The sequence below is a fragment of the Pedobacter frigiditerrae genome (assembly GCF_004331645.1).
Classification (GTDB): domain Bacteria; phylum Bacteroidota; class Bacteroidia; order Sphingobacteriales; family Sphingobacteriaceae; genus Pedobacter; species Pedobacter frigiditerrae.
The window spans coordinates 346,028-403,698 of record NZ_SJSK01000005.1; the positions used below are offsets into that span (position 1 = coordinate 346,028).

Consider the following 57,671-nt stretch of genomic DNA (forward strand, 5'->3'; position numbering starts at 1 on the left):
TCGTTTTGGTTAGGCGTAATGATGCTGATATGCCTGTAAAGAGATTCAGGAAGTTTACAGGCTGGAGCTGGATTTAGCACCACTTTCTTACCACTGGCCGCTGCAATTTCTGCGACGTAAGCCACGGTTTCTAGCGGGATTTCTAATTGCATAAGCACAATTTCAGCGTTCTTTATGACCGCATCACTTTGTTGAAGATCAGCAACACTTAATGATGCATTTGCACCAGAGGCAACCACGATGCAATTCTCGGCATTTTTATCAACTGTAATCAGTGCAACCCCAGAAGGATTTTTAGAATCAGACAATAGATGTGAAACATCTATACCTTCATCTTCAAAAAGTTGAACAGACTGTTTACCGAAAATATCGTTTCCTGTTTTACAAATAAAGGTTACCGAGCCACCAAGCCTAGCTGCTGCCACTGCCTGATTAGCGCCTTTCCCCCCTGGATTCATTAAAAACGTTCCGCCTAAAATGGTTTCTCCTGGGCTCGGCAGGTGATCTGCCTTAATTACCATGTCTGTATTAGAACTTCCTACAACTAGGATAGATGGTTTCATAGTAGAATTTATATCTGGTTTAAATCGATTATAAAAATAATGAATAAAGCTAATTTATCTGCACACAATTAAGCATCAAAAAATAATTCCAAAAACTAATAAACAACTAATTAACCACCAAAAATTATTAATTTTACTATAAATAATAAGAAAACCCGATTACAAAAATATAATTCCAAAATATTAATGAGCAACATCGTTTCCCTAGCCACCCTGATTAGCTCACTCTCAAAAAGTGAAAGACGATACCTTAAATTGTACGGCACCTTACATGCGGGAAGGAAAGATTATCTACAGCTACTTGAAGTGTTTTTGGTTGAAAAAGATATTGACCAAGTTAAGAAACGTTTTTCTTCCCATTGCCCAAATGCCTCATTCAATACGACAAGCTCGTATTTGTTCAAGGTTATTTTGGATGCCATCATTCATTTACAGCACGATAAACAAATGCTTTTTAAGCTAACTTCTGAAATACTGACCGTAATGGTGTTGTTTGAGCGAGGTTTGTATGTAGAGGCTTTTAAGAAAATCCAGAAAGTACAGGTCGAGGCGAAAAAGAATGAGTTTTATGCCATTCAAATTTGGGCTTCAATTATAGAGCTTACCTTTATCAGCAACTTAGGCTTTCACACCGTCAATGAAACGGAGCTTGTTCAAAAGCAAATGAAGGTACAAACCTTATTAAAACATACCCAACAAATCTTTCAGCACGCTTCACTATACCACTTGGCCCATCATAGATTATTATATAAGGGCAATGTAAGAACCGAAAGACAAAAAGAGGAATTGAATGATTTGTTGGTTTCAGAACTTTCACTTATCTCAAAACCGATTGCTACCACCTTCGAGGGGAAAAAAAACCATTTCCTTTTTCAGGCCTATTTCTTAATGAGCATTGGCGACTATAAAGCGGCATTTAAAACTTTTGCAGAGTTAATATTAATTTTTGAGGCGGATGATAATATAAAGGAATCCTCGGTAATGGATTATTTAACTACCATAGAGGGTGTTTTGAATAGCTTGCATAGCATTAGACAATTTGATGCCATGCAGTTTTTCTTGGATAAGTTAACTTCACTAAACCATATTTCAGATTTCCAGTCGCTAAACCGTAACCGAATAGTGTATATATACAAAACAGTAAGGTTATTGAATACAGGTAATGTCGATGAGGCAGAACGACTCAGCCTATCGCTAGATGACAAGCTATTTAATAAGATTGATCTGCTTAACCCGGGAAAACAAGCCGAAGTTCACCTATACACCTCATTAATTCACCTCATGAAGGAGAATATTGACCTTGCCCATACCAATTTGAATAAAATCCTTTTGGGAGGCAGTATTTTTTATAGTTTACCGGTTTACCGAACTTCCCGATTGATTAATCTGCTTATCCATTACGAACTTGGAAACCATGATTACATCCAATATGAAATCAGATCCATCAAGAGAACCTTAACAGATAATGACAAGAAAGCCTATCTCCTAGAAAAAATCATTTTCAACTTTCTATTAGTGCAAATATCGCCTAAATCCATTAAGGAGCGCATTGCCATCTGGGATGCGATCAAGGAAAAATTCGATGAAATAGCAGACCATAAATATGAACTCCAGGTTTTAAACATCTTTGACTTTGCCACATGGATTGAAGCCAAAATATTCAAGAAGAAGCTATCTCACCTATTTAACGAAAAGACAGCTAATCGATCTTAAATATGCCAAGCCAGAAAATTCAAGAGTGTTGTTACTTACTTGGGCTACAAACAATATCTTCTTTTCCGCTCATTTTAAGGGTTAGCTTTTTCCAGTGAAGTGGCAAATTAGCTTTCTCTTGGTAAAGACCATCCTCGCCTATCTTCATTCCGGCAAACCCGAAAATAATGGTTTGTAACATACCACCATAACCTGTACAAAATACCGTTACACTTTTACCTGGCTTTTCTGATATAAAACCAAATGGGGCCTTGCGATTTGGCTGATAGCCCTTTTGGTAAAGTTGATATGCTTTGCCAGCTTGCCCCATACGGGCATAAGAGGTTGCAAGCACGCTATAGCTCATTGATGGCCCATTTGGGTCAATTTTCGGCTCATAATACTGCAAATCTTTTAGTATTTGAGTTTTATCCGTGATCAAATCAAGTGGAAATGCCAGTAAATTTACATCTGCCTGTTTAATCCGTTGTCCGGTGTATTGGGAATTTTGCAGGGTATATCCATCCTTATGCTTTAATATCACCATTCCTTTTGAAACGTTTTGCCAATCTGGATTTATCTGTTCATTTAACAATTTTGCACTTTCTATTGCGGCATCCAACACCACTTTTACTGCTCCATTGGTAAATGCATCATCATCTACATCTTCATGGTATTCATCTGGGCCAACGACATTCTTGATGTGATAATTACCTTTTTCATCTTTACTAGCTCTTGAAACCCAAAACTCAGCAATCTCCCTGATTAAAGGAAAGCCCCTTTGCTGAAGCCATAATCTATCTTTGGTAACCTTATAATAGTTCCAGGCAGAAATTGCAACATCAGCGGTTACGTGGTGCTCATTCATGTCTAATTTATAAGCAATCGGTGTACATTCATTTCCCTGCAAGTCAGACTCCCAAGGATACATGGCACCCTGATAACCAAATTGTGCGGCTCTTTTTTTTGCTTGACCTAAGGTGTTATACCTAAAATCTACCATAGAAGCAGCTAAGGATGGCTGCATAACGAGCATAGGCGGGTACATCCAGAGTTCAGCATCCCAAAAAATATGTCCTCCCCATCCAGTCTCTGCTAAACCCGTGGGTGGGATACTTAACTCAAAACCTTTTGCAATAGATGCGTATAAAGAATAAAGTGCAAGTCGGGCATCAATTTGTGCTTCATCATCGCCCTCAATCTCTATGTCACTTTCCCATAATTTTGCCCAGGCAGCCTTGTGATTTGCCATTAAATGTTTGTAGCCCAAATTATAATCGCGACTGCATATGCGAACAGCATCGTTATAGGGATCGCTTGTAAATTGTGAATGTGTAAAAGCGCTCAGCATACAGAATGAGTACTTTTCTCCTTTCTTGAGCTTCACCGAAAATGATAGCTGTTGCTTAAAGTTATTCAGCTTAACATAATTTAGCTGAGGCGTTTGCCCGTTAAAGAAAAATGTATTTGCTCCAGAAATGCAATCGTTACCTGTTTCTGTTGGGAAAGCAGCAGACATTACCGGAATCTTTTCTTTTATGGTTGTACTTAAACTGTACAGGCCGTAATTAAGGTTGGTTTTGTAAACTCCCAGTGCCTTGCTACGATCGGGAACAGCAATTGCATTTAAAACTGTAAATTCAATATCTTCCAATGCTTTAAATTCATAAATAACCATTGTTGCCATTGGTAAGTTTCGCAGTGCAACCATTTGGGTTTTTACCTCAAGCTGGGTTCCATAAATGTAAGATGTTTCTAAAATAGCTTCCTTCAGCTTTAGGGTTTGTTTCCAATCTTTAACCTTTTCGCCAAACTGGAGTTCTTTCTTATCGCTAAAAACAATTTTAATATTAACAGGATTATAATTATTGATCAGCCTTACATAGTCTCCAAGTGGAGACCGATCATATAAGCCGTTTATAACTACGCGTTCTGCACCTAAACCGCTTTTCTGGCTTCTTAAACCCACAATACCATTACCTAAATAAGCGGGTGTATAATTAGTAGTATCTATAGCGTTAATTGTCCATAGATCTTTTTTAATTTGCTGTGAAATAGCATTATTTGCTAACAAAGCAAGCATAACAACAAACAGCATTACTTTGAAAAATAATAACCTATTAATTTGCGATAGGAATTGTATGAACATATTGTGTATTTATATAAAATTAGAGATAAAACTTGTGATGTAATTTAGACACCTAAGCTATTTGGCATCAATTAAAGAGAAAAAGCTTAAGTCTTTTTTATCTATCACTTTGTCATATTTAAAGCTTACTGTTGTTTCACATCCCGGCAAAATATCCAAGTAATTATCAGAAAAAACGATATTCTCATCTTCTAAGGATATTTTAAGGTTTTTAATTAATTTATCAGATTTCAATATTATCTTATAGTTATTTAGATCCTTTTTTAATTCCCATTGTAATTTTGATTTATCCAGCAATAAATTCTTTTGTAAGTCAAAATAAAAAATTTGATCTGTTATCTGTTGATTGTTTACGAATAAGGTTGTTTTAAGAAAAGTTTTTCGTTTATCAGCATTTTTAATCAGCTCCTTCTCCAGTTGTGAGTAATATACAGCGCTATTGTTGCCGATAACATTTACATCTTTATTTACTTCAGATAAAATTTTACCGTTAAAATCAATTAACTGTATGCGCAAAGTTGCCTTAATATTTTCTCGCTTGTCGGATACGATGTAAATCTTTACGGTTTCCTCTTCCAATATGGTGGAGATAAGAACCTCACTGTAAGCTTTTTTCACCGCATATTGCAAAGCCTTCCATCGTCCATAATAATCCATACTGCTCCAGCTCGCAACCGGCCAACAGTCGTTTAACTGCCAATATATAGAACCCATACAGTAAGGCATAGCTCGGCGCTGAGCTTCAATTGCTGTTTTTATTCCATCTGCCTGTAAAAGCTGACCTACGTATAAAAAATCTGAAAAGCGTTGTGGCACCTTGTACATCTCTTTCATATAATGAACAATGGTTCCATTGCCAATAGTAGATCTTTGATGAGCCTTCATCACTTCAGAATCAATAGAGAAATCTGCAGGAATAGCGAACTTGTTAACCGATTCGATCTCTGGAAAAGATTGAAATCCATACTCGCTCATAAATGAGGGTATTACCTTGTTATATTCAGAAAATGGTTTTTTACCATGCCATACACCCCAGTAGTGTAAATCGCCAGTGGTTGTTCCTGCAGAGAAATTTGTTGAATAGTTTTCACCATTTGGCGAAGAAGACCAATAAAATTTTTCATCATCATAAGCTTTTAATGCGGAAGGCAAGATGTTATGGAAAATTTCTGCATAGGTATCTATCACGGCCAATGAATCAGCCGGGGTTCTGAAATTAGCTTTTGTTTGTCCCCAGTAGTTCTCATTCATGAATTGCACAATCTCATTATTACCACACCAAATAGCAATTGACGGATGGTTTCTAAGACGTTTAACGTTTTGAACGGCCTCGTCATAAATATTTTTCTTTAGATCAGTTAAGGGCGGATAGAGCGCACAAGCAAACATAAAATCCTGCCAAACTAAGATGCCCTTTTCATCACAAAGGTCATAAAAGATATCATTTTCATAAATTCCTCCACCCCAAACCCTTAGCATATTTATATTGCTAGCATCTGCTGTCTCAATCACATGTCGATATTTTTCGTTGGTTACTCGTGTTAAAAAATTATCTTGGGGCACATAATTGGCACCTTTAATAAATATGGGCACTCCGTTTACCTTAAAATAGAATGATTTACCCTTTTCATGAGAATCTTGAACAACTTCTATATCCCTAAGCCCTTTTTTAACTTGTTTAAAGGCTAAAATTCGCTCTCCGTCTTTTACTCTTACATTAAAAGTATATAGTTTTTGATTTCCGAAGCCTTTTGGCCACCACAAAATTGGATTTTCAAGTTCAAACGGAACATTGACCTTATTAACACCTTTAGAAAAATATACCCGCTTACTTAAAAGGACTTTATGATCCTCATCTATTAGTACCTCAACAAGTCTAACACCAGACGTACTAGAATAAACTTCCATTTCTGCATCAAGACTAGCCTGATGAGGTTTGAGCAACTTTTGTTTAATAAATAAATCTTCAATTTTGGCATCGTTCCAACAAGAAAGATAAATCGGCCTCCATATACCAGAAGTCACCAATCTCGGCCCCCAATCCCACCCAAAATGATAGCCAGCTTTTCTTATAAATATGCTAACACGTTCATTAGCTTGATCATTATTACTTACAGGAACATGATAGCCCAAACTATTATAAGCAGGCATTACTTTGTTTATGGGCGAATGAAAATAAACCCTAAGTTCATTATTGCCTTTTTTTAAATATGTTCTTATTGGTTTTTTCCAAGCAAGAAACATATTATTTGCGGATAGAATCTTATTGTTGTTAACATATACATCAGCATAAGTGTCCAACCCTTCCATTACCAGATCGATGTTTTCGTTCAACAAAAGTAAGCTGTCAACAACTATATTGGTTTTGTACTCCCAATCACTTACACTAATCCATTGGATTTCTTTTTCGTTAGTCCTATAGAATGGATCTTTTATCTTTTTATTGTCTAACAAATCTGTATGAACGGTACCTGGTACAGTTGATTTTAGCCATTCATTTTCACCAGCCTTATGGAATTGCCAGTTGGAGTGAAGTTTTATTTCTGTTACTTGGGCCGATACTTCCCCAAAAACAAAAGCCAGAAGGATAAAAATGAATAGTCTTTTCATGGAGTTTTAAAACATGATGATGCATAAGTACTGCCTTTAATGTTTTAAAAGACGATACTAATTTTTTATAATGGATCTAGGAATTCCCATACCACCAAATCAAATATATAGGGAAACCTAAGTTTACATTTGAATTCAATTTGCAAATTATTGAATGAAATTTGCTGCTTATCGCAACTGTTGCCAAAAGAAAACACCTGTTGTGTTAGCGGCATAACCCATCAGATCAACAAAACGATATAATTTTAGTTTTATCGTGGATCATTTAATGTTCAAGAAAGTCTAAGTCACGGTCATGGGTTTCAGGGATGGACCATACCGCATAAAACCCAAGTATGAAAGCGCAAATGCCCACTATTCCCCCTGCAAGCAGAACGCCCACACTTGGTTTGGCAAACCCAAATAGTGAAGTCATCAACACTACCGCACCACGCACCATATTGGGAACTGTTGTTGCAGCGGTTGCTCTTAGGTTTGTTCCGAACTGTTCGGCACTAATTGTAACGAACATTGCCCAATAACCGATTCCAATCCCCATCCATAAACAAAATGCATACAACCAGAAAGCCGTTGTAATTATGCCTGAAAGGTAAACAACTGCACCGATCAGGGTGAAAGCCATCATTAATGCCACCGCCTTTTTTCTGGAATGCAAAGCATGGCTAAAAAATCCGCTCATCAAATCACCCGAGGCTAAACCAATGTAGCACCACATGATCGCCAAACCTGGGATAATTGGTTCGGCAATACCTAAAGCAACACCAAATTCATTCGAAAAGGTAGATAAGATGCCAATTACGAACCAGGTAGGTAGCCCAATGGCAATACATTTGATGTACAACAAAAATCGCCTACGATTAGTAAAAAACGCTAGAAAATTTCCTTTCGCTACCTTAGATTCGTGTTTAATGCTGTCAAACATACCAGATTCTACCACCCCCACCCTTAATAGCAATAAAGAGATTCCCAAACCTCCACCGATAAAATAAGCGGTTCTCCAGCTATCAAAAAGCGCTACGGTAAAGTAAGCAACAACTGCACCACATAAACCAACACCTGCCACTAGTGATGTGCCTATTGCCCTCAATCTTTTTGGAAGGATTTCAGAAACCAAGGTAATTCCGGCACCCAATTCCCCGGCTAAACCAATTCCCGCAATGAAACGGAGTATTTTATAAATTTCGGCATCCTGCACAAAGCCACAAGCGATATTAGCTATGGAATACGTAATGATTGAACCAAACAATACCGATAAACGGCCTTTTTTATCACCTACCACGCCCCATAAAATACCTCCCAACAACAATCCGATCATTTGCCAATTTAAAATGGAGGCTCCAACAGCAGACCTTTGTTCTTCGTTCAGTCCCATTTCAGTTAAGCTGGGAATACGAACGATTCCAAAGAGCAACAGGTCATAGATATCTACAAAATAGCCTAGTGCAGCCACAATTACTGGTATACTTAATAAATGCTGCAAATTTGTTTTTTCCTTTTCTTCGATCATTTTTAGTAGTTGGTTTACGGCTGTCAAATGCAACCTTTTAGAAGTAAGTAATCAGGTATTTTATACTTGATTTGAGTTATTTGAGTGATGAAATTATTAAACAGATATATTGAGTTCCCAATTGCTTTTACTATTTATTCAAGGTATTTTTAACTACCAAAAAAGACTCTTTTTGCTTATTGTCTACAAACTTTTTTGCTACCACAGCCTTCATCTTGGCAGCCTTGAGATTTTTGGCAAACTTTAACACCGTTGGCACAAAACGACGAATTTCATTTTCATCATCAAAATCAAACAACCATTCTCCAAGACCAATATCTCGCCACATGATACCTTTGCTGCTCTGCTCCTGCCATCTCACCACAATGGCAGGTATACCTTGGGCTATACACATAATTGGACTGTGCATTTCTGATCCGAAGAACCCAGCAGATCGCTTATAAATACTGACCGCTTCGTCTGTAAGCCAAGCTGTATTTCGCCAAACTACCTTTTTTTTAACATCAATTGGGAGCTTATCTAAAAGCCAATCTTTTCCAATCTGCATTTCTGTTTCATCTTCATGGGTAATCAGCACCTTTAAATCAGTTTTGCGGATTACTGCAATAATTGCTTCGATCAATGGTTGGTGATCATGCAGTTTCATATCTTCGTTACGCTGATTTTTTACAGGATCAATTGGTCTGTTTTTATGAGGATGTAGCCAAACGGGGGTATGTCTTTGTTTTGGAATGCAACAAAGGAATTGCCCATCTTTTAAGTTATTCTCTTTTAAGAATGCTATTGCCCGCTCGTCGTTAGTAACATCAATAGCAAAAACAGCATCAGGTGTAAAATCCATAACTGGAGCCTTAACACCAGCTACTCTTGCTTTTTCAAGTGAAACCGAATCTCTGAAATACACAAAAGAGGCCTTATTTAGAATATTGGTTTCTGGCGTTCCATACAAACCATAAGTAACGCCATATACCCCAAAAGGCTTGCCTGTAAATTTATTGAAAATTTGTAGATCAGCCCAAGCAATAGTTGCGGGACCCGAGTTATGTATCATTAAATCGGCTGTAGAAATTGCTTGTTGTAACTCAACGGTGCTAGATTTTCCATCTTTATTAAGTTTCCCCCTAACCAATTTCATTTTCGGGAAACGTTTTTTTAACATTTCTACTTCGTTATCTGGAAGATAATCATAAAATGGCCAGAAAGTAACCGTTGCTGAAGGAATATACTTTTCAATCAGAGCCATTAATGCTGGAGTATGCGCTATGTCGCCAATATTTTCGGTTTGCCACCCAGAACGCACAATAATATGGGGTTGTAACCCAAGGGTTTTAAAAAATTCTGACATTCCATTTACCTTGGTGGCTAATAAAGTACCAGTTAAGCAAAGGGCGGTGTTCTTTATAAATTTTCTGCGATTATTCATTTTTTAATTTATATAATTATATTCTATGGAATCCAACTAATTCTTACTAAAAACTTTATATAAGGATATTTCTATTTTAACGTTTTAGGCCAATTATTAAGACTCATATTGTTAGCTACAACGCTTTTCTCACTAGAATCGGAAGCTAGCGTTACATTCAAAGCATATTTAGTATTCGGCTTTAGCTTAACTTCATACCCAACTATACATGTTCCTGGATTTTGGGCATCATAATCATTTTTGGGCTCTGTTTTCCATGTTTTAAAGGTTACATCATCTACCCCTGTAACCCTCAGAAACAAGTCTTTACCATCCATTGTTAATTTTGCTGAATCATGATTATTTATTTCAACAGATGCTTGCGTAACCATAGACCAGCGAAAGGTTACATATTCATTTCCAGTTTCTACTTCATCACGAACAACTATAATTTTTTTATTTACAATTGCTACCCCACGCTTTAATTTAGAGATCTGACCTTTATAAATATCAGTAAGATCAGATACTGCGTTTAAAAAAGAACGTTGGTTTGAGTAGCTTTCAAGCGTTGCGCTACCATTTACCCTTTGCGCCAAATCGTTAATGGTAATTGTATTATGTGCTAAATTATTGTACCGAAATACTTGCCACCTTGTAGAATTTTGAGACATGTTCCATAAATCGATCCCCTTTCCTTCTAACGATTCGTAATTTTGCATACCCAGATCGATTCCCCATCTAACTCCTCTTTCTTCTAAAATAAAAGAACCAACATCCATATGTCCATGGCTAACCGAGGGTGAGCCTGCTTTAAAACCAACGTATATGGCGTCTTTATTTGTCCAGGAAGTTCGAAACAATGCAATCGGATTAGGTCCATTGCCAGTCCACATTAATAAAGAAGGCGGTTTTGTATCTTCAATACTTATTCCATTCGCCCAAATCATAGCAGCTGGTAAAAAACGACTTCTCGTATTCAAATTACCATCAAGTTTGTTTTTTTCAACATATAGAAGTGACCGATTTTTACTTACGCCAGAAAACCAGACCATTGCAGGATTAAACTCAGAAATTTGACTACAATCAGAATAATTGAAATGTTGACCAGAAGGACCCGTCATGTGCTCAAAGTAAGAAGCGGTATTTAAAAAACCTGGATTTTTAGATAAATCAAAATCACTATTTAAAGCCGTTTGCAGTGCGCTTATAAACATTACATTATAAGTTGTACCATAAGCCCAATATGCATATCCTTCAGGATAGGCACCATCAGGGGCGTATTGTTTCATTGGAAGTTGTATTCCATCAATTGCTCTTTCAATGATGGTACTTGAGAGCTGGGGATGATCTTCGTATGTTGCCAAAGCCCCAAAAGACATACCTGTATTACATACCTGATTCCAATTGTTACTTGTGCTTATCCACCAGTTAAAACCCTGACTAAGTGATGGTTTAATCCCTTTTTCCAAGATAGCAGCTTGTATTATTAACCTTGAACTTTTTGGAATATTATCATACAACCAATCATATCCAATAGCCATCGCAGTTGTCATTTCTCCAACGTCAAGAAAATGTGAAGGATTCCAATCCTTAAAGGCCGACACAGCTAACATCTCTTGCAGAGCCCGTTTAGAGAATTTTTCATCACCAGTTAGCCTATAGCTATACGCTAAATAAAATATCCTTCTCAAACATTCCCTAGATTTATCTAAAAGCCTGCCGCCAATCTTAATATTTTCAATTGGTTTAAGCGCTATAATTATTTCTGAATCGTCTATAATATCATCATGTACTTTCTTCCAATAATGATCTTTTCGAATAGCGTTTTTGATATAATTTTCCTCACCTTTTTTAAGTAATAAGCGAGGGTGTTCTGGCAAATGGTATTCTTTATTAAAAAGTTTGATTTGTGCCATGGCAGAAAAACCATTGAACACAAAAAGTACAAGTAGATTAAAGGTTATGAGTTTTCTTAGCATGCTGCACTAATTTACATTGTTTTTATCTATGTACTTGTAAAGTTCGGCTCCAGCCAATAAAAATGCACCAACGCCAAATACAGCTGTACTTTTGGGTGTTGCAGGTTCAGGTTGCCAACCAATGGGCTGAACATAACCAAGCATTCCATTGGGATGAATGGCGCTAACCAATACGCCCCAGGACTTCATGACAACTGGCCAATATTTCGATTTATCCAAAATGCCATTATTTAAACCCCAAAGGAGTGCATAGGTGTAAAAGGCGGTCCCACTAGTTTCCTTCAATGGATAGCTGGCGGGGTCTAAAAGAGAAGTATGCCAACTACCGTCAGCCTGTTGCAAAGAAACAATCTTTTCCGCCATTTCCTTGTACAGGGAAACATAACGATGTCTGGAAGGATAATTCAAGGGCATATCCGTTATTACCCTTGATAGGCCAGCCATTACCCAGCCATTGCCTCTAGACCAGAACACTTCCTTTCCGTTTCTTTCTCTTTTGGTAAAATTACTGCCATCTCTAAAGTATAAATGTTCCTCTTTATCATAGAGGTAATCATAAGTTTTCCACCAAAGCTTATCAGCTACAGCTAAATATTTTTTGTTACCAGTGGCGATAGATAGCTTTGCAAGCGTAGGAGGTCCCATAAACAATGCATCACACCATGCCCATTCTCTGTGATTAATTTCATTCTTCCATTCTAGGCTCTCTGTATGTGGCATTTTTACAATGCTATCTGCTAATGCAATAAATTTATTGATCATTCGCTTTTCTTTTTTCTTTAGGTACAAGCCAATGAAAGTTTGAGCAATACAATAATCATCTGCATAAAATCTATTAGGACCAGTATCCCACTTAAGTTCTTCACCTATATTGTAAAGATAACTATGATATTTATTGTCCTGGAGAAGGTCTCCCATTTCAAGAATACCTATATAACCGGTAGCATTGGTCCAATCCCATTTTGGAGTTTGTGCTTGGTTTACATCCCAGTCGTTTACCTGCCAATCAGCTACCTGCCTCATGGTTTTAACAACATCTTCCTTTTTAATATGCTGAGCATGCAAAATTGTTGTCAAGAAGAGTTGATAGCCGACAAAAATAAAGATAAACCTTAAATGGTTTTTTGGTAAAAAGTACATTTTTAATATGTTTTTTAATTGGGGTAATGTATATTATTACATCCCTTAGCGGATTTTAAAAAAAAGTTATAAATTACCTTAATATCATATGGCAAACTTAAGGTTGTATGATTATAATTCTTGCGTAAAGCCTTATAAATTAAGAGCATCATCAATCTTCTTAAGCACAATTATTATACTGTAATCTATATCTGGTTGGTGTTAATTTCTTGATATCTTTAAACTGACGATTAAAATAAGTAATATTTTGGTAACCGCATGAATAGCCAATCTCACTAATACTTAGCTTGGTATCCAACAATTTTTTACACGCAAAACCAACCCTAATTATATTTAGGATATCCGAAAAAGTCTTAGAGGTAGCTTTCTTAAAATATCTACAGAACGCTGTAGTATTCATATTTGAAAAATCTGCAATCTCCTTCAAATTGATATCTCTTTGATGGTTCTCCATTAAATAATTGTAAATATTAGATAGCTTATCATCACCTGATTTGCAAGATTTTGTATAAGTCTCTGAAGCTAGAACATTAAAGTCGCTTTCGGCAAGCTCGCAAATAATAGAAAGCAACTCAATTACTCTTAACCAATTGCTTTTACCAGAAAGCTGCATTATTTTATTACCCATTTTAGCAGCTGTTTCATTGCTAAAAACAACACCACGTTGGGCTAAAAGAAGCAAGTTTTTAACTTTCTTCATCTCAGGCATTTCATAAAATTCTTTTCCAAAAAAACTTTGGTCAAAGTGTACTTTAACCTCCCTTGTATTGAAAATTGGATCCGATAAATTGTTGCTTTGCCAGCAATGCGGAAGATTTGGTCCAACTAAAACCAAGTCATTGCAGAAGAATGAGCTCACGTTATCTCCTACGAAACGGGTACCTTCATCTCCAATGGTAAAAACTAGTTCGTACTGAGGATGGGAATGCAGTTTTTCATTAGATGTTTTTATTTCATCGTAATTTGTGAAAAGAGAAGTGCTAAGTTGGGTTCTATTTTGCATCAAACTTGTTTCCATATGCTGTTTGTTAGGTTATTAGCTACAAACATTTACTCGTACTACAATTATTTAAAAGGAAATTAGTGGTTCTTCCGTAATAAAGAAATTACTTGCGTTAGAGAAATATTTGGTTATTTAGTTTAAGTGTTGTTTTATATTACAAATGAATATGTTTTAAACCATATTGGCTTGCTGAAATCCTTGTAATTTTTGCTGGAATTAAGCAATAAACAATAAAATGAACTACCGAAATAAAACACATTTTGGAAACATGTGACATTTACAAATCTCCTTAGCGCGTTTTAGTTAAAGTTCGTTGCTATTAATCATGACCTTTAACCAACTTCGCGAGAAAACTTAAATATATCTAAGCAAGCTAGCTTATTGGAAAAAAAATTTAACCAAATAGTTTTTCGTATTTTGGTCTGAAAATAACTCGCTATAATTATTGTTACCAATGCAAAAGGCAAAAAATCTAGTCATTCTGTTAATTGTTTTGCTCTTTCTTTCAACAAATGATTCATTTGCTTCTGCATTACCCATAAAGCTCAAGTTCCATAACATATCAAAGGATCAAGGTTTATCCAGTAGCAAGGTCTACTGCACTTTTCAGGACAGCAAGGGGTATATTTGGATTGGCACAGCGCAGGGACTGAACCTATATGATGGTTACAAGGTTACTACCTTTTATTACAATGCTAATGATAAGAGGTCTTTGAGCAGCAATGATGTTAACTCTATAGCAGAGGACAAAGATCATAACGTTTGGATTGGCACAGGCCTTGGATTAAACAAGTACGATAGAAAAAAAAATACTTTCATACGCATAGTCAATGATGGCACTAACAGGTTCGGTATCGGCAATAATATTACCACATCGATATTGTGCGATTCAAAGGGAACATTGTTTGTTGGAACAATGACTGGTGGGCTTAGAATTTTAGAACGTGGGAAGTCGATCTTTAGAAAAGTTAATTTCCTAGAAAAGGGAAAGGTATCTACAAAATTCAATAGTATTTCTTGTCTTTATCAAGACTTAAAAGGAAAAATATGGATAGGCACTAAGGGAGATGGGCTTTTATCACTCCAAAATGGCAGTTACCGTTCGTATGTAACCCAAAAATCAAATATAATTTGTAGTAATAACATAAGTACCATAACACAGGACAAAAAGGAAAATCTATGGATAGGTACATCAGACTCAGGTCTGTCCTATTTCAACGTCAATACGTTAGTAGCACGCAAATTTCACAGTATTCAAAATCGTTCAGGTCTAGCTAGCAATGTTATTAAGAGCATTTTGGCCGACAGCAGAGGGAACCTATGGGTTGGAACAGAAAATGGGGGGATTCATTTTTACGATTACAATACCAACCAAATACTTCCTTACAGGGGAAACCCTTCAGATCCATCAAGCTTTTCTCAAAGTTCAGCGTGCGGGTTGCTAGAAGACACGCAACACAACGTTTATGTTGGTTCCCATAGTGGTGGATTATACGTGTACAATCCTAATCGCTACCAATTCAACCTAATGGCAGACCATCCAACAAATGGCCAACTTTCACATCGTGATGTAAAAGCATTCTGTGAAGTTGGAAATGGCGCTTTATGGATTGGAACAGATGGAGGAGGTATAAATGTGTGGCAGCGAAATAAAAACAGTTTCTACACCTATCGTTTTAACCCACAAAATCCTCGCTCTATCAGTTCGGATGCAGTATTAACCATCTACAAGGATTCTCAAGGCATAGTTTGGGTTGGCACTTGGGGAGGAGGCCTTAATCGCTATAATCCACAAACCAATGATTTTACTAGGTTTATGAATAATCCCAAAGACAAGACCTCTATCTCCTCCAACAATATCTCACAAATATTTGAAGACAGCCGAGGAACCCTTTGGATTGGCACTTTTGAAAGTGGGTTGAATATTCTTGATAGAACAAATTTATCTTTTCGGCAATTTAGGGCTATTAATGACAAGAAAATTGATCTTTCAAAAAAGGGTTTCTTAAGCATATTCGAGGACAAGGACCAAGGGCTTTGGTTTGGCAGCAACGAATCCACGCTTTATAACTACAATGTATCCCAAGGTAAACTGAGGAACTATTTTTATCCTACAGCGCAAAGAAACCGGTCTTTCTTCGGAAATGTTGAAGTAATGTTTACCGACTCGAAGGGCAGAATGTGGATTGGTAAAAATGGCCTTATGATTTTTGATGAAAAGACAAAAAATTTTATATTACCAAGCCTTGGCAATAGATTTTCAAACACGACTATTTTTGGGATCCTCGAAGACAACGATGGGTATCTTTGGATCAGTTCAACCTCAGGGCTTTTTCAATATAATACCGATAGCAATTACCTTAAAAACTATACAAATGCAGATGGTGTCCAAGGTCTTGAGTTTTCTAGAAATGCTTATTACAAAACTACCGATGGAGAAATGTTATTTGGAGGAAACCGTGGCTTCAATTATTTTAAGGCAGAAGATATCAAGGACATTAATTTTGTTCCTCCAGTTTATTTAAGTGATTTTCAACTGTTTAACAAAAGCATAAATAGCTTTGACAATACCTCTCCACTTCGTGAACATATTAGCCAGGCAAAGGAAGTAGTCCTTCATCACAGCCAATCCGTATTCTCCTTTGAGTATGTTGCCCTTAACCTTTTAAACCCTGAGAAGACTAGGTATGCCTATAAGATGGTTGGGTTTGACAAGGCCTGGAATTTTGTAGGTAACCTTAGAAGGGCTACATACACCAATCTTAACCCTGGGCATTATACATTTCAGGTTAAGTCAACAAACTCGAACGGAAACTGGAACGATACATTTACGGCTATTGACCTAACAATCATCCCGCCATTCTGGATGACCTGGTGGTTCAGGACATTAATGACATTGATCTTGGTTTCTTCTGTTATTACCTTATTATATTTTAGGCGAAAATTTGAACTCAAACAATTAGAGGAAGAGAAGAGAGAAGAAATACATCTTTCACAGCTACAGTTCTTCACCAACATTTCACATGAACTGAGAACCCCTCTCTCATTAATCTTAGGACCATTGGAAAGGATAATGAAAGAAGACAGCCGTCAAACCATCAAAAACTCCTATCTCACCATGCACCGGAATGCGTTACGGTTGATGAAGCTCATAAGCGAAATAATTGATTATAGGAAAGTTGCCTCAGGTAACCTCAAGTTAAAGGTTTCTAATGAAAGTCTGGCTTTACTAGTTAATGACATCACGACTGACTTCTCAGATAAGGCAAGCGAACTTGGGATTGATTTAAGCACAAAAACAACCACGAACCAAAATCTATGGTTTGATAGGCAAGTCATCGAAAAGGTAATCATTAACCTATTGCATAACTCATTAAAGTACACCTCAAATGGTGGCACGGTAAGCGTAGAAACATTTGGGTCATTTGCTGAATTCAAGCCCCAGTTTAAGAATGAGCTGATCTTGAAAAGTGGTTATGAAGCTAAGAGCTATACCTATATCTGTGTAACTGACGATGGCGTAGGTATTTCTAAATCATCAATGTCGCATTTATTTGAAAGATATTTCAGGGTTAACCAAACCCACCTTGGGTCAGGCCTGGGTTTGGCATTTGTTAAAAGCCTTGTCTTTTTACATAAGGGCGAAATCTACGTCTATAGCGAAAAGAAAAAAGGTACCCAAATCCTGGTTGCACTACCTGTTGATGCGGCAGATTATCTAGATACGGAAAAGAGCCTTAACAATTTAAATGAGCCTACCATCTATCTTGAAACCATACAGTTCAAAAGTGAACTGTCATCATTTGAAACAAGATCAGCATTAACTGGTCTTCCAGAGAAGAATAACGAGGATATGCGAACCATACTTCTGGTTGATGACAACGATGAGCTAAGGGCATTTCTTAAAGAATGCATGGAAGATAGATATTACATACTGGAGGCAATTAATGGTCAACAAGGCTTGGAAATAGCAAAGGAAAAACTTCCAGACCTAATCATTAGCGATGTGATGATGCCTGTAATGGATGGAATTGAATTCTGCAAAGCTTTAAAGGGAGATATAGAAACCAGTCACATTCCTTTCATCCTGCTAACTGCAAAAGATGCATTGGCGACAAAGCTTAGTGGAGTAGGCTATGGCGCAGACCATTATTTTAGTAAGCCAGTTAACATTGACCTTTTAAGCTTTACGATACAGAATCTATTTGATCAAAGGCAAAAATTAAAGGAGAAATACCTTAAGGATTATACCATAACGGCTAAAGAACTCGCCTATTCTATTAAAGACAAAGAGTTTATAGAAAAGATTACGTTGTTAATTGAACAAAAAATAGAAAACCCCGATTTTAACGTAGAGGAAATAAGTAGGGAAATAGGGATGAGCCAAACCACGCTGCTGAGAAAAATGAAAGAAATTACGGGGCAGACGGTAAATGAATTTGTAAGGAGTATCCGTCTTAAAACGGCATTGCACATATTAACCCATGAAGATGTTCTAGTTACAGAGGTTATGTACCGAGTGGGCATTTTGTCTCAATCTTATTTTAGCACCATCTTTAAAAAAGAATTTGGAAAAACACCTTCCCAATTCTTACAAGAGCTGAACAACGGTTCAAAAAAGTAAAGACAAATCCGAAAACTCAAATTAGCAAGACAGCTATTTTGCTTTCAGGCAAAAAAAAGGGGCAATTTTGCTTTTAAAATTGCCCCTTTGTCCTCATACATCAGATAAGTGTAGTAAATTTAAGGTGTCACGAGATAAGTTCCTTGCTAAGCCCAATCATTTGTAAAGTGTATTATTTGATCGTAAAATCGTGCCTTAACCTTATATCCTCGGAAGAGCTCCCGATCATTAATTCAAAATCTCCAGGTTCAATTATCTCTTTCAAATTTCTATCCAGGAAACTTAATGATTGATTGGTAAGGTTAATTTTTATGGTTCTTGCCTCACCTGGCTTCAATGAAAATCGTTCAAAGCCCTTTAAATCCTTAACATTTCTTATCACAGCACTCACCTTATCCTTAATGTATAATTGTGCAACTTCAATTCCTTCTCTTTCACCCGTATTCTTAACAACAAAACTAACCTGCAAATTACCATCCTTGAAATTGTTGCCAGATACAACCTTCAATGATGAATAAGAAAAATTGGTATAACTCAAGCCAAACCCAAACGGATAAAGTGGCTTGGTCGTAATGTCGAGGTAATTATTGGCAAAACGATGCTTCATATCAACCGAATCCAGGTCATGAGAGGTACGTTTTGAATTGTAAAATACTGGAATTTGCCCAGTGTTATATGGAAAGGTTACCGTTAATTTTCCTGAGGGATTGTAATCACCAAATAATACATCAGCCACCGCCAATCCTCCCATTGTTCCCGGAAACCATGCCTCGACTACCGCAGAGGACTTGGCCGATAGCGCTCTTAAATCATATGGTCTTCCATTAAACAGTACGCTTACGATGGGCTTGCCAGTTTTTGCAAGGGCATCAATCAATTGCAGCTGTGCGCCAGGCAGGTTTAACATGGAAATACTTCCACTCTCACCGCTCATCCAATATTCTTCGCCAACTGCAAGAACTACAATGTCAGCGCTAAGGGATGCTTCTACCGCAGCAGGAATTAACTCAAGCCCTTTGGGTTCAAAGCCATCTAGCTTTATGCCTTCAGCATAAATTACCTTGACTGAAGGATCAACCGTTTTTTGAATACCTTCCAATAACGAAATTACCGCATCAGGCTTACCTTGGGAATATTGGCCTCCCCACCAACCCATCAAGTCTTTTTTTCTATTGGCCAGCGGGCCAATCACTGCGATGGTTTTTACATTCTTTTTAAGGGGCAAGATCTGACTGTCATTTTTCAGTAGCACGATGCTTTCTCTTGCTGCTTGACGTGCGATTAGTAAATGATCCTTGTTTTGGGACACTTCAACTTCCCTTGCTTCATCAAGGTACTTAAATGGTTGATCGAATAGCCCAAGTTTAAATTTGGCTTCTAAAACTCGGCTAACCGCAGCGTTGATGACATCTATTTTTACCTTGCCAGTTTTAATTAAGGTTGCCAAGTGTTTTTGAAAAAGCTCACTTGTCATGTCCATATCTATGCCTGATTCAATTGCCATTTGAACCGCACTCGGTTCATCCTTAGCTACACCGATTTTCACCAGGTTTTTAATTGTTTCCCAATCGGTAATGATCAAGTTGTTAAAATTAAACTCCTTCCTTAAAATTTGCTTTAACAACCTTTGATTTGATGTTGCGGGGGTTCCATCAATCCCAGTGTACGCTGTCATCAAACTTCCCACGCCTGCATCTATTGCTGCCTTAAAAGGTGGAAGATACTTTTCACGAAGTGTTCTTTCCGAAAAATCGGTGATACTATAGTCCCTTCCCGCGAGTGCAGCACCATATCCAGCAAAATGCTTCACACAAGCCATCAAACTATTTGCATTTGTAAGGTCCTTTCCCTGAAAGCCCCTCACCCTTGCTGCTGCAACCAAACTTGCATAATAGGGATCTTCACCAGCGCCCTCACTAATTCGCCCCCAACGTGGATCGTTTGAAATATCCACCATTGGCGCATAAGTTAGCCTAATGCCCCCTGCCGAAGCTTCCGTTGCTGCAACAGCTGCAGTTTGGGATATCCCTGTCAGATTCCAGCTACAAGATTCTCCCAAGGGGATTGGAAATATGGTTTTGTAGCCATGAATTACATCTTCCTGAAAAAGTATAGGGATGCCTAACCTTGTTTGCTCTACAGCAATCTTTTGTATTCTTAAATTCTGTTTTACGCCATTGCTCTTTAAAATTCCGCCAACATTCCCTGCCTTTACCTTATCATCCATTGGATTGGTAGAATTATTCTCATTTACGAAAGTGACCAGGTTTAGTTGCCCGATTTTTTCTTGCAATGTCATCCGTGATAAAAGATCGGTTGCACGGGCAGAAACTGTTAAGGATTGATTTTTATAAATTGGTGTGCTTCGTTGTGCCAGAGAACCAATTGGCAGTAGACAAGCAACAAATAAAAGGTATTTCATGATTTATTATATTTTGTAATAGTGAATCTTATTAGCCAATCACCTAGTGGCCTTGGTGTATCTTTGAAGTCTTATACCTAATTTTTGCGGGTAAATAACAGGTTAAGCTTTTTTGTTATCTATAGATTTTCTGTAATTCTTTCCAGGTTACCCCTTGCAGGTTTTTCAACCATCCGCTATCATTCCTAAATAGGGGATTACCCTCCCATGCTGCGCCCACATAATAAGTGATGGGTACATTTGACTTAGCATTGATCAGTACAAATCGGTCATTGCCATTTGCATAGTAACCATCAAATTGATTGGGATCAACCACTATTGCCGTCCCTAATTTGCCATTTTTGGCATCTATGGCCTCCAAACTGGCCAACTGCCCCACTGCGTCTTTTGTGATAACAGGATTACCGAAAGTGGTAAGACCTATTCCAATGATTAAATCATCCTTACCATCTGAAGTGAAAGTGCTCGTTACCTGATAAAAATTTGTGCCATTCACCATCCTGATCCTCTTGAGTTCGGTAACCTTAGCACCCGCAACATCCCAGACATCAAATTTCAACTCAAACTCTATTTCATCTTTTGTGTTTTTAATAATCCTATGGTTGGCATAGGTTTCTGCCGGGTAAGGTTTGTTGTTAACCCATACTGCGCTCCCACCTGCTCCCCTCAAAAATCCCATGTGGTAAAAATCTGATCCCTCACCCCTATCAACATGGTAGTCTAGCCCCAATCCATTTAAGCGATACCATTTATCTATGATAGAATAGTTAACAGATTTAGTCCATATATCTACCCCACTGCTTACCTTGTCTCGCACAGGCGGACCATAATAACGAAAAGCTACGCGGTCATTTTCCCATGCAATGTCCTGGTTACGTTCGGGCACGTACTTCACATAAGTCTTCACTACCTTAGTTATGGTGTCCAGTACTGCATTTTTCCCAATAACCCTATTATCAACAGACACAACGCCTACCTTCAGTGCCTGGGCCAATGCCAGTACAACTGGTCCGAAAGCATGGGAGTCATTATATATCCAAACGTGATTCTTATAGTCTTCCTTGGTACCATTACGAGGTGCCAAGCAACTAAAACAGGCGTGACTAACAGACCCATCACTTCCTATATAAGCGGTTAAGCCTTTAATTCCCTTTAAAAATCTAGCATTATATTTAGGGCTCAACATCTTTTTTTCAAGCATGATCCCCATCCCATAAAGCAACAGGCCACTGCCCGATGTTTCGACAAAGGACGATTGATCTGTCATTTCTTGATGCCAGAGACCTTGCTTATTTTGATGTTTGATAACAGCAGCAAAAAATTCAGCAGCAAGTAGTTCAATCTCTTTCCTTTTTGGGTGATCCATTGGTAAATCCCTAACCAATGTAGCCAAGGCTAATGCACCCCATCCATTGCCACGGCTCCAATTGTCTTCAGATAATTTCCCAGCTTTACTAAAGCCCCTTGCCTGATGTAAAAGTTTATTTTTATCATCTCTTAATATGCTAAAAAGCTCCAAAGTCTCCAACACCGCCAAGTCTATATATTCTTTGTTTTTTTCTACAAGACCGGCATACAACATATATGGTGTCACTGCAAATGCCATATCTATAAAAACCTGGTCTCCCTTTTCATCAATCCATCCGGGAATAAGCAAGCCTTCTTTTGAGCGTTTTTGCTGATTGAACATTTGATTTGCCCCAAGTTTTACTTGAGTATCTAATAATGAGGTTGCACGCTTAAAACTTAAAAATGCAGCTCCATTTCCACCAGCTTTATAGCTGACAAAACTACCCTTGCCATCGATTTTTTTTTGACCAAATTTTTGAAAAGTAGCAACTGCCTGAGAAAGTATATTCTGATCTGAGCAAGCCAGTGCCAACTCACCCTGCCCTTGTAAAAGCAAGCTACCTTGATACGTACCTAGATCAGTTTCGAGCAAGCCTTTATTTAAAACTTTTGTGGCAATTTCTGAAATAGAAACCTGCGTTTGCGCAATTGTTTCATTAATGATGAGACAAGACATTCCAACAATTCCCAATAAAATCTTTTTCATGTTCTTTTTTTTGAATTTAAGATTGAACCTTGTTTGCTGCTAATTATTTAAGTTCGAATGTTGTTTCCAAAACATCTCTAGAGTTACCACCTACAAATATTTTGAATTTTCCCTTTTCCAATATGACATTGCCCTTATCATCAAAAAAGGACAAATCTTTTGCGCCAAGTTGAAAAGTGATGGTTTTTTCTTCTCCAGCCTTAAGGCCGATCTTTTTGTACGCCTTTAACTCTTTTACAGGCCTTACAATAGATGCGGTAATGTCATTTATATACAATTGCACTATTTCTTCGCCATCATATTTTCCTGTATTTTTTACGGTTACGCTAACATTTTGAACTTGCCCAGAATTTAATAAGGGTAAATCGAGGGATAAATTCCTGTAATTAAAAGTCGTATAACTCAATCCATAACCAAACGGAAACAAGGGCTGATTTGGGATATCTAGGTAGCGAGAATAAAAGCTATCCCCCCCTGGATCGGGAGCAGGTCTACCTGTATTAAAATGGTTATAGTAAACTGGCACCTGACCAACTGCATAGGGAAAACTCATTACAGTTTTAGCCGTGGGATTATAAAGCCCCTTTACAACATCGGCAACAGAATTACCTGTTTCGGTACCCAATAACCAGCAATATAGAACTGCATTGGTGTAAGGCAAAACTTGCGTTAGCACGAGTGGCCTACCTGCAGTAACCAGTGCAATAATTGGCTTGCCTGTTTGGTGCAGTGCTTTTAACAATGCTATTTGCCCAGCGGGTATATTAATGTCTGCCAGTGATTTATCCTCTCCAGAAACTTTTCCAGAGATTCCAATATTCACAATTACCACATCAGCAGCACTGGCATTATTTACTGCTTCAGCAATTAATTTTTCGCTAGTCTCGTTTTTCGAATTGTAACCATCGGCGAAAGTCAAATCTTTATATTGCGCTTTCAATCCATCATAAACAGTTACATAGGTATTGTAATCGCTTGTCCCTTTCCACATATCCACCATATCTGCCTTGCTGTTTGCATAAAAACCAACCAGCGCAATTTTTTTATCCTTACTGGCCAGGGGAAGCAGTTGATCCGAATTTTTAAGAAGTACAATACTTTTGGTTCCTGCTATCCTGGCCACTTTCCTGTGCGCTGGCGTTAATAAATTATCCTTTTCCCTTTGTTCATCAGAAAATCTGTAAGGATTTTCAAATAAGCCCAGCTTAAACTTGTAATACAATATCCTCCCAACGGCATCATCTACTTGTGCAATGTTCAATTTCCCTTCCTTTATTAATTGTGGCAAATGATTTATCACACTTTTACTTTCCATATCCATCATACTACCTGCTTTTAAGGCTTTCAGTGCAACATCTTTGTAATCGGCTGCAAAACCATGAGGAATCATTTCACCAAAAGAATTCCAATCGCTTACCACAAAACCTTTAAAGCCCCATTTATTTTTTAACACTTCGGTAAGTAAAAATTTGTTGCCACTTGCAGGTATTCCGTCTAAAACATTAAAAGAATTCATTACGGTTGCTGCACCAGCCTTTACTGCCGCCTCATAAGGTGGCAGGTAAGTATTCCACAGCTTAGAACGAGAAACATCTACATTATTATAATCCCTCCCACCTTCTACTGCGCCATAAGCTGCAAAGTGTTTTACGGTGGCTAATACATTATATTCACTTTCTAGTTTTCCTTGAAAGCCCTTAACCCTGGCTGATGCAAGCAGTGAAGCATAATAGGGATCCTCACCAGCACCTTCCATTACCCTACCCCAACGAGGGTCTGTACTTATATCGCACATTGGTGCAAAAGTCCAATGCAATCCTGAAACCGCAGCTTCTTTTGCAGCCACTTTGCTATTCTCTGTTACTTGATCTAAATCCCAACTGCAGGCTTCAGCTAAAGGAATGGGAAACAAGGTTTTGTAACCATGGATCACATCATAACCAAATAAAAGGGGAATGCCCAATCGACTTTGCTCTACCGCAATTTTTTGCACACTTCTTGTGGTTGATGCGCCAATGGTGTTTAAAAAAGATCCTATTTTACCCGCCTTTAACATGATTAGTTTTTCCTGTTGGCTGGTCGCATTAAGCCCTGGACCGGTAAGGTCCCCACTGTTGAGTTGATTGAGTTGCCCAGCTTTTTCCTCAATGGTCATCTTGCTCAACAAATCCTTAACCCTAATCTGTATGGGCACGTTAGGATCCTTGTAAAGTTGTTTTAACTTGCCCTGAGCAAACAAAGTGGCAGGCATTATTACCAAGAGTAATTGTAAGTAAATTATTTTATTTGCGCTTTTATAAAAATTGATTGTCATTTTTTTTAATATAAATTGAATAAGGCCGTATTGATTAATTGATCGTGTTATTATTTCCAGATTCCATTTTGCCTTATAAATGAAACCAAGGTATCAGCCATAACCTGATGCTCATTTTTCTTGGGATGGCCGGGTGTATGTGTTTTGACAGCATTAATGTTATCAGCCTTTACTTCAATTGCAATGTTGCCATATCCTTGAGATCTATTATCAAAGTTCTTAAATCCAAAGCAAATCACTGTAAACACTAATACCACCAATAATAGATAGCGATTTGTTGTGCTGGTTATTAGCCAATTCTTCTTAAATTTCATGCTTTTAAGTATGATTTAAATTGGATTATCTGTAATAGCCTCTATTTAAATTTCCCTTGTGTCTTAACAGTTTTAGGGCTGTATCATTTTCAAACTTAAATTCCACGCTTCCAGAACCCATAGCTAAACTTTTAGGCGATAGTTTAAAATCATGTCTTGTTGGGTCAATTCCTGGATTAATAAATAGAGGATCAGCTAGGATATTATTGGTGCCGTCAAAAAAATCTTGATTTTTGGGATAGATGTTATACTCCCACCTTATCCTGGTATTCTTGTTATCAGACGTTACTGCTCCTCCTGGCTTAGGGACAATGATGTTATTCATGATCACAACATCGTCACACCTATTTGGAAACAATTCTTGATAGCCAACAACCTGGCCATTCCAATAAGTAGTGTTATTGATAATATCAACGTGGGCGGTACGAAATGTGTGTATGCCAGAACCGCCATTATACACACTTAGATTGTAGGCAATTAAGGCTCTTCCCTTCCACTCCGGTCGGCGTGGCTTTAAAGGCTGTGTCTTTTTAACGACAGTATCAACGGCAGCATCTGCATTTGGATTTGTAGCTCCCTGCTTTTGATCGGTAACATCAAGCAAAATTCCATTTCCATCACTTAATTTACCCGTTTTTTCCCATGGAACAAGTGTTTTATTATTCCACACTTTGTTGCGTACAATAATGATATGGTAGCCCGGTTTGTCATCAAATGCCCAATTGTTCAAAGTGGTAATACCAGACCCTGCGTAACGCATATACCAGGCATTCTCATAAACTTTACAATCCTCAATCGTTACATAATCACCTTCTAAAACAGTTATTCCGCCGCCAGGGCATTTACCCACTTCGCAGTTACTGATTCTGATGTGATGAGGCTTTTTATCTGGAGCATTTTCCCTACCTTCTACTATAATTCCGTTAGTATTGTACTTGGCATTTGGCGTTTTATTTTTGGTATCACTTATGGCATCTATCAGTGTAATGCTATCATTGTTACCTATTACCTTTAGCCCCTCAATATTTATATAGGAGCCTAAAATAGTTATACCTCCCCATGAGAATGGTCTTATTTCGGGGGTAGCGCCTAATTTTGCTTTAAAGGTAATGTACTTGTCAACCGTGCCAGAAGTACGCAGGGTTAAAATAGAATGCCCATTATTTGCCGTGGAACTATCGTAAATTCCATCCGCCACGATCACGGTATCACCTGGTTTAGTTAAATCTGCAGCGCTTTGAAGGCTGCGAAATGCCGTTGACTCTGTTTTACCTGAATTTTGATCATTTCCCTTCCCAGAAACAAACCAGGTTTGTTGTGCTGAAGCCAAGTAGGTTAAAAAGAGCATGGAAAGGGATAGAAATAATTTTTTCATTAAAGTGGTTTTAATAGGGTGGTGTATTTATGTTAAGGTTTATTTTTTAGTATTGGTTCATAGCTTAGCGCTATTGCAGATAGTATGGCAAAGGATATGCCTATGCCTTCAATTATACCGAAGCGTTCGGACAAGAATACCACAGCAAAAGCGATGGTAAAAACAGGTTGAAGTGCCCCAGCAATGGTAGTGACCTTTGATGCCTTTCCCATGGCTCGATAAGCAGCAAAGCTTGCCAATACACCTAGTCCATTAAACATACCAGCGAGTGAACCTAACAAGAATGTATCCCTTGGAAAATCATACTGAATTATGCCAAGGCACATGAATAGTATTGAAATAATTACCGACGACACGATAAAGCTTAGATATGACCACTCTGCCGACACATAATTTGTGGTAACTTTTTGTGCTGCACTAAATATGCCCCAAAACAAAAGCGCAATTAATGCATAAACTAGCCAAGTGTTTAAATTGAATCCTTTTAAAAAAGCTGACGGATTTTCGAAGAGCATTGTTTGCCCAGAAAGCATTACAACAGCGGGCACAGCAAATAAAATACCAACTACATTTATCCAATTTAGCTTCTCTCTGAATATAAAAACTGCAATTGCAATGGTTATCAGGGGATATAAATTTGTAACGGGAATAACTATGGCCGCAAAACCACCACTCACAAAAGACTGGTAAACAGCAACATTACCTGTAATAGCTAAAACGCCAGCAATCAAACCCCAAACAATACCTCTTAATTGAGGCTTTGTTCGAATTATTTTTGGAATAATGAATGGTACGGTAACTAGCATCCCAATTGTAAATAAGAAATGGTTGGTGTAAGGATTGATGTCACTAGATACAAATTTTGCCACTACGCCCCATATACCCCAAAATAGAGCTGCCAAAACTGCATATAAAAGCCAATTATTCTCTTTCAATTTCATGATGATCTAACTTTTTGATTGCTGAATAAAGCGGCACTGCCAATAACACCAGCGTGTTCTTGCAGCATAGAATTTTTAATTACAACCTTATAATTTTTATAGGGATACAACAAATTTGGATCGTAGAGTTCTGCCATATAATCGGTTAAGCCTTTTGCAACCCCACCTCCCAAAACAATAACATCAGGAGCATAGATATTGATGTAATTGGCAATTCCAATTTTCAGGTTCGCTATCAAGTCTGCCACTAAAAGCACCGCCATTGGATGCCCGTCTTTATTGGCCTTAAAAATATTTTCGGCAGTTAACGGTAGGTTTGGAAAACGATTTTCCCAACCCAAAACCTCGGCAGCCCTGCAGATACCGCTTGCAGAAACCAATTCTTCTAAACATCCGATTCGCCCACAATAACATTTTATTCCATTTGCTGATACACTTAAATGGCCAGCCATGTGCGCATACGGTGTACTGTCAACAAGCTTTCCATTAACAGTAAAACCTATGCCCAAGCCAGTACCTAATGTTAATACCAGTACTCTATCAAACTCTTTTCCTTCTCCATAGTTAGCTTCGCCTAAGGCAATTACCCTAGCATCATTGTCTATTTTACATGGAATTTGATGGGTGTTTTCTATTAGTTGTTTGAAGGGGTAATCTTCCATAAAAGGTAAAGAACCGTAGGTAGAATCTACTATTCCATCTTCATATACAAAACTCGGTACTCCAATTCCAATACCCTTAATTGGATAACCATCATTGCTACTTTTATCTTTAAACTGGCTTATCGCCTCAGCTATTTGCTTAAAAAAAACAGTTGAGGATTTTGTTTCTGTGGCATAAACCAACACCTCTGCTACTTTTCCCAATTCCAGGTCAACCAAGCCAATTTTAGTCCTAGTTCCCCCAACGTCTATACCCACTACAAGTTCTTTCATTTAGTTTTTATTATTGGGATTGATGTTAAACGATAAGTATTGATTTGATGAGGGTTAAATACTGTTTTAATTTTCCCATTTACAGGTTTAATTAAAAATTGGTTGGTTTCAATATGAGAGGTTTTCCAAGCACCAATAATAGGTTTATTAAAGCTTAGGGTTGGTTGTAACAAATCTGGTTTCATGTTCCAAAACCTTGTAATAATTCCATTTTTAATTCCTTCTTCTGCTGGCTTGATACTCCAAAGAAGCACATTTGCATCGCTAATGTTAAGCAGTGAAAATGAGTTCCCCTGCGATCCCTTTAATCCGGTGACAAATGCTGCAGTTAAGGGGTTTTGATGAGCTAAAGATAATTTCATGGCACGTGTGGCATTAAACTTATCCTGATGAGGAAATAAAGCAAAATGATAATTGAAATTTTGCTGCCCAAGTTGATCGTGAATACCCAAGACACCATTATCTTCAACCTTTTTATCTATTCTACCACCTGCAAGTGCCTGTAATTGTGATGAACTTTCATCCAGGCTATCCATTCTACTTTTTCCAAGCTTAAAAAAACTGCAGTCAACATTAGATATGGTTACACCATGGTCAGCGTTGCTCAAATCTGCAAAATGATTAAATGTTTGCCAATCATATCTTGCAATCTGATCTGCATAGTGACCACCATTAGATTCTTTCTTAACGGTTAAAACAGCTCCCACTTCTTCATGCCTGGTGGTAGGATGATCGATATTGAAAGAAAAAGCCCAAGTTTTATTGTCTTTAAAGTTGGTATCTATGCTGTTTTCTATTTCTATTTTGGTATCGAGGGCGTATAATGTAAGTCTAACCGTGTGTAATAAAGGATGGGAAGATACGGCCTTAAAAGTGACCGATACTGGTCCTGCATTTTCAATTTGCAAAGGCTGACCAATGTTTACATCAACAACTCCTAAATCATTTAAATATTTACCATCTATTTGCTTAACTAGTGATTTATTGTTTGCCTTTTTATCTACAATTTCGGTAATTACACCAGATTGGGTAAGTTTAATTTTATAGTTTACGTGATCTATATAACCATTTTTTAGTGTGGCAACGGGTAAATAGTTTTTTGCAGCACCCTTTCTAATTTCAAACAATTTATAACCAACAGAAGGTATGTTCTCTGCCAAAATCCTTAAATACGATATGCCTTGCTTTGTAATTGATTGACTGGGAACTTCCAATTGGGTGCTTACATCTATTACCTTTACGGGTTCTGTACCTTTATAAGGTATATCTGCAATATCATTCCTAATAAAACTTAAAGGGTTAAAAACATAAAATCTATCATCTTTTGTTTTTTGAAGCTGGTTTCCCAATGTTTTAACGCCAAGATCATATAAAGAGTCTACGTAACTCTTCAGGTTTTCCTTTAGTTTAACTTGCCATAACCCCCTAACTTTATTGTTAACGGGGCCATCTCCTGTCCAATTATGCTCCCAGTATAAACCTAAGGCATCCCAAGCTAATTTTCGCGAAGGTAAAAGTTGGTCAGCAAAATTGGGTTGTGTCAATGACACCAAGGCACTCAGTGCCTCTGCAGATCTTAATTTTTCAGTTGCCCGTCTAACCTCTGCGGTGGTTTCATTCATGGATGCACAGAGCAGGTCCCATTCATTTCCATAACTTACCGAACGAATGGGTAGCTTAGGATAGGTCTTATCAAAATCCATAAAAAAATCTTCTTCATTTGAAACGCGAACAGTTTGTGTCGCATTCGTCTCTGCCTTGGCAACCTCAATAAAGGGATCGGCTATAAATGTTTGCAAGTTGTCATGGCCATAGCCAAATGCACCTGCTATTTTATAAGGGTATTTTGAATTTTTATCTAGGTCTCTTATCACATTAACTGCTTTCCTCAATTCTGCAGGAATATCTAACGATTTCATGTCAAACCTGCATTCTCCGTACCCACCTAAACTGCCTGTTGTTTTCTCGTTATAGGCATACCATTTCATTAATACCGATGTCCCATCAAGTCCTTGGTATCGATGCATGGGATATTGCCTATTTGCCCTGCTTGGATAAGACAGCTGACTTCCATAACCTCCTATTCCTTTCCAACTATATTTAGCCCCAGAACCTGCCCATAAAGAACTCAAGCCAAGGGGTAAAGTGTTGTTTTCCATTGAAGATGCCATTGTAAAGCGCAATTTATAATTTCGCTCTAATTGCCCTGCGTAGTACATACCTCTAATCGCCGCTTCAGCAGGTTGAGCACCAAACGTGCTCACCACGCTATTGAGTTGACTACTGATATGGCCGGACTTTATTGCGGCAATTAGTTTGTTGAATTGGGCAATAGATCTATATTTTTGATAGGCATTTAACCAATAACTTCCATCACAATTAAATCTATTTTGAAAGTTTGTTGGAAAATTTTTTGTAGAGTCTATCTTTCTAAGATGATAATCGATCATTTTAACAAAAACAGAATCATATTGCGCTTCATTTCCAGACCACATGTAATCAGTATGGTCATCGTTTGCTAGGTAAAGACGCTTTTGTTGTGCCTTTAGGGTAAAACTGCAAAAGGCAAGTAACAATACAACAAGAGGCTTAACTTTGTAAATTTGAAACATAATTTTAAAGCTTATCTGAGTTTTTTCAATCTTGGACTTGAGTGACTTTACCACCAACGGTAAATGTTTCTTTAATATTTAGGTACTGTGCTAAATAATAGGCCATGAAATTAAAGGGTATAATATTGTTCAGTATAGAAAAATGCTCCTTAACCGCAGGTTCCTCAACACAAAAAACGTGGGCACCTGCTGCTTTTATTTTTTCAGAAAGATTTAATCCTCGCTGATAGGAAGGCCCTTGAGCAAGAATCTGAATTACAATGCTATTTATAGCAGTTTCTTTAGGACCATGATCATATTGTGCCATTGCCAGTCCATTGAAATTAATCTTAGTGCTTTCGCTCATGATTAATGCCGCCTGAAATGCAGTTGCGATATTTGGACCACTGCCAATTATATATATTCCATTAATTTTTCCACTTTTTAATAATGAAAATATCTTTTCTGCCATTTCTTTTCCGGTATGTTCATATTCAGAAAAATTATTCACCATCACATCGATAGTGGTTTTTGCATCATATCCTAATCCTTTAAAAAGTGCCAATAAAGTATTGATATAAGAATTTGAAGAAGAATATTGCTCAATACCTGCTTTTAAGTCTACGATTGAATCTACATTATCTGCATTGCATAGCGGACTATCTTTGTAATTAGAAATTGCAGTATATTTATCAAACATTTTAGTGCACCACAACGCTTCTGTGCTTAGACCAGATTGGGATAAGATTACTCCATTTGGTATCACATCTTTTGGATTAAAGTAATTAAAAAATTCAGAGGCCATTTCTGGTTGAATTTGCTTACCCATATACTTAAATGCCAATGGAGCAAAATAAGAAGAACCCATACCCAGATAAGGTGCATTTAATGGTAGTTTATATGTTCTATGATCATTCCAAAAGTCCATTGCTCTTTTGGGAATTTCACTGATTTCTAAATATTGCTGATCCATTGTTTCGTATTATTTAAATCTTCTATTAAAGCTTATTGGTCATTTCAAAAACGATAGTTCCTCCCTTTTGGATAATGTTATGCGTAATGATGTTTCCTTGCCATTTTACACCATTAACCAAAATACTTTTAATGTAAATGTTTTGTGGAGAAGCATTTGGCGCTTCGATTGTTAGTACCCTGCCATTACTTAAATGTATTTTGGTTTTTTTAAATGATGGCCCAGTAAGGTAATAGATATCCTGACCAGCGTTGGGAAAAAATCCCATGGCAGAAAACATATACCAAGAACTCATTGCACCACTATCATCATTGCCAGGGTAGCCTTTATCTGTAAAGGATTTAGTCATTAGTTGTCTAACCCAGAAACTAGTTAAATCTGGTCTATCGGCATAAATAAAACCGTGAACTGCCAAGAATGCTGGCTCATTATCATAGTGTATAAGGTGTTTTTCAAAACCATAATTCAGTTTTTTCACAAACACATCCTTGCCTCCATTTAGTTCTACCAACTCTTTAAATTGATGTGGCATAAACCAGGAGTAATTCCATGATGATGCTTCATAGAAATAATTCTTCCAAGAACCTGGGTATGCTTTCAGATCAACAGGTATAAAATCGCCGTTTAAAGCTTTGGGCATAATAAATCCTTTATAGCCATCACTTTCTGCATCCTTATTCCATAAGTTAATCCATTGTTTACTTCTTGCCAAATAATTAGCATAATCATCCTGTTTACCTAAACCTTTGGCAACTAATGCAGTACAGTAATCGTTGTAACTATATTCCAGAGACATTGAAACATTCATGATTCCTGGCACAACCCATCCCAATTTTTTATATGTATTTGATGCACTGTCTTCTTTTTTCCATCCAAAGCTTCCCAATCGCCCATTATCTGCATCATGTTTTAGTAATTTATAGGCTTCGTCCCAGTTTATTCCAGGCACCTTTTTTACATAAGCATCTGCAATGATATTATCAATATTGTTACCTCCTTGCTCGGCATCCATGTCATTGCCATTTACAAAAGCATCTTTTACCTTACCATACTTTTTATACCTAGCTATAAATGAATTTACTGTACCACTAACCAATGGGTGGTTGATCAGAGCGTGTAAAGGATACAGTGTGCGCCAAGTATCCCAAACTGCAAAATGATCATCCCACATTGGTACATCCTTACCAAAAGCCTCGGTATCATTTGTACGGTTACGAGGCATTAGATTTGCATGGTAAAATGCGGTGTAAAAAATTGTTTTCTCTTTCGGTGTTCCTCCTTCTACCTCAATTTTTTTCAATAAACTATTCCACGTATTTCTAGCTTTTTGTTTTGCGGTCTCATAATTCCAATCAGGTATTTCTTGATTTAACCACTGTTTTGCCTGATCAATGCTCTTGTAGGAAATGGAAACTTTCAAGTAAATCACTTCATCTTGTTGAGTTGCAAATTTTACAAATGCACCAACACGATCATTTTTGTTGACCAAAGCCTGTTTTACTGAGCCAGTATTGATTTTACCATTTAACCAAGTTCCATATTCCCTTGGCTTTTTACTGATTTTAACAGCATAATAAATAGTGTAGGGACTAGCGGCAAAGCCACCCTTATACCTTCCAGATCCAGAAAATGATTGATGATTGACATCATCAAAGTGTACTTCACCCATAGATACCTCACCCTTGATCACTGGTTTGATATCCCCGGGTAGAGCATGTGTAATGTCTAGCAGTAAATGAGACTGGCTTGATTTTGGAAAAGTAAATTTATAAATGGCTGAATGGTATGAAGGGGTAAAAGCAACACCGATGTTATATCGGTTCAACTTTACAGCATATTCATAAGGTTTTGCACTTTCTTCGGTTTTTGGAGAATCGTGTTCTTTTTCCCCTACCGCAAGGCCTATTTGCGGAGATATAAAAATCTGTCCGTTTGTCCCCCAACCAGTGCCACTCACATGCAGCTGTCCAAATCCGCGTATCGGTTCAAACGGACTATAACCATCATCTTCTCCATTTTGCGTCTGTGGGCTAGGGCTTATTGAGCCAGAAGGTAATTGAGGACCAATTACACAATTTGATATCTTATCGATTACTCCAATTCTATTATCAACATAATCAACCGGCTGCTTTTTTGTTTGTGCCTGCACACTGATATGGCATCCTATAGCTATCCAGAAAAAGCCAATTGAAAAGTATTTTATCTTATACATATATTATTTTTTTAAAAGAAGAACCAGTGCATCATTACCTTTCAACCTTGCATCATTTCCATTTGGCAAATCACCATATAAACTACTTTCAATCTTCCATCCGGTTTTTAACTGTATTTTAGTATCTGCATCTAAAGGGTTATAGTTGATTAGTATGACTACTTTTTCACTATCACTTATCGAATGTTCAGTTGTTAAAACACTCTGATGCTGTTGGGTGAGTATGCGCTCGTTGATTAGCGAATTGGCTATCGTTTGATAAATTCCGCTATATTTAGGTTGCCCAACATCAAAAGCGCCAGGTTTTTTAGCTAGGTTTAATTCTAATGGAAATGTGAGGAGATATATTTTACCTTTTCCATAATTGGCTTGTAAAAAAGAGGGATTACCGTCAGCCTCTGTTGCAAGTAATGTGGCAGTTTTGTTTTTAATTTGATAGCGACGTTCAGCGGACGCAGAAAAATTCAAGTTTTCACCAGAAGGTAATTTTGAGATGAAATTAATTAGACCAGCTCTTTTGCTATTGGTAGCTATTTCTATTCCCAGCGGTTCTGTAAACGAAGGCAAATAGGCATCATCCAAAGAAATATATAAAGTAGCTCCCTGACTTACCTTTAACAACAGCTTGGTCCAATAGTCATTGTAAACCGCATCAATTCCTTTAATAGAGGGTAATAGGTAGAGTGGTGCATCTTTAATTTCTTGACCAGCCTTTTGAAACGAAAAATCAAATCCTGCTTGTTTAGCCAAAATATAACTGCTGTAAGCTACTGCCCAATTATCTTGGTTGTTGCTTAAAATGCAGATTGCTTCCTTTTTCCTTGAGGGAAGTATCTGAAACGGCAACTGATCAATAAACTTACTAAATTTTTTAAACTCGCCCAGTACAGGTTTTGGAGTCCTATCTTCTTTAATCAGGCCTAATTCCATTTCAACAGAAGCATAGTTATAAGGAGCGTATGGCAACTTAGTCTGATCATAGGCACACCACCAAAACGTGCCCAAACCGTCATTTGCCCAGTTAGAGAATAACGCAGTTCTGGCAAAGGCTACTTTTTCCGTTTCACCGCCAACCATAGGCCCCATTACTCCTGTTTCTTCTACCAGGCATGGCTTGCCAGCCACATCACTGTACATAGAAGTTTCGGCCGCTGCATGGATAATTGTTCTCAAGCTATTAATTGGATCCTGACTTGCGTAGGGTGTCCATAAAGAATAGGGGTGGGTAGTTAATATATCTGTTAGCGCTGCCTGATCTTTTATTAACCATAGCCCTTTATCATCAGCAGTTAAGCTATGCATACCAGAAACTATTGGGCGTGAATGATCTATGCTTTTTATGGCTCCTGAAATAACTGATGACCAAACGTACGCCTGAAAAGGATTTTTAACGTTCTCAATTACATTACATTCATTGCCAAAATCCCAAGCTACAATTGAGCTATTATTTTTAAACCTTTTAACAAAAGTGGTTACAAATTTTTGTTGCCACATTAAAGATTCAGGATCGGTTAAAATATTTTTTCCCTCAAGAGCTGGTGGCACATACAATTGCCCACTCATCCAGCCTGTAATTAATCCAACTACTAATTGTAGCTTATGTTTTTTTGCCAAGCTAGCTAATGTCTCAAAATGCTGTAGCTGAAGTTCACTTACCCCATTTTGGCCAACCTCTGTTAAGGGTAGCGTTTCGTCCTTGAACGAAACATATTTTACATCACCACCAGAAGTATAAATCTTGTTTATGGGTTGAAAATCTGGCCATAATGGAAATATGCGCAATACCTTTATTCCATTTGCAGCTAATTGCTTAAAATCTGCCTCAATAACTTCAGGACGCCAATTAGACCACATGTGGGTTCCTGCATGAGAAGCCCAATAGTTACAGCCCACCATAAAGGTTCCTGGCTTGCCAAAAGCTTGTTCTTGTGCAGATGCCTTGAAACTAAATATGCACAGCAAAAGTAGGATACAGCTATTGATATTTTTTTTGAATTCGATCTTCATAAAGTAAATATGTTCTTAAAACGGGAGCGGCTCTTATGCTAAAAAAGTCTTATTAAATGATATACAGTGCGGGAAAGCAAACTATGTAATTTAGTTAAGCTCCTTAATTTTTATGTTCCTAAAGCTAATTTCACTTCCATGGTCCTGTAACAGCAAATAACCTTCATCATTGGTTACAAAATTGGGTATCTTGCTGTATTTGCTTTTGGCAATTAATGCAGTAAATTCTGGAGACCCCTTTCTATAGTCAACTACAATTTTTCCGTTTAAATAATGTACTATTCTTTTATTAGGGTAAACTATTAACCGAATGTTATTCCAATTGCCCGCAGCCAATTCTTTTGCTTTTGCTTTTTTTGCGGTAATCATATCATACAATGATGCTGAAGTATGATTTCCATTTACTCCAGCTTTGGCATCTTCATTAAGTAGATCATCAAGAATCTGAAATTCTAGCCCTAATGACGCTCCTTTCTCATTTGTAACAAAATATTTTAACCCGCTATTACCTCCAGGGGCAATTTTATAATCTAAGGTTAAGTCAAAATATTTGAATTTTCTTTGCGTAACAATATCTCCACCATTGGCAACATGGCTGTTTTTTGCTGCAGGAAGTACGCGTAACTCCCCATTTATAATTTCCCAACCCTGATTCGGGAAAGTTGTTTTAGATACACTTCGCCATCCATTGCTGGTTTCCCCATCAAACAAAAGTTGGTAGCCTTTTTTTACTTCCTTATTAGTTAGCTTATTTTGTGTTAAACTTTTATCCTGACCCATAGCGTTATCACATAGCAATAACAGTAGTATCAAGGCTTTCAGTTTGGTAAATTGCATATTAAAATTTTTTAAACATTAAACTTTAACTTCCCAGCCTTTTTCATAAGATCTGCTCCATAGTTTCATGGCTTCCTTATCTTTTAAGATGTGTCCATTGGTAGGATCGCAATTAAGCACCCTTCCTACCCGGTAGGCTATGTTTCCCAGTTGGGGAAGCAATGTAGATTTATGTCCATCTAAAATCGGTGCGTTAATTTTTTCCTTACCACGAATAGCTTCAACAAAGTTCAATAAGTGTAATGCATCCAAATTTTCGGTAGGGCTTACTTTATTTGTTGGATCAAACTTGGTACTGTCTTTAACATCTGCAATCAACTTATTTGCAAGGTCAAACATTTGGTAGCTATTAGCCCCACCATAAACTATTGTTCCTTTATCCCCATAAAAAACAACTCCCCTTCCAGAACCTTCAGAATTATAACCATTGCAACTCCTTCCCTCCCAACTAGCTGCAGTTTGATTTGGAAATTTGTAAGTAATAGTTTGGGTATCTGGCGTTTCCCAATCATCTTGCCAATGAAAGCGACCACCAGATGAGGTAACCTCAATTGGATAATCAACACCTAAGCCCCAGCGAATAACGTCAAGTTCGTGTGTTCCATTATTTAATGCCTCGCCCGTTCCCCAATTCCAAAACCAATGCCAATTATAGTGAACCAAATTGCTACGATAAGCAGCACGTGGTGCAGGCCCTTGCCATAAATCAAAGTCTAGGTGTGCAGGTACTTGAATGTTTGTTCCCTTGCCTATTGATGACCTGTTATTGGTGTACCAACCCCTGGCAAAATAAACCCTACCGATTGCACCATTGTGCAGCTTGGAAATCATCTCTTGTACATTGTTAAAACTTCGCCTCTGGCTACCCATCTGCACTAAGCCCTTATATTTTAGACTGGCTTCGACTAATAATTCCCCTTCCCTTGGATTGTGGCTACAAGGCTTTTCGACATAAGCGCTTTTCCCCGCCTGTAATGCCATGATTGCCGCTGGCGTATGCCAATGATCTGGTGCAGCTATTGCCATACCATCAAAATCCTTTTTCTCGAGCATTTTCCTTACATCTGAAAATCCAACCGGTCTTTTCCCTGTTAATTTTTCGATCACGGCAAGTTCCCTGGCCAACACCTTGGCGTCGGGGTCACATAGGTACCCAATTTCCACGTTCGGCAGCTTAGCGAAATTCTTTGCGAGAAAATCACCACGACTGTTCACGCCCATTACCCCCAACACTATTTTATCGCTCGGTGAACCATTAAAGAAACCGTTTGCCGAGGCAATCGATGGACCCAATAACATGCTAGTGCTTGCTAAGGAAACATTTTTTATGAAATCACGCCTTTTGATCATTGGATAAGGATTAGCATAAATTAATTGATGACAACAGATATGGTCTTGACAGACTTGTTTGATTCCCCCAAGGCACCAAAGGCAGTTAGCGTAACATTGTAGGTGCCAGCAGCTGCATAGGTATGCGGTGCTTCTTTAGCGGTAGAAACAGCAGTACCATCTCCATAATCCCATGAGTAAGTAACTGCATTTAATGATGTGTTAGAAAAACTAGCCACTTTTGCACTAGCAACCGCTGTAAAATTAGCTGTTGGAACTAAAAAAGCAGGATCAATTAATATAACAGCATGGCTCAAACTACTTGTACCAACCTGAGGGCTACTTACCTTAACCGCAACTGCAAACTTTTTAGTAAGGTTTGCTTTTAAGTAATTAAGATCGACGCTTAAAGAAAATAATGCAATGTCAGCCCCATCTGCAATGTTTACAGATGGCGTAAAAGTATACTTGTCTGTAGGTAAGGCTTCTGTTCCAACTGGAAATTTCCCTGGAACAAGTAATAATTTAGCAACCGTATCTGCATTTATAGAAAGATTGGCAGTAACAACTCCTTTTTTATCTACGCCTGCACGATATACTGACAAGGGAATGATGAATTTGCTGTTAGGCAAATCAATGGTGTAACGGAAAGTCTGCCCAGATACTGCTACCGAGTTAACAAAATAAACACCCGTTGGTGCATTACTTGGGTTTGCAGCAGGTAGGTAAACCTGTTGCGGTAGATAGGCAGCATCAACCACATCTTCTGTTTTAGAACAAGAGAAAAGCAGCGTTGAAACAACTGCTAAAACTGGGATTATTTTAAATATCTTCATTATTGTTATAATTATTTTTTTAGGGATAAACTATTGCCAAAGTGGATTTTGAACCAAACCTTTGGCAATATTTAATTCATTTAATGGAATAGGGAATAAATACATTTTTGGAGTAAAGTTCCTAGCCTCTAGGTTAAATGGCGTATAAGTAGGTGCAGGCATTGTATTGGTAACGTTTACACCTCTCAATGGAGCATTAAATACTGTTGGAGCTATCATCCATCTTCTGGCATCCCATGCCCTGTGATCTTCAAATGCAAACTCAATCCTTCTTTCTCTGCGTATTCTATCACGCACCTTTACTTGATTTTCAGTAGTACTTAAACCTGTTAATGCAACACCTGCCCTTGTTCTTACCCTGTCATAATAAATTTTAATGTCAGCGTTTCCTGGAGCATATTCATTAAGTGCCTCTGCATAATTAAGGTATACTTCTTCAATTCTAAAATATATCCAACTATGTACTGCATTACCAGCTCCCGTTGTTAGGTTGGTTGCTTCGTTTACATACTTCCTTAAATAGTAGCCAGTTTTAGTGGCATTAGGTTTTGGGGCACCATCCAATCCACCGGTAAAGGTCTGGATCGGCACTGCCCTTGATTGGAAAGATGAGCCATTGGTTACCACTGTTAAAGCCATTCGGGGATCACGATTGGTATATGGGGTAGCGCTATGGGCAGGATTATTCCAATCAAAATCAACCCATGTTGTACCAATTCTTATTTCATAATCGTCTACAAGGTTTTGACTAGGCGTTATCCCACCTTGACCTCTATCAAATCCTACTGAAAAATTAGCAAGTTCAAATTCATTATTAGCTTCAGTTCTTCTTGCAAAAATAACTCCAGTAGCATAGGGCGTAGTAAATAAGGTTCGGTAGTTAGTGTTAGCAGTTAGAGCAGGTACTGCAGGCAAATCAATTACAGCTTTCGCTGCATCAGCCGCTGCTTTCCATCTAGCCGCACGGTCTCCCGCTGGCAAAGAAACAAGTTGAGTATTTGTAAATCCGGTAGCCCATGATGGGGTATTGAACAAATCGCTAGCCGCATAAAGAAGTAGCCTACTCTTTAAAGTTAATGCGGCTGCTTTTGTAGCCCTGCCTTGATCTGCAGCTAAATATGCGCCAGATGAAACTGGTAAATTGGCTGCCGCTAAATCACATTCTTCAGCAATAAATTTTACACATTCTTCTAAAGTGTTTCTTTTAAGGTTTGCAACATCATTCTCATTTAAAGTTTTAGTGATGATAGGAACTCCACCATAACGCTTGATGAGTTCGAAATAATAGAATGCCCTTAAAAAGCGAACTTCAAATTCCCATCTTTTTATCTCGTCTATTCTAACTTGATAAGTGGCAGTACCCTTAAATATGTCCAAATTTACTTTAGCAGGATCTGCCGTTTCTAAAAACAAATTGGCCCTTCTAATTCCTTGGTAAAATGCACCCCAAACGTCTGCAGGATTGTTTATGGCCGTCCAAGCTCCTTGATTGATAAGCTGAACACGGTTTGTTTCATTTGTAAACTCTGCTTCGTCCGTAGCAGATGCCATAGTAGCCCTATCCAATTGTGTTAACCCATATGGAAGAGTTGAATAGACACCTGTAAGTAAGCTCTGTAAGCTGTTATAAGTAGATTCTAATTGATTTTTCGTTAAATCTGTATCTAACTCACGATCTAATTTTTGACACGAACCGCATACTAGCAGCACAATTAGAAATATATAGTTGGTATTTTTGATCTTCATTATCGTATTTTTTAATAATATATATTCAATGACCTGTTCAACTAAAAATGTAGATTAAGCCCTAGAGAAACTGTTCTTAAAGCAGGATAACCGCCCAGCGCTTCTACATCAGCCTCATCTAAATGATCTAAAGAGAATAGGTTGGTACCGTTAATAAATACCCTTGTTTTCTGTAAACCCAATCGCTTAAGCGTTTTTACTGGTAAAGTATATCCTATTTCTGCACTTCTCAATTTAACGTAACTTGCATCTCTTTTCCAAAATGTAGAAAAGCGATTGAAGTTATTGTTATTATCTGTTGAAGATAGCCTTGGATAAGTTGCTGTTGAGGCAGTTTCAGGCGTCCATCTTTTTAAAGCTATTTCTGAAACTTTTCCATTATTTTGAAAAGCATAATATCTATTTCCACTTAAATTTAAATTTATTCCTGTTACACCTTGGAAAACAAGATTTAAATCTACGCCTTTATAGCTTACACCAGATTGGAATGAAAATGTCCAATCGGGAAGGTTATAGTTGCCTATCGGTGCACTATCATTATCATCAATAATACCATCTGGCAAACCCAAAGGGCCGCCGATATCCCTATATTTAATATCACCTGGTTTTATTACCAATCCAACAGGGCGAGCTATTGTATTATCGCTTACATCAGCTGCGCTAAAAAAACCTATTGCCTCTAGGCCAAATCCATAACCTATCGGCATGCCTGTAGTTGTCCTGGCGCTATTTATCTGTGTAAGTTCATCACTAAAAACTATTTCGTTTTTATTATAGGATGCTTGTGCATTGAAATGGAATTGCAGGTTTTTTGATTGGTTACTTTGATAAGAAACTGTAGCTTCTAAACCCTTATTTTTAACCTTGCCTAAATTGGTCTCTGGAACTCCATTGTAACCTAATATTAGCGGTATTGTGGTATTTGGTCTGTCTAAAATATCAAACCTGTTATTTTGGAATAGGTCTACAATTAAACCAAAGCCTTTGGCAAAATTCATTTCAAACCCCACGTTTGCCTTCTTTTCCTTCTCCCAAGTAAGATCTGGGTTTGCTCTCTGACCTTCGGTTATACCACTTAGTTTAGATGTTCCTGTAAAGATATAACCATCAACAAACGGATATCTTTGTGCATAACCAAATCTTAAACCGCCTATGTTTTCGTTACCAACAAAACCATAAGATCCTCTTAGCTTTAAAAATTCGATGACCTTGCTACCCTTTAAAAAATCTTCATTAGATACAATCCAACCTAAAGACCCTGCTGGTGTAAAGCCATAACGTTTTCCCTTGGCAAAAGCATTACTTCCCTGGTATGCTGCAGAAAATTCTGCAATATACTTTTCGTTATATACATAGGTAACCCTAGAAGAAACACCATTTGTTTTATATGGGATATCATTACCGGCAGCATTTGTTCCCGGATAGGCCTTATTAATTAGATAATAATCAGAATTGAAAATGGCCATTGCAGAAACGTCATGTTTACCGAAAACACGATTGTAGGTTAAAGATGCTTGCAATGCATTATTGTTCCATTGACTTTGTACTCCTTCTGTGCCCACTAAACTTGTATTTTGACCAAATGGGGTTGCAACTGCCCCTGTAGAGAAACGAGTATAAGTTTTTCTTTTGTTTGATAGGCCTGAATAAAAGCTATTAAAGGAAACAGCAGCACTTGCTTTTAACCCAGGCGTTATCATATCCAATAATTGGTTAAGCCTAAATGATGCCTGTAAAGTTGTGCTATTAGATGTTGAAAAACCAGTACTCAATAAATCACCAACTGGATTATTTAAAGGGTTAGTTCCTGCAAATGAACCATTGGCCAAGCGTACCGGAAACGAATTTGGTGCAATCCTGTCCAATAAACTTATCGTATTGTTAGTCGTTAACTCTCCGGGGTTTCTTTTATCTTCAACTGCAGCTCCTAAATTTAATATTGCAGAAAGGTTCTTGTTTAGGGAGATATCAATATTAGACCTGAAGTTTAACCGGCTATATTTTGAATTGCTGCTCTCTTCATTCTCATCACCAAATTTTTTGTACAAACCATCCTGTAACAATGCATTTAAAGACGCAAAGTATCTTACAACGGATGTGCCTCCCCTAAAATTTAGGTTGTAATTAGATTGAGGAGCTGTGTTTCTAAATACCTCATCATACCAATCTACGTTGGCGTAATTTATAGGATCTGATTTGTTAGAAAATGCTTGAAGGTCGTCACTAGTGTATAATTCTCCTAAGCCATCGTTTCTCCTACCTTCATTTAATAGAAAAGCATAACTGTAAGAGTCTAAAAACCTAGGTAATGACACAGGGTTTTGAACACCATATTGGGCGTTAAAATTAATAGCCAATGGCTGGATTTTACCTTTTTTGGTGGTCACCAAAATTACGCCATTTGCTGCCCTTAAACCGTAAACTGCGGTAGCACTGGCGTCTTTTAAAATGGAGATATCCTCAATTTCTTCTGGCACAAGTTGATCATAATCAGCCATAAAGCCATCAACAATAACCAATGGTGCATTGCTAAATCCATAAGTATTGACACCTCTAATATTTAAAGTGGTGCTGCTCGCACCTGGCTCAAATCCATTCTGTCTAATGGTCAAACCTGGAAGCCTTCCCATAAGGGCATTTCCTATTCTGTTATTAAAAGCATCTCTAATTTCATCTCCGCTTATAGAAGATATTGCTCCAGTGGTATGGCTTTTTTGTTGATTGCCATAGCCAATAGGCCTAACAGCTGTTTTAAAGTTCACCACTTCAGTTTTGGTGGCAAGGGTATCTTTCTGCTGCGCATAAAGCTGATTAGTTACAGCTGCAAAAACAAGCGTAGCGAAGATATAATATATTGATTTTTTAAGTTTCATTGACAAATTTTTTAGGTAATAATTGAGTACGTAATAACTAATTTGAATTAATTACCACCCTGGATTTTGTTTAAGATTTCCTTTCTGGATCTCACTCAGCACAAATGGATGCAAATAAAGCTTAGTTGGAAATGAACGGGTCATGAATACAAATGGCCTATAACTAAATGCTGTTGGATAAGGAGCCACATCATTTAATTTATTAATTACCAGCCCCCACATTGAGCCTTTTAAAACACCATCATTTTCTGCCTCTAACCATCTTCTGGCATTCCACAAACGATGATCTTCCATGTACATTTCTATATCCCATTCGTTATGGATGCGGGTTTTAAGCGTAGTGGCATTGTTCGTATTGATTGGTGGCATAGCCGAACGTAACCTGATTTTATTTACTGCATCAAGAGCAGAATTAGGAATAGCTGGCAACTGTGCCGTTAATATATTTGTTCCTGTAATATTAATTGGAGTTGCTAGTCCTGGCCCTTCAAACTCATTCATTGCTTCTGCATAAGCTAAATAAAACTCGTTAAGTCTAAGAATTGGGCAATTTACTTCTAAACCAGTGCCTCCATCTATACCATCATTTACAAATTTTAAGTTCCAATGCCCACCTTGGCAAGAGTTAAGTGCCGATTTAGAAGGGGTATGCTCTCCAATGGGCGTACGAACTACAGCTTTATGCATACGAGCACCGGTAAATATTACTGATTGCGCAAATCTAGGATCAAGCTCAGCGTATTTTTGCAACAAATCGTTACCACCTGCGTAATTCCAATCTTGAGGAAGTCCGGTAGCTCTTTTTTCATATTTTCTGACAAAATTAAATGTTATAGATGCGCCATTCCACCCAGCCCCAGAATTAGGAACAAATTCTGATCTTGGTAATAGCAGTGGAAGTGGAAATTGACCAGCACTTTTACTACCCCAAGTCTTGTTGGCAATAATAATTTCTGAATTATCGTTTTTCTCCCAGGAATCACGATAATTACCAACTACCAGGTTAACCACGGTTGGAGATATTGTATTGATTCTTTTAGCAGGATCATCTACCAAGGTGTAACCTGCAGCCTGAGCCCATATCAAAACTTCTTTCGCTGCATCAGCAGCTATTTTCCATCTGTTAAGGCTATAATTACCATATGATATCAATTTGTCATCGGTAGCATTTCCAAAACTTGAGATTGGAGTTGCTGTATTAAATAATGGACTGGCAGCATACAGTAACGTTCTAGCTTTTACCGCAAGTGCAGCCCCTTTTTGTGCTCTTCCTTTTGTAGCTCCAGGTTGATCAAGCGGTAAAAACCCAGCCGCATCGTCACAATCTTTAACAATTGAGTTAACGCAAGCTTCAAAATTGCTTCTTTCAATCTTAGATTCTTCAAGTGAGGTAACTCTTTTTAACACTAAAGGAAAGCCCCCATAACGCTTTAACATTTCAAAGTTATTGATAGCTCTAAAAAATAGTGCTTCACCTTTTACTTGGTTTTTGTAAGTAGCGTCAGCATCAGGTACTTCGTCTATTCTTTCTAATAGAATATTTGCAGTACGAATGGCCTGCCATCTTAAATAGTACCTTAAATCTTCTTGCAGAATATTTGCATTTGTAACACCCCCATTGTTCCAATCACTAGGAGCTCCTTGGTTAGCTTGTGAGTTGATGGCCTCATCTGTTATACCTGCTAAATTTACAAAGGTACTAAGAACTCCCAGTGTAGAAGAAACTGCATTGGCACCAAGGCCCATATCTGCGGGGCGCATGGCAAAAATTGATGGCATACCTAGTTGATACATGTTAGCCACGTACTTTTCTGTCTGCACTTTGGCTGAGAAAATTACATCTTCGTTAATATCTACCCCCGGTGCCTTATCTAAAAAATTCTTTTTACAAGATGGAAATACCAAGCAGATTAAAAAGATACTAGTGATAAGTATTTTAATATTTTTTTTCATGATCATCGCAATTAAAAATTAACATTTATACCCAAGTTCACGGTACGTACTAATCCGTAAGCTTCGGAATTGGCTGGTAAACTTGCAGACTCAGGGTCTACCCCTTTAAGCATTTTACTCCAAGTAACTAAATTGTTCGCATTAGCGTAAATTCTTGTAGATTTTAACCCAACTTTAGATAAGAAAGTTGGTTTGAAAGTATAACCGATCTCTACATTCTTTAATCTTAGGTACTCTGCATTTGCAATCCAAAGTGTTGAACCTAGGTAATTACTAAAGCCTCTTGCCCCGTTTCCTACGCCAAAGCGAGGGAAATTGATTGGCAAGCCCTTATCATACCGCTCTTGAGTCCAGCTTTCAGACAAGTAGTCGGCTGCTGCAGAAGGGTCTCCATCAAAAAATGCTTGATTAGCTCTTCTTGTATAGGGAACTGAAAAATTACCTGCACCCTGAAACAACACAGAAAAATCTAGACCTTTCCAGCTACCTCCAAAAGAAAGTGCATAAATAATTTCTGGAACGGTAGAAGAATAACCAATTGGCACAGAGTCATCATTGTTTATAACTCCATCTCCGTTTACGTCACGGTATCTAACATCACCTGGTTGTATTTTGTTATTATCTCTAAAAGTATATTGAGGTCTGTTTTGATCGTTTACCTCTTCCCAAGTATTAAAAAATCCTTCAGCAATAAAACCAAAATTCTGTCCAGAAACATGTCCAGTTCTTTGAGCATAGGCAAATGTTTGTGGCAATTCATCTTGAAAGATGATTTTATTTCTTGCGAAAGAATAATTTCCCCTAACAAAATATTTGAAGTCTTTAATATTACTCCTATAATTCACGTCTACTTCAAACCCTTTATTATTCATTTTACCAAGGTTTTCAGCTGCTGCTCCAATACCGGTAAGGGCAGAGACTGTTCTTGGAACTGCTAAAATATTATCCCTGGTCTCCTTAAATAATTCTAGGGTAACAGTTAATTTATTATCTAAACCTATCAAGTCTAGTCCAACATTTGTTTTTAGAGATCTTTCCCAAGTTAAACCAGGACTACTTGCGCTACCTTCTCTTAAGGCTTCGTAACTTGCTAAATTTTGTCCAAAAACTCCAAAACGATAACTTCCATCGACGGTATATGGCCCCCTTCTGGTAAATGCAGGATCTCTGTATAGAAATCTGCTATTTGGATCTCTTAAAAAATTTGCACTTAGCTGATCATTTCCAACCTCACCGTAAGACCCCCTGATTTTAATGAAATTAATGATTTTGTTTTTTGGAAAGAATTTTTCCTCACTAGGCACCCATCCTATTGAATAAGCTGGAAAAAAACCAAATCTTTCCTCAGGTGCAAAGTTTTCTGTTCCATAATAGGATGAACTTATTTCGGCTAGATAACGACCTTTATAATCGTAAACTAAACGACCAACATAACTCTGGTAAGAATTAGGAACCAAATAAGCAAAATCTTTATTTGTAGATTTTATTTGATTATAAAGTAGTAAACCGCTAACAGTATGACCATTAAATGTACGTTTATAATCTAATGCAAACTCACCTGTTATTCTTCTATTTCTTTCAGGATCTGTAGGGTTATAATTAAAGGGTTGATTGTCTGCTAATTGACGAAAATCAACTGTTCCGTCAGGATTTTTGATTGCCCTATAGGTAACAAAGGCCCTGTTGTACTCACTTAATTTACGATTGGAATTTTGATAGGCTATTAATGCGTGAGTAGTTAAACCCTTGGTAATAAAATCTAAGTCATGGTCTAAACGTAAACTACCATTTAGTAAATTCCTTACATCATTTTTATAACCTACGGAATACAGTGTTGTTAGTGGACTTCCAAAACCTTCAAATAACAGAATTTTTCCATCAACCACACCAGGAGAAAGATTTGGGGCTGCTCCATTTAAAAAGTTCATGATAGAATTGGTATTGGCGTTATTACCTGATCTGTTCTCGATTATGCTCGACAAATCTAATGAGGCACGGAAACGTTTACTGATGGTATAATCTAAGTTCGATCTAAAATTATATCGTTTATATCTAATTTGAGGATCATAATCAGCTTTTACCCCAGCATCATCAAATAAGCCTTCTTGGTTGAACAGCCCCGCAGATATGGCATATTTTATTTTCTCAGAACCTCCTCTAACAGCTAGGTTATGTTGGCGTTGTTGAGAAACATCCTTTACCATCAAATCATACCAGTCTATATTGGGAAAAAATAGTGGATCCTCACCAGATTTATATTTAGCCAGATCACTATCTGAATATCGTGGAGTATATACGCTATTGCTTACATAGGCATCATTCTTAAGCGCCTGGTTAAATGAATTCGCAAACTCAAAGCTTTCCATCTTTTCTGGGGTTGCGGTGAAGCTATTAAATGCATTTTGGAAAGTGTAACTAATGGTTGGGGTACCCAATTTACCTCTTTTGGTAGTTACCAAAATCACCCCGTTTGCACCCCTTACACCATAAACTGCTGTAGATGAAGCATCTTTAAGTATGGTTACTCCTTCAATTTCATTTGGATCGATACTGTTGTAGTTATCTACTTGTATCCCATCAACCAAAACTAGCGGAGAAGAGCTCCCTGTAAAAGTGGCTACCCCACGAATAAAGATGTTGGAATTATCTGCACCAGGCTCACCGCTTGGTTGTACTGCAAATAAACCAGGTAACCGACCCGCCAATGAGTTACTGATATTTGCAACTGGCGATTGCGTAAGATCTTTGGTAGAAATAGATGATTGTGCTCCTACACTGGTTACTTTTTTCTGTGTACCATAACCTACGTTAATGGTCACTTCGTTGAGGCTGTTACTACTCTCGCTCAAGGTTATGGTTAGGTTTTGAGCACTTCCCACAGGAACTTCTTTAGTTTCATACCCAATAGAAGTAATCACTAGCACTGCTGCATTGTCTGGCACTTTTATGGAGAATTTTCCGTTATTGTCCGTAACTGAACTTATTGTTGTTCCTTTTACCTTTACGCCCGCACCTGGGATAGTTCCTCCAGATGCATCCTTAACTATTCCTGTAATTACCCGATCTTTTACAATATTGTTTAATAAAAGAATGGTTTTAACATCCAAACTGTTAGACTCTGCAATTGATCCGGAATCATTTTTTATCTCATTCGCCCAAATTGTATTTACCCAAGGTAGGCAAAAGCACATTTGTAAGAAAATTATTTTCAAAGTATACTTGGCTTGTGAAAATTTGTTTCGCTTTAATTTCATATTTGGTTAATTGTGTCTTAAATGGAAAATATTATAATTACTTGCTGATTAATCAGTAAGTGATGTGGATTTAAATCCAATAGACTTATTTATTGCTTTAGTAAAATTCATCATCGTTTTTATTTGGTTAAGGGTTAATATCTGGTTAGTTATTTTTTTTACTAATTCACTTCATATGCGCCACAGTCTACCGTGCTACCCTTTGGACGAGCAACACCTAATATATCTTTAGGAGCGAATAATGTTTGTGTACCTGCATTAATTGCTGGACTGGTTAGCTGTAGCGAGAAATTGGCAACTGCCGGATTGGTAGACAAATTAACAAACTGTGGGTTTGCTGTTTTATCATTTGCTCCATTTCTGAATGAGGTACCAAAATATATGTTAAAATCATAAACCGCAGATGCATCATTTAAGTTGCAAGTACCAACTTTGCCATTTACTTGATCAAGTGTTGTACGTGCATACATGATGTTATTGTAGATTTTTACATCTGTACCATTTTGAGAATCAATCTCAGGATAACCTACGATCAGTCCATTATTGTATGCGGTATTATTAATAATATCAACTCTAGCAGCTTGAAAGGCATGAATACCACCTCCACCGTTATTGTAAGAGATATTATTTTCTACTAAAGTTCTACCTGTATAAATTGGAGTGCCTTGTGTGCCATTATTAGCATCTATAATAATCCCATTACCATCTGATAAACGATCATTTCCGCTTGCAGTTCTCCAGTTTACCATGGTTTTATTATTGTAACAAGTATTTCCACGTACTATCATTTTGTAGGTAGTAACAGCATCAATTGGTTTGGGAGCTAGTATACTAATTCCACTTGTTGCATACATGGTGTACCATGAGTTATTGTATACAGTATTACCTTCTATAGTTACATAATCGGCGCCACCAACCCCGATACCCCCGCCAGGAAAATCATGCACCTTGCAATTTTTAATTACCACATGGTGTATATTTTTAGTGCTCGCTACAGAGATACCATTGGTGTTCCAATTGGCGTTAAATACTGGCGTTGCTGCTCTAGATTGTAAATAAGAATTTTGAGCATCAGCCAAGGTTAGATTTGCATTATTGCCTTGTAATTCTAAGTCTTCAATATTTATAAAGGAGGCATCGACCACAATGGTATTCCAAACATTGCCAGAAGCCAGCAATTTAGGAGAATGACCAGAGTATGCTTTATAAGTAATATATTTCCCTTCCTCACCCGATCTTAAAATATTAATTAAGGTTCCATTGGTAGAGATATAATTACCATTCATGATTAACACCACATCTCCAGGATTGGTTAACTCTGCAGCTTTTGCAATAGTTTTAAAAGGACTTGTTAGCGATAAGCCTACATTAGTATCTGAACCAGTTAAGTCCGATACATAATAAGTCTTTGCAACAGTATTCTTTGTTAATCCCCCTGGACCAGGATCGAGAGTTAAAGTATCCCTTTTGCAACCCATCGAGAGAATAACAAAGAGATAAATAATTAATTTTGTGTAAAATTTGTTCATATCAGCTTATATTTTGGTTATTTATTTGGTTGCTAAATGTGCCAACCTGGCCTTAGCTTATCATTAATCTTTTTTGACAGAAAATTAAAAATACCCTCCGTTTTCAGTTATCTCATGTATAGTTTTACCCTCATGTACCCATCCAAAAATTTTCTTCTCATTTTCTATAATCTGCTCTGCTCTTAGCAAAACATCATACGCTATATCTCTAGGCACTACAAGTACCCCATCAATATCACCCATTACAATATCCCCGGGTTTAATGGTTACATCTGCTATTTGTAGCGTAACTTGATAATGTGTAATTAAACAACGACCAAGACTACCATTAGAAATCCTGTATTTATAGAACACCGGAAAATCTGCCTCTAGAATTTGGTGAGTATCCCTGATTCCTCCATCGATACAGGCCGCCTTCACTTTTTTACCTTTGGCAGTAGCGGTCATTACGCCTCCCCATAGGGTAGCCTTGGCATCATTAGTGGTATCCCAGATCACGAAACTATCTTCATGCATGGCATCCAGCATTTGGGTCCTGAACTCCATCTCTCCACTTACAATGGCATTTGGCGCACTTTTAACGGTGAAAGCTATCCCTGCAATGGTCCTATATTCCCTAAGTGGGATGATGTGCCCTGGCAAAGCTTGATTAAGCAGACAAAATTCACGAAGCACATCATTGATCGCTCCTGTATACAGTTTTTCAAACCTACTTAATAATTCTTTGTCAGCTATTGGAAACTCTACCTCTGATTTCCCTTCACGGAATTCAATTAACCTTTCCAGGTTCATCATTCCTACTTCTTTTTTATACTGATCAACACTCATGGTTCTATTTTTTATATATACGTTTCAGTTTCCTTAATATTCAATGCTTCCATAATGCCCTTCATGTAGCCGATGCCAAAAAGATTGCCTTTCATTTCGTAGCCATGTTGCTGATTGCTTTCTCCTGCCATTGTTGGTACGTGATCTGATCTAATTGGCCCATTAAAACCAATAGCGGAATAGGTTTTGTACATTTCTACCATATCAGTTGGCCCGTTATCATGGAAGGTTTCCCTAAAATTTGATGCAGTACCCTTTACATCACGAATGTGTACGAAGAAAATTTTTTCCTTATTGCCAAACTCCTTGATCAAGCCACTCACATCCTCGCCCATTGTGGTAAACGTTCCTTGGCAAAACGTTAGCCCGTGTGATGGACTATTTGATAAAGCCAAGGCTTTTCGAATTGAATCTGCATTAATGAAAATGCGAGCAATTCCCTGTAGCACCGGAACTGGAGGATCATCTGGGTGAAGCGCCATTTTTACCCCTGCTTTTTCTGCCGCTGGCAAAACTTTTGACAGAAAATTTGCATAATTCTCCCATATTCTATCAGCAGGTATTAAACCATGTTCAGTTAATGGCAACTTCTCTGCAGCTGCAGCATCAAATCCAGAAACAAGCGCACCAGCCCTTTCCTCCAAGTTTTTATCGGTCCTGAACCAGCCCGTAGCCATAAAATTGTAACACAACAAACCTATGCCCAGCTTTCCCATGTTTTCAAGCATTTGGATGTATTTCTCAATATCCTCCTCATAACCATCTAAACCTAACTTAATTCTGATCATATCAAATTGATCTCCCTCGAAACCAATTAATTTTAACCCATTCTGCTCAAAAATTTCCTTCGATCTTTTTAATGAATCATAGTCCCATGGAGGCAAAGTCCCGGCAAGTTCTGGAGCTAATTTTGCGATGGCATATTTAATGCCCATCTGCCTAGCCAGAACCCACTTTTCATCGGGCTGATTTCCAAAAAATAAAAAACTTAGTTTCATTTACTGATACAGGTTTATTAGATTATACCTCAACACTTATGCGTTAAGATTTTCAATATTTTTGTCTTGACTTTTCTTTTGGTTTAATGACCACATGATCGCGGCTAAAACAATACAGATTATTCCTGCAACAAAAGAGGACATTCCACTCTTATCACTTATTGACGGAACGCTCATTCCCATGAACAAAAGTCCAACCACCAAAAGGGCAATGGCATAGAGCCTATTCATGGAACGCTGAAAACTCCAATCTTCAATTGGTTTTTGATCTTCTCTTAAAGGCGTATTTATCTTCATAAAAAAGGCTTTTACCCGTTGTAGGTATCCAGCGTCTGGACTCTTTTTTATTCCCGAAGCCAAGAAAACCGTAACACAAACCATGATTTCTATCAAGGTTCCCAGCTCCCAACTGATTGAACTAGTTGAATTCAAAATCAGCCCGGTAATTATACCAACTACAACTGTTGCAATGGCACCAACTGGACTTGGCCTTTTTAGTAGCACACCTAATATTAAAGGGATGGTCATTGGGAGGGCAAATAGCCCCGTAAACAATTTATTTGCCTCGAAAGCCCCACCAAAACCACCTACAAACAACGCTCCCATGGTTATTAATACACCTAAGAAAAGTGTCATGCTTCTTCCTACCCATAAAAGTTGCTGATCGGTGGCGTTGGGCTTGAAAACCCGTTGGTAAATATCTTTGGTCAATACACCTGCGGTAACGTTATATTCCCCACTGAGTACGCTCATGGTGGCCGCAAACATGGCAGCAACCATTAAGCCCATGATTCCCTGTGGAAGCAATTTCAGACAAATGCTAACATAGGCCATCTCTGGATTTTGTAAATCAGGGATGATCTGTCTTGCCACAATAGACGGAAAAAGAAAGATGAATGGAAAGATGAAGAAAAATGCAGCGCTTAATAAAGCTTGTTTCTTACCTGCCTTCTCGTCTTTTACGCTATAAAAACGTTGAATAAAGGTCCAGTTACCACTGTATTTAATTAAAATCATTAAATAATACACTATAATGTAAACAGGCATTCCCTTGCTTCCGTTAAACCAATTGAAGTGGGTTGGCATTTTACTAAAAATCTGGCTTAAACCCCCGCCTGCTTCTATAGTAAGGGGTAACAATATAAGTGTAGCCACAATTAGGATGACAAACTGGACCACATCGGTTATGACAACTGCCCAAAGCCCTCCAGCTATTGTATATAGTGCCACAATGATACCACAGGTTAGAATAGATGCTTCCAAGCTGATGCCTGTTGCCGCGTTAACAAATAAAGCTAAAGCATAAAGCCTTACCATGTTATCCAAAATTTTAAATGCAACTCCAGACCATGAGAAAATTTGCCTAACCAGTGGACTAAAACGTGTCTCAAGATATTCCATTGGTGTTATGATACCTGCTCGTCTCCATCTTTTTGCGAACACAAATGCTCCAACCAAAGCAGGGACTACGGTACTCCAGATGAGCGTAACTGCTATCATGCCATCTGTATAGGCAATGCCTGCATAGGCCACAAATATGAAAGTACTGAATTTTGTCATGAAGTTACTGATAGCTCCAGAAACCCATGGAATCGCATTACCACCCTTAAAATAGTCGCTAACGTTTTTTACGAATTTTCCAAGAAACAAGCCTATCCCAGCCATCAATAACATATAGATAACGACAGCTAAATAGTCAAGGTTTTGCAGGTTTTTCATATTTGGTTATAAGTATTAGGCAAGACTAAAAAATTGACTATCACAAATTTATATTAACAAGGCCATATCATATTTCATTTAATTTGCCAACACTGATACAATATTTGCATTAAGCTCCTTTAATTAATTATTTTGTGTTAAAATCGAACATCAAATCATTAGTTCTATTTCAATTATTTCTTTACGGGAAGCATATCCTTTAAGTCTGCAATAAAAACACTTCTCGTTCCTAGGTGGGTACCATTATAAATCACATATCTCCCAGTTCTGTCCCACGTGGGGTGCGCATCTACCCTGAACTCAAAATCCTTAATGGGTGGAAGTTGTGCACCAGCGACCAATTTTTCTGTTTGTTTTTTAACATTGATCAATCGAATAGGTGAAGTACCCTCCTTCAAGGGCATCTCTCCAGCATAGGCATCAGTAATTACAAATGACAATCCCTTGGGATTATAGGATGGGTGACCACTTCCTGGTGAGTAAACAGACTTAAGCTCTGACCCATCATACTTTACAGTGATGATTTCCAGTCCAGGTTTGCCATCTATGTTTAAATTCATAGACAAATGAGTGCCATCAGGCATCCAATTAACATGGTGACCACCTTTTTCCCACTGCTCAGGGGTTATGGCGGTGTACAAATCTGATCCATCAGCATTCATTGTAATTACGGCTCTTTTTCTTTCGCCTCCACCCTTTGGCGACCATTGAATGGTTGTGAGTAACTTGGTTCCTTGCAAATTCCACTTCACTTGAAAACAATAGAACTCAAAATCTTGAGGGTTTTTAATTTTAATCGATGGACGGGTTTGCTCGTAAATCTGGTTTATGGACACAATTTGCTTGCTTGAATTGCTCTTTACATCTGTAACAATAATCCCATCATCAGACACTGGACCGTAATTTCTTGAAATTTTTTCTCTTGGAATTATGACTCCATAACCAACCTGTGCAAAGGTAGATTTGATGAGGTTATAGGTTGCCAATTTTTTTCCATCTGCTGTCACCATAAAAACCGTGCTGGACATTCTCTTTGCAACCTTTGTAAATGGATTTAGGCATACTGCATACGCTTGCCAGGTAACCGGGTCTACGTCATTAAAGTACAGTTCATTATCTGTTGCACCCCATTGCACATTGGCAGCAAGTTGCATCTCCCATCCTCTAGACTTGGCAACTACTTTTTCTTTTCCTGTCTTAAGGTCAATTAAAATTACCTCTCCCGCATCACCAGCCACAGGCGAATGATCTTCATAAGGAAAACGGAATAAAGCGATATATTTTCCAGATGGGCTAATAGACGAAGTATCGAAAAATCGATGGATTACCTTACCGGTACTAATCATCCTTACGTTTTTCGGTAATGTTTGCGCTTGGGAAATAGAAACGATATATGTTAACAGAAAAACTATGATTGATCTTTTCATTTCTTGTGTATTAAATTCCGGCCGATGCTAAAAATCCACCATCAACAGAAATTGTTACTCCAGTTACAAAACCAGAGGCTTCATCATCTAACAGGTATTTCATTGTACCTATTAATTGAGGCGCCTTACCAAAGTCTTTCATCGGAGTAATGTTAATAATTGATGCCCCTCTTTCCGTAAAACCTCCCTCTGGCGTGGTTAGCAGTTTTGTGCTGCGCTCATTTAAAAAAAAGCCTGGGGCAATCGCATTTACCCGAATATTTGCCGGGGCTAAATATGCACCTAACCACTGCGTAAAATTAACCATTCCTGCCTTTGCAAATGCATATGCGGCAACACGGGAAAGTGCCCTAAAGCTACTCATTGATGCGATATTGATAATTGAACCCCCACCGTTTTTAGCCATCACTTTACCAAAAACAAAGGATGGAATGATAGAACCCATCGAATTAGTTTTGATAACCTCGAAAAAGCGGTTCATGTCTAAATTAAAAAAGCCTCTAAAGTCTGGCTGAGGATCTTCCAATTCTTTTGGATCGAATTGATTGATTGTAGTAATTGCTTCGCTTTGGTTGCCACCAGCACCATTGATTAAAATAGATACTTCGCCTAGTTGAGTCAATATTTTTTCTTGAGCAAGCTCAACGGCAAGCTGATCGGTAACGTCGGCGCTAATTGAAATTGCTATGCCTCCACTGCTTTTAATTTCCTCTTCTACCAGTTTTAGTTTGTCAATGTCCCTTCCAATTAATGCAACCTTAATTCCCATTGCAGCAAGTGATCGTGCCATTTCAGAACAAAGTGTTCCACCTGCACCAGTAACAACGGCAACCGTATTTTTTGTGTCCTTCATTTTTATATGTTTCCTTTTGTGATTAAATTTTTGGCATTTGTGTAGCAAACATCCTTAACTAATGTTGATAGAATTTCAATGTCCTCCGGCAACATCCCTTTATCTACCCAATCGCCGATTAAGTGGCAAAGAATTCTCCTGAAATAATAATGTCTAGAGAGGGATAAAAAGCTTCTAGAATCACTTGTCATTCCTATAAATGAACTCAATAAACCATAGCTAGAAATTGCAATTAGCTGTTTTTTAATACCATCATAATGATCATTAAACCACCAGGCTGGTCCAAATTGTATCTTACCCCTTACCCCATCTTCTGCAAATGAGCCGGTAAGTGTTGCCATTCTTTCGTTGTCTGATGGATTTAATGTATAAAGTATAGTTCTTGGTAAATGCCCGGCTGTTTCTAATGAGTCAAGGAAACCACAAAGGCTTTCTATATTTAAAGGATCTCCGAGGGTAGCGAAACCTCCAAATTTAGCTGCAATACCTTTTAATCTCGAACTTGTTTTCCGTTGCGCTCCCATGTGCAATTGCATGGTAAGCTTACGTTTACCATATTCTACACCCAAGAAACTCAGCGAATTGGATTTTAATTGTAGTATCTCTTTCTGGCTTAAGCTTACATTATTTAATAATTTCAAGAAAATATTAGAAGCTATATCATCTGTTGTATCAGAAAA

The 57,671-nt window shown here is 37.8% G+C and carries 35 protein-coding genes (2 of these 35 running past the window's edge); 2 read left to right on the top strand and 33 right to left on the bottom strand.

All coding sequences use genetic code 11. The annotated features are described in order from the left end of the window. On the bottom strand, nt 1–563 hold the 5' portion of the coding sequence (gene rbsK, locus EZ428_RS18980; protein ID WP_131554780.1) for a ribokinase. Its footprint begins 364 nt before the window's first position; the window shows 563 of its 927 coding nt (coding positions 1–563); its start codon is at nt 561–563; its stop codon lies off the left edge, out of view. A 186-nt stretch (nt 564–749) separates the two neighbouring features. Between rbsK and EZ428_RS18985 the strand changes: the two genes are divergently transcribed. Beyond that, nucleotides 750–2,276, top strand: a complete 1,527-nt coding sequence (locus EZ428_RS18985) for a hypothetical protein (RefSeq protein WP_131554781.1) — start codon at nt 750–752, stop codon at nt 2,274–2,276. Between the two features lie 31 nt (nt 2,277–2,307). On the opposite strand, the gene EZ428_RS18990 is transcribed toward EZ428_RS18985, so the two are convergent. The 7 genes from EZ428_RS18990 to EZ428_RS19020 all read right to left on the bottom strand — a co-directional run bounded on the left by EZ428_RS18990 (nt 2,308) and on the right by EZ428_RS19020 (nt 14,060). Next, nucleotides 2,308–4,404 (bottom strand): glycosyl hydrolase family 95 catalytic domain-containing protein, encoded by a 2,097-nt coding sequence (locus tag EZ428_RS18990; protein WP_131554782.1) that lies wholly within the window; start codon nt 4,402–4,404, stop codon nt 2,308–2,310. A 57-nt stretch (nt 4,405–4,461) separates the two neighbouring features. Beyond that, nucleotides 4,462–7,014: a beta-mannosidase gene (locus EZ428_RS18995; RefSeq protein WP_131554783.1), complete on the bottom strand. Its 2,553-nt coding sequence runs from the start codon at nt 7,012–7,014 to the stop codon at nt 4,462–4,464. Nucleotides 7,015–7,279: 265 nt separating this feature from the next. After that, nucleotides 7,280–8,521, bottom strand: a complete 1,242-nt coding sequence (locus EZ428_RS19000) for an MFS transporter (RefSeq protein WP_131554784.1) — start codon at nt 8,519–8,521, stop codon at nt 7,280–7,282. Between the two features lie 130 nt (nt 8,522–8,651). Continuing rightward, a complete protein-coding gene (locus EZ428_RS19005) occupies nt 8,652–9,944 on the bottom strand; it encodes a polysaccharide pyruvyl transferase family protein (RefSeq protein ID WP_131554785.1) in 1,293 nt (430 codons plus the stop codon). A gap of 71 nt (nt 9,945–10,015) precedes the next feature. Next, entirely contained in the window at nt 10,016–11,902 is a 1,887-nt protein-coding gene (locus EZ428_RS19010; protein ID WP_131554786.1) for a heparinase II/III domain-containing protein, read from the bottom strand. A 6-nt stretch (nt 11,903–11,908) separates the two neighbouring features. Beyond that, nucleotides 11,909–13,042, bottom strand: coding sequence for a glycoside hydrolase family 88/105 protein (locus EZ428_RS19015; protein ID WP_225871097.1), 1,134 nt, complete (start codon nt 13,040–13,042; stop codon nt 11,909–11,911). A gap of 160 nt (nt 13,043–13,202) precedes the next feature. Next, nucleotides 13,203–14,060 carry an AraC family transcriptional regulator gene (locus EZ428_RS19020; RefSeq protein WP_131554787.1) on the bottom strand — a complete coding sequence of 286 codons (858 nt, stop codon included), beginning with the start codon at nt 14,058–14,060 and terminating at the stop codon, nt 13,203–13,205. A 439-nt stretch (nt 14,061–14,499) separates the two neighbouring features. Here EZ428_RS19020 and EZ428_RS19025 point away from each other — a divergent pair, with 439 nt between their 5' ends. Next, nucleotides 14,500–18,669 (top strand): two-component regulator propeller domain-containing protein, encoded by a 4,170-nt coding sequence (locus EZ428_RS19025; RefSeq protein ID WP_131554788.1) that lies wholly within the window; start codon nt 14,500–14,502, stop codon nt 18,667–18,669. 172 nt (nt 18,670–18,841) lie between these two features. Here the strand turns inward: EZ428_RS19025 and bglX (EZ428_RS19030) are convergent, their stop codons facing one another. The 25 genes from bglX (EZ428_RS19030) to uxaC form a co-directional block, all read right to left on the bottom strand. Continuing rightward, entirely contained in the window at nt 18,842–21,091 is a 2,250-nt protein-coding gene (gene bglX / locus EZ428_RS19030) for a beta-glucosidase BglX (RefSeq protein WP_131554789.1), read from the bottom strand. 115 nt (nt 21,092–21,206) lie between these two features. Then, nucleotides 21,207–23,147, bottom strand: coding sequence for a DUF4861 family protein (locus tag EZ428_RS19035; protein ID WP_131554790.1), 1,941 nt, complete (start codon nt 23,145–23,147; stop codon nt 21,207–21,209). 43 nt (nt 23,148–23,190) lie between these two features. Next, complete coding sequence (gene bglX, locus EZ428_RS19040) at nt 23,191–25,461, bottom strand: beta-glucosidase BglX (protein ID WP_131554791.1); 2,271 nt, start codon at nt 25,459–25,461, stop codon at nt 23,191–23,193. A 50-nt stretch (nt 25,462–25,511) separates the two neighbouring features. Further along, nucleotides 25,512–25,775 carry a hypothetical protein gene (locus EZ428_RS19045; RefSeq protein ID WP_131554792.1) on the bottom strand — a complete coding sequence of 88 codons (264 nt, stop codon included), beginning with the start codon at nt 25,773–25,775 and terminating at the stop codon, nt 25,512–25,514. Between the two features lie 25 nt (nt 25,776–25,800). Further along, entirely contained in the window at nt 25,801–27,150 is a 1,350-nt protein-coding gene (locus EZ428_RS19050; RefSeq protein ID WP_131554793.1) for a right-handed parallel beta-helix repeat-containing protein, read from the bottom strand. 32 nt (nt 27,151–27,182) lie between these two features. Continuing rightward, nucleotides 27,183–28,091 carry a DMT family transporter gene (locus EZ428_RS19055; protein WP_131554794.1) on the bottom strand — a complete coding sequence of 303 codons (909 nt, stop codon included), beginning with the start codon at nt 28,089–28,091 and terminating at the stop codon, nt 27,183–27,185. Beyond that, nucleotides 28,088–29,026: an ROK family protein gene (locus EZ428_RS19060; protein ID WP_131554795.1), complete on the bottom strand. Its 939-nt coding sequence runs from the start codon at nt 29,024–29,026 to the stop codon at nt 28,088–28,090. The genes EZ428_RS19055 and EZ428_RS19060 overlap by 4 nt, the downstream gene beginning before the upstream one ends. Next, nucleotides 29,023–31,638: a glycosyl hydrolase-related protein gene (locus EZ428_RS19065; protein ID WP_131554796.1), complete on the bottom strand. Its 2,616-nt coding sequence runs from the start codon at nt 31,636–31,638 to the stop codon at nt 29,023–29,025. Before EZ428_RS19065 ends, EZ428_RS19060 begins: the two co-directional genes overlap by 4 nt. Nucleotides 31,639–31,663: 25 nt before the next feature. Beyond that, on the bottom strand, nt 31,664–32,590 hold the full coding sequence (locus EZ428_RS19070; RefSeq protein ID WP_131554797.1) for an SIS domain-containing protein: 927 nt from the start codon (nt 32,588–32,590) through the stop codon (nt 31,664–31,666). A 25-nt stretch (nt 32,591–32,615) separates the two neighbouring features. Then, on the bottom strand, nt 32,616–34,802 hold the full coding sequence (locus tag EZ428_RS19075; RefSeq protein WP_131554798.1) for a GH92 family glycosyl hydrolase: 2,187 nt from the start codon (nt 34,800–34,802) through the stop codon (nt 32,616–32,618). A 3-nt stretch (nt 34,803–34,805) separates the two neighbouring features. Further along, on the bottom strand, nt 34,806–36,809 hold the full coding sequence (locus EZ428_RS19080) for a glycoside hydrolase 5 family protein (protein WP_131554799.1): 2,004 nt from the start codon (nt 36,807–36,809) through the stop codon (nt 34,806–34,808). Between the two features lie 90 nt (nt 36,810–36,899). Beyond that, nucleotides 36,900–37,646, bottom strand: coding sequence for a 3-keto-disaccharide hydrolase (locus EZ428_RS19085; protein WP_205945757.1), 747 nt, complete (start codon nt 37,644–37,646; stop codon nt 36,900–36,902). An 18-nt stretch (nt 37,647–37,664) separates the two neighbouring features. Continuing rightward, on the bottom strand, nt 37,665–38,996 hold the full coding sequence (locus EZ428_RS19090) for a Gfo/Idh/MocA family protein (protein WP_131554800.1): 1,332 nt from the start codon (nt 38,994–38,996) through the stop codon (nt 37,665–37,667). Nucleotides 38,997–39,016: 20 nt separating this feature from the next. Continuing rightward, entirely contained in the window at nt 39,017–39,811 is a 795-nt protein-coding gene (locus tag EZ428_RS24125) for a PKD domain-containing protein (RefSeq protein WP_205945759.1), read from the bottom strand. A 30-nt stretch (nt 39,812–39,841) separates the two neighbouring features. After that, a complete protein-coding gene (locus EZ428_RS19100) occupies nt 39,842–41,557 on the bottom strand; it encodes a RagB/SusD family nutrient uptake outer membrane protein (RefSeq protein ID WP_205945760.1) in 1,716 nt (571 codons plus the stop codon). Nucleotides 41,558–41,598: 41 nt separating this feature from the next. After that, on the bottom strand, nt 41,599–44,430 hold the full coding sequence (locus tag EZ428_RS19105) for a SusC/RagA family TonB-linked outer membrane protein (RefSeq protein WP_131554801.1): 2,832 nt from the start codon (nt 44,428–44,430) through the stop codon (nt 41,599–41,601). Nucleotides 44,431–44,481: 51 nt separating this feature from the next. Beyond that, a complete protein-coding gene (locus EZ428_RS19110) occupies nt 44,482–46,383 on the bottom strand; it encodes a RagB/SusD family nutrient uptake outer membrane protein (protein ID WP_165501826.1) in 1,902 nt (633 codons plus the stop codon). Between the two features lie 11 nt (nt 46,384–46,394). Then, nucleotides 46,395–49,574 carry a SusC/RagA family TonB-linked outer membrane protein gene (locus EZ428_RS19115; protein WP_165501827.1) on the bottom strand — a complete coding sequence of 1,060 codons (3,180 nt, stop codon included), beginning with the start codon at nt 49,572–49,574 and terminating at the stop codon, nt 46,395–46,397. A 224-nt stretch (nt 49,575–49,798) separates the two neighbouring features. Then, nucleotides 49,799–51,166, bottom strand: coding sequence for a choice-of-anchor Q domain-containing protein (locus EZ428_RS19120; RefSeq protein ID WP_131554804.1), 1,368 nt, complete (start codon nt 51,164–51,166; stop codon nt 49,799–49,801). A gap of 84 nt (nt 51,167–51,250) precedes the next feature. Beyond that, complete coding sequence (locus tag EZ428_RS19125; RefSeq protein WP_131554805.1) at nt 51,251–51,994, bottom strand: RraA family protein; 744 nt, start codon at nt 51,992–51,994, stop codon at nt 51,251–51,253. 11 nt (nt 51,995–52,005) lie between these two features. Continuing rightward, a complete protein-coding gene (locus tag EZ428_RS19130; RefSeq protein WP_131554806.1) occupies nt 52,006–52,992 on the bottom strand; it encodes a mannonate dehydratase in 987 nt (328 codons plus the stop codon). Nucleotides 52,993–53,028: 36 nt separating this feature from the next. Further along, nucleotides 53,029–54,711, bottom strand: coding sequence for a sodium:solute symporter family protein (locus tag EZ428_RS19135; RefSeq protein WP_131554807.1), 1,683 nt, complete (start codon nt 54,709–54,711; stop codon nt 53,029–53,031). A gap of 173 nt (nt 54,712–54,884) precedes the next feature. Next, entirely contained in the window at nt 54,885–56,138 is a 1,254-nt protein-coding gene (locus EZ428_RS19140) for a TolB-like translocation protein (RefSeq protein ID WP_131554808.1), read from the bottom strand. Nucleotides 56,139–56,148: 10 nt separating this feature from the next. Next, nucleotides 56,149–56,991 carry an SDR family NAD(P)-dependent oxidoreductase gene (locus tag EZ428_RS19145; protein ID WP_131554809.1) on the bottom strand — a complete coding sequence of 281 codons (843 nt, stop codon included), beginning with the start codon at nt 56,989–56,991 and terminating at the stop codon, nt 56,149–56,151. A gap of 2 nt (nt 56,992–56,993) precedes the next feature. Further along, nucleotides 56,994–57,671, bottom strand: partial view of a glucuronate isomerase gene (gene uxaC / locus EZ428_RS19150; RefSeq protein WP_131554810.1) — the 3' portion only. The gene runs 765 nt beyond the window's last position; only the last 678 of its 1,443 coding nucleotides appear in the window; its start codon lies beyond the right edge, outside the window; the stop codon is at nt 56,994–56,996.

Excerpts from the sequence above, each read along its gene's own strand:
- EZ428_RS18985 (WP_131554781.1), top strand. The coding sequence starts at position 750 with ATGAGCAACATCGTTTCCCTAGCCACCCTGATTAGCTCACTCTCAAAA.
- EZ428_RS18990 (WP_131554782.1), bottom strand. The coding sequence starts at position 4,404 with ATGTTCATACAATTCCTATCGCAAATTAATAGGTTATTATTTTTCAAA.
- EZ428_RS18995 (WP_131554783.1), bottom strand. The coding sequence starts at position 7,014 with ATGAAAAGACTATTCATTTTTATCCTTCTGGCTTTTGTTTTTGGGGAA.
- EZ428_RS19000 (WP_131554784.1), bottom strand. The coding sequence starts at position 8,521 with ATGATCGAAGAAAAGGAAAAAACAAATTTGCAGCATTTATTAAGTATA.
- EZ428_RS19005 (WP_131554785.1), bottom strand. The coding sequence starts at position 9,944 with ATGAATAATCGCAGAAAATTTATAAAGAACACCGCCCTTTGCTTAACT.
- EZ428_RS19010 (WP_131554786.1), bottom strand. The coding sequence starts at position 11,902 with ATGCTAAGAAAACTCATAACCTTTAATCTACTTGTACTTTTTGTGTTC.
- EZ428_RS19015 (WP_225871097.1), bottom strand. The coding sequence starts at position 13,042 with ATGTACTTTTTACCAAAAAACCATTTAAGGTTTATCTTTATTTTTGTC.
- EZ428_RS19020 (WP_131554787.1), bottom strand. The coding sequence starts at position 14,060 with ATGGAAACAAGTTTGATGCAAAATAGAACCCAACTTAGCACTTCTCTT.
- EZ428_RS19025 (WP_131554788.1), top strand. The coding sequence starts at position 14,500 with ATGCAAAAGGCAAAAAATCTAGTCATTCTGTTAATTGTTTTGCTCTTT.
- bglX (WP_131554789.1), bottom strand. The coding sequence starts at position 21,091 with ATGAAATACCTTTTATTTGTTGCTTGTCTACTGCCAATTGGTTCTCTG.
- EZ428_RS19035 (WP_131554790.1), bottom strand. The coding sequence starts at position 23,147 with ATGAAAAAGATTTTATTGGGAATTGTTGGAATGTCTTGTCTCATCATT.
- bglX (WP_131554791.1), bottom strand. The coding sequence starts at position 25,461 with ATGACAATCAATTTTTATAAAAGCGCAAATAAAATAATTTACTTACAA.
- EZ428_RS19045 (WP_131554792.1), bottom strand. The coding sequence starts at position 25,775 with ATGAAATTTAAGAAGAATTGGCTAATAACCAGCACAACAAATCGCTAT.
- EZ428_RS19050 (WP_131554793.1), bottom strand. The coding sequence starts at position 27,150 with ATGAAAAAATTATTTCTATCCCTTTCCATGCTCTTTTTAACCTACTTG.
- EZ428_RS19055 (WP_131554794.1), bottom strand. The coding sequence starts at position 28,091 with ATGAAATTGAAAGAGAATAATTGGCTTTTATATGCAGTTTTGGCAGCT.
- EZ428_RS19060 (WP_131554795.1), bottom strand. The coding sequence starts at position 29,026 with ATGAAAGAACTTGTAGTGGGTATAGACGTTGGGGGAACTAGGACTAAA.
- EZ428_RS19065 (WP_131554796.1), bottom strand. The coding sequence starts at position 31,638 with ATGTTTCAAATTTACAAAGTTAAGCCTCTTGTTGTATTGTTACTTGCC.
- EZ428_RS19070 (WP_131554797.1), bottom strand. The coding sequence starts at position 32,590 with ATGGATCAGCAATATTTAGAAATCAGTGAAATTCCCAAAAGAGCAATG.
- EZ428_RS19075 (WP_131554798.1), bottom strand. The coding sequence starts at position 34,802 with ATGTATAAGATAAAATACTTTTCAATTGGCTTTTTCTGGATAGCTATA.
- EZ428_RS19080 (WP_131554799.1), bottom strand. The coding sequence starts at position 36,809 with ATGAAGATCGAATTCAAAAAAAATATCAATAGCTGTATCCTACTTTTG.
- EZ428_RS19085 (WP_205945757.1), bottom strand. The coding sequence starts at position 37,646 with ATGCAATTTACCAAACTGAAAGCCTTGATACTACTGTTATTGCTATGT.
- EZ428_RS19090 (WP_131554800.1), bottom strand. The coding sequence starts at position 38,996 with ATGATCAAAAGGCGTGATTTCATAAAAAATGTTTCCTTAGCAAGCACT.
- EZ428_RS24125 (WP_205945759.1), bottom strand. The coding sequence starts at position 39,811 with ATGAAGATATTTAAAATAATCCCAGTTTTAGCAGTTGTTTCAACGCTG.
- EZ428_RS19100 (WP_205945760.1), bottom strand. The coding sequence starts at position 41,557 with ATGAAGATCAAAAATACCAACTATATATTTCTAATTGTGCTGCTAGTA.
- EZ428_RS19105 (WP_131554801.1), bottom strand. The coding sequence starts at position 44,430 with ATGAAACTTAAAAAATCAATATATTATATCTTCGCTACGCTTGTTTTT.
- EZ428_RS19110 (WP_165501826.1), bottom strand. The coding sequence starts at position 46,383 with ATGAAAAAAAATATTAAAATACTTATCACTAGTATCTTTTTAATCTGC.
- EZ428_RS19115 (WP_165501827.1), bottom strand. The coding sequence starts at position 49,574 with ATGTGCTTTTGCCTACCTTGGGTAAATACAATTTGGGCGAATGAGATA.
- EZ428_RS19120 (WP_131554804.1), bottom strand. The coding sequence starts at position 51,166 with ATGAACAAATTTTACACAAAATTAATTATTTATCTCTTTGTTATTCTC.
- EZ428_RS19125 (WP_131554805.1), bottom strand. The coding sequence starts at position 51,994 with ATGAGTGTTGATCAGTATAAAAAAGAAGTAGGAATGATGAACCTGGAA.
- EZ428_RS19130 (WP_131554806.1), bottom strand. The coding sequence starts at position 52,992 with ATGAAACTAAGTTTTTTATTTTTTGGAAATCAGCCCGATGAAAAGTGG.
- EZ428_RS19135 (WP_131554807.1), bottom strand. The coding sequence starts at position 54,711 with ATGAAAAACCTGCAAAACCTTGACTATTTAGCTGTCGTTATCTATATG.
- EZ428_RS19140 (WP_131554808.1), bottom strand. The coding sequence starts at position 56,138 with ATGAAAAGATCAATCATAGTTTTTCTGTTAACATATATCGTTTCTATT.
- EZ428_RS19145 (WP_131554809.1), bottom strand. The coding sequence starts at position 56,991 with ATGAAGGACACAAAAAATACGGTTGCCGTTGTTACTGGTGCAGGTGGA.